General features: G+C 61.6%; 51 protein-coding genes and 1 tRNA gene (2 of these 52 cut by a window edge). 35 read left to right on the forward strand and 17 right to left on the reverse strand.

All coding sequences use genetic code 11. The features are described from left to right. Positions 1–861 carry the 5' portion of a cytochrome c oxidase subunit I gene (locus ACXAF5_RS05395; protein WP_239324706.1) on the reverse strand. 798 nt of this gene lie to the left of the window's left edge, so the window shows 861 of its 1,659 coding nt (coding positions 1–861); its start codon is at positions 859–861; its stop codon lies beyond the left edge, outside the window. Between the two features lie 286 nt (positions 862–1,147). Between ACXAF5_RS05395 and ACXAF5_RS05400 the strand changes: the two genes are divergently transcribed. After that, positions 1,148–1,564 carry an HIT family protein gene (locus ACXAF5_RS05400; protein WP_239363348.1) on the forward strand — a complete coding sequence of 139 codons (417 nt, stop codon included), beginning with the start codon at positions 1,148–1,150 and terminating at the stop codon, positions 1,562–1,564. Positions 1,565–1,662: 98 nt separating this feature from the next. On the opposite strand, the gene ACXAF5_RS05405 is transcribed toward ACXAF5_RS05400, so the two are convergent. Then, entirely contained in the window at positions 1,663–2,451 is a 789-nt protein-coding gene (locus tag ACXAF5_RS05405) for a LytTR family DNA-binding domain-containing protein (RefSeq protein WP_474945813.1), read from the reverse strand. Positions 2,452–2,592: 141 nt separating this feature from the next. On the opposite strand from ACXAF5_RS05405, the gene ACXAF5_RS05410 reads away from it, so the two are divergent. Continuing rightward, on the forward strand, positions 2,593–3,093 hold the full coding sequence (locus tag ACXAF5_RS05410; RefSeq protein WP_474945814.1) for a DUF2306 domain-containing protein: 501 nt from the start codon (positions 2,593–2,595) through the stop codon (positions 3,091–3,093). Between the two features lie 19 nt (positions 3,094–3,112). Here the strand turns inward: ACXAF5_RS05410 and lipB are convergent, their stop codons facing one another. Beyond that, positions 3,113–3,787, reverse strand: coding sequence for a lipoyl(octanoyl) transferase LipB (gene lipB, locus ACXAF5_RS05415; protein ID WP_474945815.1), 675 nt, complete (start codon positions 3,785–3,787; stop codon positions 3,113–3,115). Between the two features lie 123 nt (positions 3,788–3,910). Between lipB and ACXAF5_RS05420 the strand changes: the two genes are divergently transcribed. The 10 genes from ACXAF5_RS05420 (at position 3,911) to ACXAF5_RS05465 (ending at position 13,848) form a co-directional block, all read left to right on the forward strand. Next, entirely contained in the window at positions 3,911–5,536 is a 1,626-nt protein-coding gene (locus ACXAF5_RS05420) for a peptidoglycan-binding domain-containing protein (RefSeq protein WP_474945816.1), read from the forward strand. Between the two features lie 153 nt (positions 5,537–5,689). Next, positions 5,690–5,776, forward strand: a tRNA-Leu gene (locus tag ACXAF5_RS05425). 126 nt (positions 5,777–5,902) lie between these two features. Further along, the gene (locus ACXAF5_RS05430; protein ID WP_474945817.1) at positions 5,903–7,540 is read left to right on the forward strand and encodes a DUF6538 domain-containing protein; all 1,638 of its coding nucleotides are present in this window, start codon (positions 5,903–5,905) and stop codon (positions 7,538–7,540) included. Positions 7,541–7,736: 196 nt separating this feature from the next. After that, positions 7,737–8,267: a hypothetical protein gene (locus tag ACXAF5_RS05435; RefSeq protein WP_474945818.1), complete on the forward strand. Its 531-nt coding sequence runs from the start codon at positions 7,737–7,739 to the stop codon at positions 8,265–8,267. Next, a complete protein-coding gene (locus ACXAF5_RS05440) occupies positions 8,264–8,788 on the forward strand; it encodes a hypothetical protein (RefSeq protein WP_474945819.1) in 525 nt (174 codons plus the stop codon). The genes ACXAF5_RS05435 and ACXAF5_RS05440 overlap by 4 nt, the downstream gene beginning before the upstream one ends. Next, the gene (locus tag ACXAF5_RS05445) at positions 8,788–9,048 is read left to right on the forward strand and encodes a hypothetical protein (RefSeq protein WP_474945820.1); all 261 of its coding nucleotides are present in this window, start codon (positions 8,788–8,790) and stop codon (positions 9,046–9,048) included. The genes ACXAF5_RS05440 and ACXAF5_RS05445 overlap by 1 nt, the downstream gene beginning before the upstream one ends. Next, positions 9,038–9,304 (forward strand): hypothetical protein, encoded by a 267-nt coding sequence (locus tag ACXAF5_RS05450; protein ID WP_474945821.1) that lies wholly within the window; start codon positions 9,038–9,040, stop codon positions 9,302–9,304. The genes ACXAF5_RS05445 and ACXAF5_RS05450 overlap by 11 nt, the downstream gene beginning before the upstream one ends. A gap of 243 nt (positions 9,305–9,547) precedes the next feature. Then, entirely contained in the window at positions 9,548–9,886 is a 339-nt protein-coding gene (locus tag ACXAF5_RS05455) for a hypothetical protein (protein ID WP_474945822.1), read from the forward strand. 182 nt (positions 9,887–10,068) lie between these two features. Continuing rightward, complete coding sequence (locus ACXAF5_RS05460) at positions 10,069–10,200, forward strand: hypothetical protein (protein WP_474945823.1); 132 nt, start codon at positions 10,069–10,071, stop codon at positions 10,198–10,200. Between the two features lie 75 nt (positions 10,201–10,275). Next, a complete protein-coding gene (locus ACXAF5_RS05465) occupies positions 10,276–13,848 on the forward strand; it encodes a hypothetical protein (RefSeq protein WP_474945824.1) in 3,573 nt (1,190 codons plus the stop codon). Between the two features lie 641 nt (positions 13,849–14,489). Here the strand turns inward: ACXAF5_RS05465 and ACXAF5_RS05470 are convergent. Next, the gene (locus ACXAF5_RS05470; RefSeq protein WP_474945825.1) at positions 14,490–15,797 is read right to left on the reverse strand and encodes an ATP-binding protein; all 1,308 of its coding nucleotides are present in this window, start codon (positions 15,795–15,797) and stop codon (positions 14,490–14,492) included. 286 nt (positions 15,798–16,083) lie between these two features. Between ACXAF5_RS05470 and ACXAF5_RS05475 the strand changes: the two genes are divergently transcribed. The 3 genes from ACXAF5_RS05475 (at position 16,084) to ACXAF5_RS05485 (ending at position 20,775) form a co-directional block, all read left to right on the forward strand. Then, the gene (locus ACXAF5_RS05475; RefSeq protein ID WP_474945826.1) at positions 16,084–16,764 is read left to right on the forward strand and encodes a recombinase family protein; all 681 of its coding nucleotides are present in this window, start codon (positions 16,084–16,086) and stop codon (positions 16,762–16,764) included. 579 nt (positions 16,765–17,343) lie between these two features. Continuing rightward, complete coding sequence (locus ACXAF5_RS05480) at positions 17,344–20,541, forward strand: phage tail tape measure C-terminal domain-containing protein (RefSeq protein ID WP_474945827.1); 3,198 nt, start codon at positions 17,344–17,346, stop codon at positions 20,539–20,541. Between the two features lie 12 nt (positions 20,542–20,553). Further along, entirely contained in the window at positions 20,554–20,775 is a 222-nt protein-coding gene (locus ACXAF5_RS05485) for a hypothetical protein (RefSeq protein WP_474945828.1), read from the forward strand. A gap of 321 nt (positions 20,776–21,096) precedes the next feature. Here ACXAF5_RS05485 and ACXAF5_RS05490 read toward each other — a convergent pair whose 3' ends face one another. The 5 genes from ACXAF5_RS05490 to ACXAF5_RS05510 form a co-directional block, all read right to left on the reverse strand. Further along, positions 21,097–23,664, reverse strand: coding sequence for a putative bifunctional diguanylate cyclase/phosphodiesterase (locus tag ACXAF5_RS05490; protein ID WP_474945829.1), 2,568 nt, complete (start codon positions 23,662–23,664; stop codon positions 21,097–21,099). Next, on the reverse strand, positions 23,665–24,876 hold the full coding sequence (locus tag ACXAF5_RS05495) for an ABC transporter substrate-binding protein (protein WP_474945830.1): 1,212 nt from the start codon (positions 24,874–24,876) through the stop codon (positions 23,665–23,667). 117 nt (positions 24,877–24,993) lie between these two features. Continuing rightward, positions 24,994–25,635: an ATP-binding cassette domain-containing protein gene (locus ACXAF5_RS05500; RefSeq protein ID WP_474945831.1), complete on the reverse strand. Its 642-nt coding sequence runs from the start codon at positions 25,633–25,635 to the stop codon at positions 24,994–24,996. Beyond that, positions 25,628–27,313, reverse strand: a complete 1,686-nt coding sequence (locus ACXAF5_RS05505; protein WP_474945832.1) for an ABC transporter permease — start codon at positions 27,311–27,313, stop codon at positions 25,628–25,630. Before ACXAF5_RS05505 ends, ACXAF5_RS05500 begins: the two co-directional genes overlap by 8 nt. Positions 27,314–27,336: 23 nt before the next feature. Next, positions 27,337–28,536, reverse strand: coding sequence for an ABC transporter substrate-binding protein (locus tag ACXAF5_RS05510; RefSeq protein WP_474945833.1), 1,200 nt, complete (start codon positions 28,534–28,536; stop codon positions 27,337–27,339). 313 nt (positions 28,537–28,849) lie between these two features. Here ACXAF5_RS05510 and nadA point away from each other — a divergent pair, with 313 nt between their 5' ends. The 3 genes from nadA to nadC are packed head-to-tail and all read left to right on the forward strand — an operon-like array spanning position 28,850 to position 32,353. Beyond that, on the forward strand, positions 28,850–29,905 hold the full coding sequence (nadA, locus tag ACXAF5_RS05515) for a quinolinate synthase NadA (protein ID WP_474945834.1): 1,056 nt from the start codon (positions 28,850–28,852) through the stop codon (positions 29,903–29,905). Between the two features lie 7 nt (positions 29,906–29,912). After that, positions 29,913–31,508, forward strand: coding sequence for an L-aspartate oxidase (locus ACXAF5_RS05520; protein WP_474945835.1), 1,596 nt, complete (start codon positions 29,913–29,915; stop codon positions 31,506–31,508). Further along, the gene (nadC, locus tag ACXAF5_RS05525) at positions 31,505–32,353 is read left to right on the forward strand and encodes a carboxylating nicotinate-nucleotide diphosphorylase (RefSeq protein WP_474945836.1); all 849 of its coding nucleotides are present in this window, start codon (positions 31,505–31,507) and stop codon (positions 32,351–32,353) included. Before ACXAF5_RS05520 ends, nadC begins: the two co-directional genes overlap by 4 nt. 4 nt (positions 32,354–32,357) lie before the next feature. On the opposite strand, the gene ACXAF5_RS05530 is transcribed toward nadC, so the two are convergent. Further along, complete coding sequence (locus ACXAF5_RS05530; RefSeq protein ID WP_474945837.1) at positions 32,358–33,284, reverse strand: LysR family transcriptional regulator; 927 nt, start codon at positions 33,282–33,284, stop codon at positions 32,358–32,360. A gap of 129 nt (positions 33,285–33,413) precedes the next feature. Here ACXAF5_RS05530 and ACXAF5_RS05535 point away from each other — a divergent pair, with 129 nt between their 5' ends. The 16 genes from ACXAF5_RS05535 to ACXAF5_RS05610 all read left to right on the forward strand — a co-directional run bounded on the left by ACXAF5_RS05535 (position 33,414) and on the right by ACXAF5_RS05610 (position 48,337). Then, on the forward strand, positions 33,414–33,887 hold the full coding sequence (locus tag ACXAF5_RS05535; protein WP_474945838.1) for a nuclear transport factor 2 family protein: 474 nt from the start codon (positions 33,414–33,416) through the stop codon (positions 33,885–33,887). Positions 33,888–33,907: 20 nt separating this feature from the next. Then, a complete protein-coding gene (locus ACXAF5_RS05540; RefSeq protein ID WP_474945839.1) occupies positions 33,908–34,561 on the forward strand; it encodes a glutathione S-transferase family protein in 654 nt (217 codons plus the stop codon). An 11-nt stretch (positions 34,562–34,572) separates the two neighbouring features. After that, positions 34,573–35,514: a pyridoxamine 5'-phosphate oxidase family protein gene (locus ACXAF5_RS05545; RefSeq protein ID WP_474945840.1), complete on the forward strand. Its 942-nt coding sequence runs from the start codon at positions 34,573–34,575 to the stop codon at positions 35,512–35,514. Between the two features lie 308 nt (positions 35,515–35,822). Further along, positions 35,823–38,117 (forward strand): bifunctional salicylyl-CoA 5-hydroxylase/oxidoreductase, encoded by a 2,295-nt coding sequence (locus ACXAF5_RS05550; RefSeq protein WP_474945841.1) that lies wholly within the window; start codon positions 35,823–35,825, stop codon positions 38,115–38,117. Then, positions 38,114–38,863, forward strand: a complete 750-nt coding sequence (locus ACXAF5_RS05555; RefSeq protein ID WP_474945842.1) for an SDR family NAD(P)-dependent oxidoreductase — start codon at positions 38,114–38,116, stop codon at positions 38,861–38,863. The genes ACXAF5_RS05550 and ACXAF5_RS05555 overlap by 4 nt, the downstream gene beginning before the upstream one ends. Continuing rightward, a complete protein-coding gene (locus ACXAF5_RS05560) occupies positions 38,860–39,354 on the forward strand; it encodes a MarR family winged helix-turn-helix transcriptional regulator (RefSeq protein WP_474945843.1) in 495 nt (164 codons plus the stop codon). The genes ACXAF5_RS05555 and ACXAF5_RS05560 overlap by 4 nt, the downstream gene beginning before the upstream one ends. Then, the gene (locus ACXAF5_RS05565) at positions 39,351–40,154 is read left to right on the forward strand and encodes an enoyl-CoA hydratase family protein (RefSeq protein WP_165809725.1); all 804 of its coding nucleotides are present in this window, start codon (positions 39,351–39,353) and stop codon (positions 40,152–40,154) included. Before ACXAF5_RS05560 ends, ACXAF5_RS05565 begins: the two co-directional genes overlap by 4 nt. Before the next feature lie 65 nt (positions 40,155–40,219). Continuing rightward, positions 40,220–41,377 (forward strand): acyl-CoA dehydrogenase family protein, encoded by a 1,158-nt coding sequence (locus tag ACXAF5_RS05570; RefSeq protein ID WP_474945844.1) that lies wholly within the window; start codon positions 40,220–40,222, stop codon positions 41,375–41,377. Next, complete coding sequence (locus tag ACXAF5_RS05575) at positions 41,374–42,990, forward strand: benzoate-CoA ligase family protein (RefSeq protein ID WP_474945845.1); 1,617 nt, start codon at positions 41,374–41,376, stop codon at positions 42,988–42,990. Before ACXAF5_RS05570 ends, ACXAF5_RS05575 begins: the two co-directional genes overlap by 4 nt. A 33-nt stretch (positions 42,991–43,023) precedes the next feature. Then, positions 43,024–44,154, forward strand: coding sequence for an ABC transporter substrate-binding protein (locus ACXAF5_RS05580; protein WP_474945846.1), 1,131 nt, complete (start codon positions 43,024–43,026; stop codon positions 44,152–44,154). A gap of 57 nt (positions 44,155–44,211) precedes the next feature. Next, positions 44,212–45,132 carry a branched-chain amino acid ABC transporter permease gene (locus ACXAF5_RS05585; protein WP_065326402.1) on the forward strand — a complete coding sequence of 307 codons (921 nt, stop codon included), beginning with the start codon at positions 44,212–44,214 and terminating at the stop codon, positions 45,130–45,132. Beyond that, positions 45,129–46,112 (forward strand): branched-chain amino acid ABC transporter permease, encoded by a 984-nt coding sequence (locus ACXAF5_RS05590; RefSeq protein ID WP_065333135.1) that lies wholly within the window; start codon positions 45,129–45,131, stop codon positions 46,110–46,112. The genes ACXAF5_RS05585 and ACXAF5_RS05590 overlap by 4 nt, the downstream gene beginning before the upstream one ends. Beyond that, a complete protein-coding gene (locus ACXAF5_RS05595; RefSeq protein ID WP_065326404.1) occupies positions 46,105–46,854 on the forward strand; it encodes an ABC transporter ATP-binding protein in 750 nt (249 codons plus the stop codon). The genes ACXAF5_RS05590 and ACXAF5_RS05595 overlap by 8 nt, the downstream gene beginning before the upstream one ends. Beyond that, a complete protein-coding gene (locus ACXAF5_RS05600) occupies positions 46,851–47,537 on the forward strand; it encodes an ABC transporter ATP-binding protein (protein WP_474945847.1) in 687 nt (228 codons plus the stop codon). Before ACXAF5_RS05595 ends, ACXAF5_RS05600 begins: the two co-directional genes overlap by 4 nt. A 3-nt stretch (positions 47,538–47,540) precedes the next feature. After that, positions 47,541–47,945: an acyl-CoA thioesterase gene (locus tag ACXAF5_RS05605; protein ID WP_474945848.1), complete on the forward strand. Its 405-nt coding sequence runs from the start codon at positions 47,541–47,543 to the stop codon at positions 47,943–47,945. Continuing rightward, positions 47,942–48,337 (forward strand): RidA family protein, encoded by a 396-nt coding sequence (locus ACXAF5_RS05610; RefSeq protein WP_239322924.1) that lies wholly within the window; start codon positions 47,942–47,944, stop codon positions 48,335–48,337. The genes ACXAF5_RS05605 and ACXAF5_RS05610 overlap by 4 nt, the downstream gene beginning before the upstream one ends. A gap of 83 nt (positions 48,338–48,420) precedes the next feature. Here the strand turns inward: ACXAF5_RS05610 and ACXAF5_RS05615 are convergent, their stop codons facing one another. Next, the gene (locus ACXAF5_RS05615) at positions 48,421–49,419 is read right to left on the reverse strand and encodes an NADPH:quinone reductase (protein ID WP_474945849.1); all 999 of its coding nucleotides are present in this window, start codon (positions 49,417–49,419) and stop codon (positions 48,421–48,423) included. A gap of 213 nt (positions 49,420–49,632) precedes the next feature. Here ACXAF5_RS05615 and ACXAF5_RS05620 point away from each other — a divergent pair, with 213 nt between their 5' ends. Beyond that, positions 49,633–51,975: a putative bifunctional diguanylate cyclase/phosphodiesterase gene (locus ACXAF5_RS05620; RefSeq protein ID WP_474945850.1), complete on the forward strand. Its 2,343-nt coding sequence runs from the start codon at positions 49,633–49,635 to the stop codon at positions 51,973–51,975. Here ACXAF5_RS05620 and ACXAF5_RS05625 read toward each other — a convergent pair. The 6 genes in view from ACXAF5_RS05625 to ACXAF5_RS05650 are tightly spaced (at most 5 nt apart) and all read right to left on the reverse strand, a layout consistent with a single transcriptional unit that may run on beyond the window. Beyond that, complete coding sequence (locus ACXAF5_RS05625; RefSeq protein WP_474945851.1) at positions 51,972–52,814, reverse strand: inositol monophosphatase family protein; 843 nt, start codon at positions 52,812–52,814, stop codon at positions 51,972–51,974. The two genes, ACXAF5_RS05620 and ACXAF5_RS05625, sit on opposite strands and share 4 nt — an antisense overlap. Next, the gene (locus ACXAF5_RS05630) at positions 52,811–53,830 is read right to left on the reverse strand and encodes a LacI family DNA-binding transcriptional regulator (protein WP_474945852.1); all 1,020 of its coding nucleotides are present in this window, start codon (positions 53,828–53,830) and stop codon (positions 52,811–52,813) included. The genes ACXAF5_RS05625 and ACXAF5_RS05630 overlap by 4 nt, the downstream gene beginning before the upstream one ends. Further along, positions 53,827–55,254: a glycerophosphodiester phosphodiesterase family protein gene (locus ACXAF5_RS05635; protein WP_474945853.1), complete on the reverse strand. Its 1,428-nt coding sequence runs from the start codon at positions 55,252–55,254 to the stop codon at positions 53,827–53,829. Before ACXAF5_RS05635 ends, ACXAF5_RS05630 begins: the two co-directional genes overlap by 4 nt. Next, a complete protein-coding gene (locus ACXAF5_RS05640; protein WP_474945854.1) occupies positions 55,251–56,249 on the reverse strand; it encodes an ABC transporter ATP-binding protein in 999 nt (332 codons plus the stop codon). Before ACXAF5_RS05640 ends, ACXAF5_RS05635 begins: the two co-directional genes overlap by 4 nt. Beyond that, on the reverse strand, positions 56,249–57,070 hold the full coding sequence (locus ACXAF5_RS05645) for a carbohydrate ABC transporter permease (protein WP_474945855.1): 822 nt from the start codon (positions 57,068–57,070) through the stop codon (positions 56,249–56,251). The genes ACXAF5_RS05640 and ACXAF5_RS05645 overlap by 1 nt, the downstream gene beginning before the upstream one ends. Positions 57,071–57,075: 5 nt before the next feature. After that, positions 57,076–57,671, reverse strand: partial view of a carbohydrate ABC transporter permease gene (locus tag ACXAF5_RS05650; protein ID WP_474945856.1) — the end only. Its footprint extends 706 nt past the window's final position; 596 of the gene's 1,302 nt are visible here — the last part of the coding sequence; its start codon lies off the right edge, out of view — the gene reads right to left on this strand; its stop codon occupies positions 57,076–57,078.

Here is a 57,671-nt window from a genome sequence, read left to right on the forward strand (position 1 = left end):
CACGTGAGAGATGATGCCAAAGCCCGGCAGGATCACGATGTACACTTCCGGGTGGCCGAAGAACCACAGGATGTGCTGATAAAGGATCGGGTCACCACCGCCGGCGGGGTCAAAGAAGGTGAAGCCGAAGTTGCGGTCCATCAACAGCATGGTGATCGCGCCCGCCAGAACCGGCAGGGACAGCAGGATCAGCCAGGAGGTGACGAAGATCGACCAAGAGAACAGCGGCACCTTGAACAGGGTCATGCCGGGGGCACGCATGTTCAGGAAGGTGGTGATCATGTTGATCGCGCCGAGGATCGAGGAGGCACCGGAGACGTGCACGGCGAAGATCGCCAGATCCATCGAGAAGCCGCCTTCCTTGACCGAAAGCGGCGGATACAGCACCCAGCCCACACCGGAGCCAAGCTGGTTGTTGCCACCCGGAGCAAAGACCGAGCACACCGCCAGCGCGGTACCGGCGACATACATCCAGAACGAAAGGTTGTTCATCCGCGGGAACGCCATGTCCGGCGCGCCGATCTGCAACGGCATGAAGTAGTTGCCGAAACCGCCGAACAGGGCCGGGATGACGACGAAGAACATCATCAGGATGCCGTGGCCCGTAATCAGCACGTTCCAGAGGTGACCGTTCGGGGTACAGGGGTCGGAGGCAAAACCTTCCAGACACATGTACTGAACACCGGGATCCATGAGCTCCAGCCGCATGTAGACGGTGAATGCAACGGAAATGAAGCCGGTGAGCGCCGAAACGATCAGGTAAAGGATACCGATATCCTTGTGGTTCGTGCTCATGAACCAGCGGGTGAAAAAGCTCCGCTCGTCCTCGTGGCCGTGACCTTGAATGGCTGCGTCTGCCATTTGGGTGCCTCCTGTTTATACTCCACAGAGACCGCACGGGGGATTCCCGGCGGTCCTGGTCTCGTCTCGGTTTTAGAGCGGCCTTTCGTGCCCTTCAATGGCCGAGTTTGATCTGGATCAAGATTAATTGTCGCGCCCCCTTGTGTTTTTTGCCCCGCTTACGGCTGGCGCACCGGTGCAATGCGGCAAACCGGTCACTGGCGGCAGCAGGTCGTGCCGGCTTGACCTGAACCGGGCGGGCTGCAAAACCTCGGGTCACGGTTCGAGACAGGGGAGACCGAAACTGATGAGCGCTTATGATTCCGACAATATCTTTGCCAAGATCCTGCGTGGCGAGATTCCCTCGACGCGGGTCTACGAAGATGACGACACGCTCGCCTTCATGGATATCATGCCGCGTGCCGACGGGCATCTGCTGGTGATCCCCAAAACACCCTGCCGCAATCTGCTGGATGCGACGCCTGCCCAGTTGGAGGCGGTGATGCGCACGGTGCAGAAGCTGGCGCAGGCCAGCAAGGCCGCCTTTGACGCGGATGGGGTGACCATTCAGCAGTTCAACGAAGCGGCCGGAGGGCAGGAGGTGTTCCATCTGCATTTCCACGTGCTGCCGCGCCATGAGGGGGTGCCCTTGCGGCCCGCCGGTCAGATGGGGGACATGGACGCCATCGCGCAGCATGCCGAAAAGATCCGCGCCGCGCTGTGATCCCTGTCTCGTCCGGGGGCAGGGACCAATCGGATCGGCTGGAGCAGCAAGCCGTCCGAGGTATGCGAGCCGGTCAGGCTGGGGCTGACAAGAACGCGTTACGGAAGCAGTCCGCGTTGCCGTAACTCCGGCACATAGGTGCGCGAGACCGGCAGCTCCCGCCCGTCGGTCGTGGTCAGCCTCGCGGCGGAACCTGCGCGCACCACGCGGGTGATCGCATCAGAGGCCACCCAATGCGAACGGTGGATCTGAAACCCGTCGCCCGCTTCTCTGATGGCGTCCGACAGGCGCAGCAGCAGGACATCGCGGCCCGACGTGGTGGTCACTTCGACATAGTGGTCCTGCACAGACAGGGAGATCAGCTTGCCCCTTTTGTCGAGTGGCAAGCGCGACAGCAGGGGCGGCGCGATGACATCTGCGGTGGTCTGCGTCCTGTCTGCGGTGTCGGCGGAGGGGCGATTCCCAAACCAGGATGCCGACAGGTTCACAATGACAGAGATCGCGACCGCGTTCAGCGCAAGCGACAGCGCATAGGCGGGCGCCAAAGGGGATTGGCCGAAGACCAGCCAGTTCAGCATCAGCACCTCGACGCTGACGCAGCCGCCAATCAGCACCCCCGTTGCAGTGACACCTCCCCACCGCCGACGCGGCGGCTGATCCGATGCCGGATTGAGCAAGGTTGCAATCAAAGTCCCGGTCAGCAGCGTGATCTGGACGACGGCGGTCCAGTAGAGCAGCCGTGCAAAAAGCCCGAGATAGGCATCGGTGCCAAAGGGAGCCGCAAATCCCAGCACCAGACCCGCCGCCGTCGCACCGACCCAGATGTTCCGGCTGGTCAGAACGGCATGCAGTTCACGCTTCGCGAGTTGCCAAGAGGTGATAGTCACGAAGTTTTGGCTCCGTTTACGAAGGAGGCATGGCCCGCTGGGCGGGGTGTTTGGCAGGCAGGGCAGGGCCTGTCCCGGCAGGTTTCCAGTCACAAAGCCTATCGGAGTGTATCCGATGGTGAAACAGCAAAGGTTTTCGTTTTGGCAAGCTTTCCGTTGCTCCCGGACGCCGCGCCCGTCCTCTCGATCCATATCTGCGCCGCGCTGACAGCGGTGTGCGTGACCCCTGCGGTGCTGTGGCGCAGACGCCGCGATGCGCTGCACAAGGGGCTGGGCTATATCTGGGTGTCGGCCATGACGGTGACCGCCCTGTCTGCGTTCGGGCTATCGGGCAGCGGGCTCATGGGGCCGGTGAGCCCGTTGCATGCCCTGTCTTTCCTGACCCTGTGGGGGCTGTGGGTGGCGATCAGAGCCATCCGGCGCGGTGACCGGCATCGGCATCAGGCAACCCTGCGCGGGCTTGCCACCTATGCGCTTGGGGTGCCAATGGTGCTGATCTTCCTGCCCGGGCGTCGGTTCTCCAACACGTTCTTTCCCGACGCCCCATGGGCTGGCCTGATGCTGGCGGCGCTTGTATTTGCCGGGATTGTCGCGTGGCGGCGCTGGTGGGCGCATCCACGCGCGCTCAGCCCGGAGCGCTAACCCAAGGTGCAGGGCCGTGTCAGCTGGGGCAGGTCGGCGCAGCATCGCCGGCAAAGGCGATCTCGAACGTGCGCTTCAGCGCCACGTCCACATCCGCCATCGTCACCGGCAGGCCAAGATCAACGAGGCTGGTGACGCCGTGCTCGGTAATGCCGCAGGGCACGATACCGGTGAAATGCTCCAGGTCCGGCTCTACATTGATCGAGATGCCATGGAAGCTCACCCATTTGCGCAGGCGGATGCCGATCGCCGCAATCTTGTCTTCGGTGACGTCTCCGGTCGGGGTGAGTGGCTTTTCCGGCCGTTCAACCCAGACGCCGACGCGCCCGTCGCGGATATGGCCGGTGACGTTGAATTCCTCCAGCGCCAGAATGACCCAGCGCTCCAGTTGCCGTACAAAGCAGCGCACGTCCTTGCCGCGTTCGGCCACGTTCAGCATCACATAGATCACCCGCTGGCCCGGCCCGTGATAGGTATACTGGCCGCCGCGCTTGGTGGTGTAGACCGGAAAACGGTCGGGATCGGTCAGGTCATCGACCCGGGCCGAGGTGCCGGCGGTATAAAGCGGCGGATGCTCCAGCAGCCAGATGCATTCCTCGGCCTCGCCCCGGGCGATCGCCTCGGCGCGCGCCTCCATGAAGGCTGTGGCCTCCTCGTAAGAGACCAACCCCTCAGAGGTCTTCCACTCCACCATCGCGCCTGCTCCTCATTCATCTTTTCTTCGTCTTGCCGGAAGACCCGACTCGCAATGAGAGGGGTCTGTGGTATTCTGGTTCTCACATAGGTTCCCTGTGGGGTGAGTGCGAGGTATTATTCCATGTCTACAAAATTCATTCGAGCTTTAACGGCGGCGTCTCTTTTGACCACAACAGCGGCGGCCCCTGTGGCGGCGGATAACCTCGGCGCGGCCCTGGTTGGCGGCCTGCTCGGGGGCGTGATCGTCAATGAGGTCAACAAGAACAAAAGGCGCACGGTGGTGCGGTCCACATCCAGCAGCGCCACACGGGCCCACAATCGGGAAACCCAAACGGCGCTGAACTATTTCGGGTTTCCCGCGGGCACCCCGGATGGTGTCTTCGGGCGCCGCTCGCGCGAAGCGGCGAGGCAGTACCAGATGCACATGGGCTTTCCGCAGACCGGCAACCTGACTCAATATGAGCGGGATTTCCTGGTGACATCCTACAACCGCGCCCTGGTCGGCGGCCCACAGGTCGCCAAGGCAATGCAGAGCCCGCAGGGCATTCGCGCAGTGCTGAAAACCTGGCATGGCGCCCCGGCGGGGGGCTCCGCCGGTGGCTATGGCTACGCAGGCCTGCCGATCGAGGTGTCGAAGACGGTGGATGAAATCGCTGCCGCGGGTGACCCCACGGGTGAGCAGCTGTTGCAGCGCAGCGGCTTCATGCAGCTTGCGGATCTGAACCGGGATGGGCGCAACGACTATCTCATCGATACGGCTGCTGCGGGTATTCCCTACTGGTGCAGCAACGGCGGTGCCTCCTGCACGGTGATGGTGTTTGCCTCGACGCCGCAGGGCTACGAGCGCAATGATTTCACCGCCAGCGGCATCACCACGGCGGATTTCACCTGTACGCGCGGCGAATGTGACCGCGTCGAAGCGCCCACGGTTGTGGCGAGTGTTGCGCCACAGGCGGTGGCACCAGCGCCGGCACCAGCGCCGCAAGGCAATGGCACCGTTCTGGCGTCCGGCGGCGCGCAGGGGGGGCTTGGTGGCCTCACGCTCTTTGACGCGCCCGCACCGCAGGCTGCATCGCTCACCAGCCATTGCAGCAAGGTGAGCCTGCTGACCAGTTCCAACGGCGGCTATATGACGGTGTCCAATATCACCGACCCCGAGCTGGCGCTGGGAGAGCAGTTCTGTCTGGCCCGGTCCTACGCGATCAATCGTGGCGAAACACTGGTCGCCGGGCTTCAGGGCGTGACCTCGTCGCAGGTCGATGCGCAATGCGACCAGTTTGGTCCGGTGTTGCAACCTCATGTGGCGCAGTTGGGCAGCAAGGATAGCGCCTCCGTGGTGGCCAACGTGCAGAAGTTCATCCTGCAGTCCAATATGTCGGTCGAGCAGTTGCAGAACACCGCCGAGATCTGCCTCTTCTCCGGGTATCGTCGCGACAACATGGATGTGGCGCTTGGGGCGGGGCTGCTGCTTGTCGGGCTTGGACAGCAACCCTACGCGGAGCTGATTGGTCACCATATGGCCTTGGGATTTGGGGCAGCGGTGGACCATGGCCGCGCCCAGGCCTGGTACGGCACTGCGGTGTCCGCGCTGGAGGCCGGGTCCGATCCCGTATTTGCGCCGGGCCAACCAGAGCGTGTCGCGTTGGTAAAGGCCGCGTCCGAAGGCTTGACCCAGCCGACGCTGCCCAAACCGGTACAGGCATCAAGCGGGGCCTCGTCGTTGCCGACCTTCGGTGACGGGAACTGAATTTAGACTTCCCATCAAAGTCTTAGAAGCGCCTCGGCCGGTTTGGTCGGGGCGTTTTTTCAAGCACCACAGAAAACACGAGAAATTTTCGTTTTCCCTCTTCACATCCCGGAACGCGTGTTCTATACGCCCCTTCACCAAGTCACAGACAGTGCGGTCGTGGCGGAATTGGTAGACGCGCAGCGTTGAGGTCGCTGTGGGGTAACTCCCGTGGAAGTTCGAGTCTTCTCGACCGCACCATTATATTGCCTATGGCATCCCCCTGAAATATAAGAAATCCTTGTAAATCAGGCCTTTTCGGAGGTCTGGGGTTCGGGATTTTTTGCACAGACTTTGTACAAAGTTGGCACTAAAGGGGTTTAACCAGTGGAGAAGATCGAAGGCGCTAAGCTCATTGGGAAGACGTGGCATTACAACAAGCGCGTTCCTAAACGACTCGTGGATGCGTACGGTTTGCCCGAGTTCAAGCGCGGAACGATGGGCACCAAGGACCCCGATAAGGCGAAGCAGTTGGCGCGAGCGATGCTCGCCGAATTAGATGAACTGGCGGCAAGGCTGGACTCGGTGTCGGCAAGGGCAAAAATCTTCGGCGACCTGACGCCCAAGGAGCAACAAAAGCTGGAAAGTGACATGGCGCTTTCCGTGTCGGAGCTGCCGCTAGATCAGAGGCAGATAATCAAAAAGGCGGGTGGAGTATGGGAGGCGGGTGCCGCCATGCGGGAGCATGAAACCCGCGCAGCATTTCAGAAAGCGGGGCTGGGGGCTGACTATGCGCTCAAGGACGACATGGGGGAAGAATATGACCCCGATGAACGTGAGCTTGAGGAAGTTCAGGACGCCGCGCGCATCAGCCTGCATGAAAAGAAGGGCAAGGCCTTTCGCGACGCCCTGACCGCCGCCAATGTCATCGAGCCAAGGGCTGACGCCGTCGCGGGTTTGCGCGGCCTTCTTGACAAGTTCTGCGAGGCCAAGGGGTACGTCCACACATCGAAGGTCAAGAATAAGACCCGTGGGCAGTACGAATACGCGGTGCGCAGATTCATCGAATACCATGGCGCTGTGCCGTTGTCCGATCTGACCAGAAAGCACCTCTCCGATTTCGGTGCGGAATTCCTGAAACTGCCGGTTTCGTCGCGGAAGGACATTCGCCCGCTGGCGTTCCGGGATGCCGTAAAAGCGGCGGAGCGGGAGAGCCTTCCCCGCGCGTCAGTGCGGACCCGTGACCAAAATCTTACCTTACTGAAATCTTTGATGGCCTATGCGGTGGGAGAAGGATACCGCGAGCATCCCGACCCGTGGACGGGATACACACCTACAGCATTGAAGCAGAAGGTGAGCTTATCTCGCCAGACGCGCCGCCATGTGTTTAGCCCCGCAGAGGTGAAGCGGATCGTGGCGCGGGCAAGCGAGGATAAGGACCCAAGCACGATTGATTATTGGGCACCCTTGTTTGGCGCTTTCCACGGGCTGCGCATGGAAGAGGTGGCGCAATTGCAGGTCAGTGACCTGACCGCCGCCGAAGGTTTGCTGTGCGTCTCTGTGACCGATGAGGGCGACTTACAAAAGGTCAAGAACGTGAACACCTTCCGAACAATCCCGGTGCACCTTGGTCTTATCAAGAGGGGCTTTGGTGATTTTGTCGAGCGCCGCCGTCAGGCGGGCGGGAACATGTTATTCATGCAGTCGGAACGCTGGGGCGGGGAACTGAGCGAAATCACGCATGACGGACAAGGGCGATTTGGCACCTTCTACGGATCACGCTTCAAACGGCTCTTGAACGGCCTGAACATTGAAGGGCACAAGGTCGGGTATCACAGTTTTCGCCACGCATGGACGGACCTAGCACGCAACTCCGGTATAGGCCCGGAAATTCGCCGCGCGCTAGCAGGTCGCGACAGTGACGCCGACGATTACAAGATTGACCGGACAGAAGATGCCTATGGGCACGGGTTCAGCATCGCAGTTCTGGCGGACAGCCTGAACAAGCTGAAACCGTTGGACTGACCGCCGCCCACTTAAGCAGCGACGCAAAGGCCTGCCCGTCGGCGGGCCTTTTTGCATTCGGCGCGTCAGCGCCCTTTGAGGCTTTTTCGAATCACCATGAACCGTAGCGATTCGACTCGCTGCAATATTTGCTGTATATATGCAAGTGAAAAATACGAGCCGATAAAATCCCCCGAAAAACGAGGAAGAGTAGCCCGTGCACATCACGATTGATAACTATTGCGCCGCGACCGGCGTCTGCCCGACCACCGCAGGACGGCGGCTTACGGACGCACCCTACCTGATGCCGTCCCGCGAGCGCGGGCGGCGTTATTTCCACCTCGCCGCCGCCGTCCAGACCTTGAAGGCCAAGGAGATCGACGCCGGGGCTGTAGAAATGCTGGCGAACGCCGCCCGCGTTCTCGACGATCACCTTTACATCGAGTCCGCCGCAATGCCGCTGGCACAGGACTTCGCGGATTGGCTTTCCGGGGCAATGCTCGACCGCGCCCACCGCGCTCAGGCCGCGTTTGTGGTGGCAGTGGCGAACTCGCGCCTGTGTACCCCGTCGATTGTTCGCAACCTCGATCCGCTGAAGGCCCTCTTTCTCCTGAACCCGGATGTCCTGCGCTGGATTTTTGCCGGTGTTGCCGCCCCTGCAATCGACGCCCTCGCGCCTGCATTTGCAGTGGCGTGCAATGAGAACGCGCTCACGCTCTACACCAACAATATCTTGGAGGCCGCATGACGGACCACACCAACTTTAACAACATCATTGCCAGCAGCCCGACGCTTGCGCAGCGCTGGGGCGAGATCACCGTACAGGTGGTCAAGCATGCCAAGGAACAGTTTGGCGTCGATCTGGACGCTGACGATGTCCTGCGCATCCGCGAAGCGCGCATTATTGCGCTGGGGGCTGGCGAACTGGGCGACTATGACGACGAACTCGCCGCTCTCCCCGCCATTCGCGAGGCGCAGGAAAAGGCGGCGATTGCTTCGGGCGATCCCGGAGCGCAGGCCCGCGCGGTTGCAGAGATCGACCGTATGTCGCCGCTCAAGGTCAGCTCCGATCCCGAGAATTTTGCAGATGCCCGCGAGATTGAGCGGTCGCATCTGAACAAGCTGACCCGCGCCCGCGAGATGGGAGTCACCTCCGTTCCCAACCCGACTCCCGTGGAGGAAATGACGGAGGAACAGAAGCTTGCGGCTATCTCCGAAATGCCGCCCGCAACCCGCATCGCTACCGCTCGCAAGTGGGGGCTGCTGTAATGGTTACCCTTGCCGAAATTGAAACCGCCGTGCGGGCGCAGCGGGGTAGCTGGCACACGCTCTTCCGGCGCGAAGGTGAGCGGACTTGGCAGTGCATCCTGTTCCCGCGCCACCGCCTGGCCGAACAGGCCTACCGGACCCTTGAGCGCCGTCTGAGCACGCCGGACAGCGGCGCGGCTCTGTCCCCTGCCGAACGGCAGCGCAACAAGGTGCGCGCCATTTCCGACCGCGCGGATGAGGGGCATCGCCGTGGCCGCTGATTTTGTAGAAGACGGCGTATTGAACGAAAGCGGCGCGGGCTGGGGATCAACCGGCTATCACGCGTCCGGCGACTTCATTCACCTTCGTCCCAAGGAACGCCGCAATGCGGCGAAGCGCAAGCGCGCGCGGCAGGAGCGCTGGCAGCGGGCGCAGAGTGTCCGGGCAAACTGGACGCCGGAACAGTTCGAAGAGGAAGATGCCCGCATCCGGGCGGAAATTGCCGCATGGGCGGAGGGGCAGCGCGATGCAGCATGACCGCTTGAACGTAGCCATGGCCCGCTACCGGCGGCGGTGCCAGCTCTGGAAGGCAGCGCGGGCGGCGTGCCCACGTACTTCCTTCCGAGCCAGTACCGTCGCAATTGAACGGGCTATCGCCGCCACGCTGGCCCGCGAAGGATTTTAACCGAATACGGCGGGTATGCTCCCCGGCCTGCCGTCCCAGCCCCCGGCGGGTTCTTCTCCTTCCCGCCGGGGGCTGACCAACATGATAGGAAAAACATGGCACAGTTTGAATTGATCAACCCGCCGCATACGGTCGCGGGGGAATCTGAACGCATGCTGCGGGCGCACATGTTCTGCCACGATAACCACACCCACGGAGTCGGCGGCTACTACCTCACCGCTGCGGACGTGAAGCAGCTCCGCGCACTCCTTGGCGAAGATTTCGACGCGGCGATGCGCGGCGCAGGCTTTGAGCCTGACCCTCGCCCGCGCCGGTCTGGATGGTGGACCGGCCCCCGGTCACCGGCTGGCGATGAGGCGCGAATCGGGTTGCAGCTCAAGTGGGATCATCTGCGGGCAGTGGTGGGGTTCTTCAGCGAGCGGCAGGCAGCTTGATTCGGTTCAGCACCCCGCGCGGTGCGGTCACTTAAAGTGACACTTGAGCTTGAAGCTCAAAACCGCATTCCGGAAATTCAGCTTCAAGCTATACTTCTGATATAAAACGATAAAAATCGTTGACTCGCTGTGGCAGCAGGGTGCAGCTCTGTCATCATAGCACATCAGAAGGAGCACCAGAAATGGCAGAAATCATCGTTTTGGCAGACCAGATCAAAGAAGAAGCAGAGCGGGAATTGACGGCAGAACAGCGGAGCAAGATCGCGGAAATGGCGATGGAACTGCTGTGTCTGCTGGGAGAGCCGCACGACTGAGCGGCCCTGCCCGAACCTAGACCAATCGAAAGGAGGCCACCATGCAACCTAAGTAACTGACTGCAAGGAGAAGAAATGAATAACACTGCTGATAACCCTAAGTTCGACCCGGTATGGGGCGACTTGGACAACCAGTTCTATGATCCTGACAACTATGAGCTGGAAGAGGTTTTCGATGACATGGTCTCGCGGCAGGCCGAAATTGACGACCTCAAGGAACCGTGCCCGGAAGCTCAGGAACTTATCAACCAGTGGGCGCTGGACGATGACCGCTATGATTACATGCAGCATTGGCGCGCGGCTGTTGCCCGCCGGAATCCCGGCATTAGCATTGCCGAAGGCAGCGCAGCCGAAGATGCTGGACCCCGGAATCTGAACGCAGCAGGCTCCGAAGACACTCCGAAGGGGTGCTCGAAGGAACCCGAGTTCCTGAACGATGCCGAAATCCTCGGCACCGAGCCGGACGGCCTTGCGGATTTCCTCGCCCGGAACGCTTCGTTCCTGATCGGTGAAATGTGGGGCCAGCGCGACCGCCGCAACACGCAGGACACCGAATGGAAGACCACCACCATGCCGTGGGGTGCTTGGATCGGCGGACAGCCGGGAGACAAGAACACTCCGGCGTGGGGCTTCTCCCGTCACCCTGTCGGGAAGGACAAGGCGGGGGCATCCATCGTTCTGGGGTCATCGGTTGGGGGTGCCCGCAAGGCGAAGGCCATGGACACCATGTTTGCCATGGGCCTCGACATCGACTCCGGGGCATCGCTGGACGATACGCTGACCAAGATCGAAGAACTGGACCTGCTGTGCTTTGCCTATACTTCTTTCAACCACGGCAAGACTGGCCTTGAACTGAAGCGCGATGACGTGTTGCGCAAGTTGCAGATTACCCGCGACCCGACCCTTGAAGAGGTGCGCGACTACCTGCGCGAACATGACAAGCACCGGTACGAGGAGACATTCATTGCCGAATGTTCGATCAAGGAGCAGAAGCACCAGAGCACCGAGGGGGTGAAGATCGTTCTCGACACCCCGCCGCTCGACAAGTTCCGGCTTCTCTTCCCCTTGGCCGAACCCGTCAAGCTGATCGACCTTGCGGAAACGCATCAGGCGGCGCTGGACCTTTGGGAAGACAAGATCACCGGGCTTGCCCGGAACGTGCTGGGTGTGCACTTCGATGTATCCTGCACGGACGCGAGTCGCTTGTTCTACACTGCCCGACACCCGAAGGGGTCTGACAACTGGTACGCCGCCATTGTTATGGGCGAGCCGCTTGTTTTCGACAGCATCCAGCCGATGAAGAAGGCGGCGTATACCTCGAACCGCGATGACAACCCGTTCACGCAGGCTGGTGCAGAAACCGAAGGGGCACGCCGCGAGTACAAGACTCCTTCCGGGGCGTCCCTGAACGAATGGCACAGCGCGGGCGGCAAGAACCGTTTCATGATCGCTGAGCTTCTGGAAACTCTCTGTGCAGACAAGATCAGGGTCGCAGGTGGCGAGGCACAGGGGCACGTTCACATCGAGTGCCCGTTTGAATCGGAACATACCACCGAGGGCGGCACCGCCACGATGGCGATCAACTGTCTCGACAGTCAGAGCGAATACTGGACCATTTTCTGCCACCACGACGCCTGTCAGGGCCGTCACAAGCTCGAATTCCTCGAAGAGATGCTGCGGCAGGGCTGGTTTGAAGAGTCCGCCCTGTGGGACGTCTCTCAGGGCTTCCTTTTGGAGGTGGAGGACGGCGAAGATGATCCTTTTGCACCTCTTCCCGGCGACCTTGGCGACGAAACCAAGACGCCTGAACAGCGTGCCGAAGGGTTCACGAATGAATCCACTGACGACGACATCCGGAAGTTCATCAAGCGGCTGTTCCGTGAAGGTGTGGACATGACCACGCAGGCGAACATCACGGCCATCATTTCGAAGAACACGAACCTCGGCAAGCGGGACGTCAAGAAGTTCTGGAAGGAGCTGGATGACGCGCAGCGGCGGCGTGAACGTGCTGAGGACGCACCTACCGGGGGAATCTTGCTCTCCGAAGACGCGCCGGAATTGACCAAGTACGCCAAGGAAGCGATCCGCGCCGCAAACGAAATGGACCCCTTCCTGTTCGAGTATATGGAAGATGCGACCATCGTTCGCCGGGGGCGCATCAAGTCGCTGGACCGCCCCGGCAAGCGCCACACGCTGGGCAAGGTCACGAAGTTTATGGAGAAGCACGGCGAGGGGTATCGCCACACCTTCCCGCCGTTCGATGTGGTGGATGACCTGTTTTCGTCCGACCTGTCCGAATTCTGTCTGCCTCTTCGCGGAGCCGTGGACACGCCGTTTTTCGCGGCGGATGGGACGCTGGTTACCGAAAACGGGTATCATGCCCGGTCGGAGATGTATTTGGACAGTAAGTTGGACCTGGCGGGCGTTAGCCCGCATCCAACTGCTGAAGAGGTTCAGGCTGCTAAGCGTTTCATTGTCGAAAACGTACTGGCTGACTTCCCCCTCGGGGGCCTCACCCGCAGCGAAATCATGGAGTCGCTTGAAGGAGGACCTGTCCCCGCTGTGACCCATGCCATGGGGCTGACGCTTTTGCCCTTCATGCGGGAAATGATCGACGGGCCGACGCCGGGTTGGATTCTGTCCAAGCCTGCGGCGGGAACGGGGGCCTCGCTTTTGGTGAAGCTTCTGACCACCATCGCCAGCGGTGTGCCCGCGCCTGAGTCGACTTTGCCGTCGAACAAGGAAGAGGTGCCGAAGACTCTTACGTCGCTCCTGCAGAACGATCCGACCCACATTGTCTTTGACAACATCAACCATTCGGTGGACAGCGGCGAACTTGCTTCTATGCAGACCGCCCGGACCTATCAGGCGCGTATCCTTGGCAAGTCGCAGACCATCGAAGTCGATGTTCGGTCGGTAGTCATCTTCACGGCAAACAATGTCACCCTTTCCAAGGAGCTGTTGCGCCGTTCAATCTTCATCACGCTGGACTCACATCTGGACGATCCGGAAATGCGCACCGGGTTCTTGCATGCTCATGTCGATGAGTGGGTCGATGAAAACCGGGCGCGGTTGGTGCACGCATGCTTGACCATTATCCAGAACTGGGTGGCTCAGGGTATGCGGCGCAGCGAACATCACATGGCTTCATTTGAAAACTGGGCGGCGGTTACGGGGGGCGTACTCGAAGCCGCAGGAATGTCCGGCTTCCTTGAAGGACAGAAGGAGGCGCGCGCGCTGGCGGCTGACGCCGCGCAGGAGAACGTCTCCCACCTCATGGACGTTCTGGCAGACTTCCCGGACAACACCTTGCTCCGCCCCGGCGGAACCGCAAAGTTTAATGGTGAAAAGACCGTGAACCTTGTGGACATTCTCAACGGAGAAGAGCGGGCGAAGATTGAACCGGGCGACGACAAGCCGGACCCGATCCAGATCAAGAGTTGGGGCTACAGCGACCATGATGGCTGCTACAAGACCGGCGGACGTGTTCGCCCCGGCTTTTCGAAGCTGGCTCGCAAGCCGCACCGGGGGCGGTCTGGCGACGGTCGCGAATACATCATGCACTTTGAAGAACTTTACGACTCAAAGAACAAGGGGGTGATTTTCAAGATGACGAAGGCTCCGGCTCCGGTTTCGGACGGGAAGTGACTTGGTGATTTGGTAGGGCGGCGTTAGCCGCCCTTTTGCTTTTTGCGGAGGTGTGCGGAGGTGCGCGGAGGTGCGCGGAGGTGTGCGGAGGTGTGCGGAGGTGCTTGCGGAGGTGTGCGGAGGTGCTTGCGGAGGTGTGCGGAGGTTCTCCCGCAGATTTTATCATTACATTCCAGGGTCTTACGAGCTTTTTGCGGAGGTGCCGGAGGTGCCGGGGGTATTCTCGATCCTCCCGCCCCACAGAACACATATTTTTCTATATTCGCCCGCTTCGCCCTGCCTTACCCGAAATAAAAATAATTCTCTCCATCTATTCCTTAAGATATACCTCCGGGACCTCCGGGACCTCCGCAAAGCCAACAAAATAAGGGGTCAAATTTGCGGAGGTATGAAAACCACACCTCCGGGACCTCCGGCACCCTGCGACAAGCCGACCGGGCACCGTTCTCTACGCCTGAATGTCCCACTTGCTAACACCGTTGCAGGCGTCGCACAGATACCCTTCGGCGGTGTCATGTCTTGAAAACGTCTGACAGCGGTTAGGGGCGGCTGACTCCGCCCTTCACGTTGGCGTTGCTGGACCTAGATAACGGTCTAGGAAAGTGCGCCATCATAATTTTAGGTACGCAAAAGCACGCTTGTTAGGTGACAGGCACGGTCACGGGACGCTCGGCGTCCGGATGATCTGGAGCTAATTCGACTCCCGCCTGCTCAGCTTTTAATCTGACATAGCCCCTTATCATTTTTTCGGTAAACTCATACCAGCCAGCTCTAGTGCCGGTGAGGATGTTGCCATGTGCATCCTTCTTCAGCCTATTCATTCGTGTGTTAAACTGATTTCTTGTAGCAGGCAATTTATCCATTTCTTTCATAATTTTCAGATAGAGATCAAAGATATCAGTGGACCTTTTCCTCATCTCATGACCGTCAGCGACCGCAAACAAAATTGCGCTGTATGTATCGTTGTATTTCTGTGTCGCGCGCTCATAAGGTCCTTTAAGCTTCATATCCATGCTACTCGCAGCATCTTCCATGGATTTTTGAAACAAATCAGAGGTCACTATGCCTCCGTTTTCTGCCTCGTAAACATTCCAAAATAGCTTTTCAGATATGAAGTGAACGTAATAGGGGAAGCCATCAGAAATCATTGATATTCGAATAACCGTCGACCTATCAATCGTAATACCCAATACCTCCGCCGCGTTTTCCACAATTTCAAACCTCGCCTCCCAAGGTAGTTTGCCAAGGTCGACTGCGTGAAAATACCGATCAGCGCTCCCATGCGCTGACATCAAAGCTTCTGCACTTTCAGCGATTCCACAGAAAATAAAACACACATCAACACGTTTGTCAGAGACTTGCTTTACCAAATTGGCAAAATCGACTTGCACGTCAGTTGACGTGATTAGATCAAATTCATCTATAACGAATACGGGTTTCCCACCAAACTGCTCTTGCAAAAAGTGGATCAATCGAACCGCATCGTTGACAGAAAGTGGTTCGCTAACCTCTTTTTCCTTGACCGCTTCTTTTGCACTTAAACCAATGCTCAACCCCCATCGGCCAAAGGAACCAGTTTTTGCAACCTCTCTGGCGCTTTCAGCGATGCGTGGATCGCGACTCAGAGCTTCGTCAAAAATATCTTTTATTATTGATTTGAATGTACTGTCCGCATCGCAACTTACTAGAATCGGGTCCCGTCCTTCAGCAATTTTGTATGCAGCCGTTTGAGCCAGAGATGATTTTCCGACACCACGCAAACCGTGAATAAGAACATGACGACCCGGTGCAAACAGAGCGCGTTCAATACCATGAAGCTGATCAGCTCGACCCTTCAAGAACTCTTCTGATTGGAGTGGTCTAGCAGGAGAAAGAACCTTATTCATTGCAGTTCCAAATTCTCTTTGTGAATGAGTTAGGACCGCCCGCAAACTGGTCAGTTTATCCAATGGTTCACTCCGCGAGTTAAAGAATGGCTGTTGATAAATTAGTGTTTTCCTCACTACATCTCAACCAAGAAAACCCGCCTCAGCCGCCACGCGCCCCGGCGCATACAACACCCAAAATTATGCAAGCAATACTGACCCATTATTAACCGACTAAAAGACACAGGTATTGCGAGCGGGAAACGCACTGTTTCCACATAAGTAATTGAAAAGATTTGCGAATAATGCAGTCTGGATGTTACAACTAGCCTAAGCCCCCGTGGGGGTGTTGTGACAGGAGGCGGAAAGCATGAAAATCGTGACCTATATCCGGGTATCGACCGACAAACAGGGGCGCAGTGGCCTTGGCCTCGAAGCTCAGCGCGCCGCTATCGCGGCGTATGCCAAGTCCAGCGGAGCCGTCACGGTGGCTGAGTATAAGGAGGTTGAATCCGGCAGGAACAACGCCCGCCCTGAACTGCAGAAAGCTCTGAAACATGCCCGTGTGACAGGGGCCAAGCTGGTGATTGCCAAGCTGGACCGCCTCAGCCGAAACGCCGCTTTTCTTCTTAATTTACAGGAGTCTGGCGTTGATTTCACCGCATGCGACATGCCCGACGCATCCCCCTTCACGGTCGGAATTATGGCTGTTCTAGCACAGCAGGAAAGCAAGATGATCAGCGAGCGTACCAAGGCCGCAATGCAGGCCGCGAAAGCGCGCGGAAAGACCTTCGGAAACCCCCAAGGGGCCGCACCCCTGCGCCGCGCTGGGAAGGGCAATGCAGCCGCCTGTGAGGCTCAGCGAGACGCCGCGCTGACGCGCGCACAGGACCTCTCGGACGTGCTGGCAGACCTCGAACAAAAGGGCTTCACCACTCTGCGCGCACAGGCAGAAGAGCTGAACAAGCGCGGTATCAAGACAGCACGCGGCGGGCGCTGGCACGCCAATTCTGTGGCCCGAATGAAGGTCAGATTGGCTCAGGTGGCATAACAGCACTTTGGCAGCTCTGCCGCGCCATTCATACGGTAAAGCCCGCGTTAGCGGGCAAGACCTAAAATGCTCATAAGTCATTGTTTTAAATAGGGACCCTTGAGGGGGTATCCCCATACCCCAAAACGCGGCGCAGGTGCTGTCAGCACCTATGCAACCAAATTTAGCAACTATAGTTGCTGTCGCCACCAAATATGCCGTTTTGTTGCACATCTTCTATCGTTTGCCCGGTGCAATATTTCACACTGCAGAGGGGACCCACGGCGAAGATCAAGACCCCTATCGCGAAACGCGATTGGCCCCCCAAAATTTTCGGTCAAATCCGGATTATAGTTTCATAGCGCCGCGCCGCCGGAACCATTTTTGACCATATGGTCAAGTTTGACCCGTTTCGGCGCTCAGGTTTCGGGATCGCGAGGCCTTCCTGTATACTGGTGGCACAGTCAGGCCGCTGTAGCGCAGCGGTCGCGCGGTCCTCTTCTCCTACATCGCGCATCACTTTGGCGGGCCGGTTTCCTGTCCCGGCTCGCCACTTTTCCACTCGCAGACAGGCAATCAAAACAGGCAGGTAATCGAAAAATGGCAGAGACCCATGAGCTTCGTCTCAAGATCGACGCAGGCGCAGCCCAGTCCGGAGCGCGGCAGTTCACGTCCGCAATCAAGGCCGTCAAGGCGGCGGTCCGGGACCTCGACAAGGACGCCACGGGGGCGTTCACCAAGCTCCGCAGCATCAAGCCTGAAATCGACGTGACGCCGCTGACGCGGGCACGATCCGAAACGGACAAGCTCACCAGCGCCAGCGACAAGGCTGCAGCCACGATCCAGCGCACCGCTCTCGCCAGCGCCTCCGCCCTCCGCACCTCAGAACAGGCGGCACAGCGCCTTGCCCTGCGCATGGGGGACCTTGGAGACGCGCGCGGTATCGCTCAGCTTGAAGCCGCACTGCAGCGCATGCGCATGTCCCTGACCAATGCCACGTCAACGCTGGACGTCCGCGCAGCCAAGTCCCAGTTTGATGACCTCCGCAGCTCACTTCTGCAGACCACCGTTGCCGCCGAAAACGCGCGGGGCGAGCAGGCCCAGCTTGCCCGCGAAATGGCAGAGGCCAGCCGCGCCGCAGCGGCACATGGCGAGAGGCTGGACCGCCTCCGCGCTAAGTACAATCCGCTGTATGCCGCTTCGAAGCAGTATGAATCCGAGCTTGAATCCATCTCATTTGCAGAGCGCGAAGGCGCTATTTCGGCCCAGTTGGCGGAACAGGCCCGCGCCCGTGCCGCTCAGACGCTGGGGGCCGCGTCAGCGGCGGTAGACCAGCACACCGCTGCCATGCAGCGCAACGCCCAGACCACGCAGCAGGGCATTATGGTGGGTCACCAGTTGTCTGACGTCCTGATTACGTCACAGATGGGTTTCCAGTCGGTGGGTATGATCGCCCTGCAGCAGGGGTCCCAGCTCGCCGCTCAGATGAACAGCCTCAAGGCCGCAGGCGGTGGGGTATTCCGTACCCTCCTGAGCGGCTTCACCAGCCTGATTAACCCTCTCTCCTTGATCACGATTGGCGCGGTCGCGGCGGGGGCTGCAATCGCCAAGTGGTTCTTTTCCGCCGGGGAAGAAACCAAGTCCTTCGCGGACGCCCTGAGCGACGCAAACAGCCGGATTTCGGACCTTCGCAGCGCCACGGACGCGCTGGCAGGAAACAACCTGCGGCAGCTCCGTCGCGAATATGGGGAGGTCAACGCCGAACTGGACGCCCATTTGGAGCGCCTGCGCAAGGTCGCAGGATTGGAGGCCGCAACCGCCAATTCTGACATGATCGCTGGAATCCGTGGCTCGCTCACCAGCGATGGCAACATTTTCACCACCGACCTTGACGCAGTGCGCCGCGCGTTTGATACCACCAGTGACCGCGCGCGCACCTTTCTGCAGATGATGCGCGACGTGGAATCCGCACGCACTTTCGAACAGCAGGCCGAAGCAGTTACCCGTCTGCGCGCTGCAGTGGAATCCACCACGGGTGGGCTGGACAAGGCCGAAGGCGGAGCGCGGGGCGTGTTGACTCAGTTGGTCCGGGCCGAAGACGCCGCCCTGCGCCTTCTCGCTGCGCAGAATGGCGTGACCGATGCGACCGACCGCGCAAATGGGTCCGCTGCTAATCTCACCTACACGATTGGTACCGCCGCCGATGAGGCCGCGCGCTTGCTCGCGAACCTGAACAGCGTGCCGCGCGCCTTGGCGGTTATGGGCAAGAGCGTAGAAGGTCAGATCGCGAGCATTCAGGCGCAGAACAAGGCGCTTGGCTTGCAGATCAGTGAGGGACTGAGCGCGCAGGCTGCGAACCGCCGGGTTCAGCTTGAAACGATGATCAGCACCGCAGGCGAGCGGGGGCAGTCCCTGAATCTTGATCAGATCGCCGCAGAGTGGGAAGCAATCAACAAGCTGGACGCAGCCGCACAGGAACAGGCAGCACTCCGCAAGAAGCTCAGCGAAATGAACCGCCCCGCCCGTAAGGCGCGTGGTGGCGGCTCGCGCAAGGCTGAGCTGACCGAAGAACAGAAGGCACTCGAAGAGCTGAACAGTTCACTGCAGGACCGCCTGACCGGCCTGCAGGCCGAAAACATGGCAATGAAGCACCTCGCCAGCGGAACCGTTGAAACCACCGCAGCCGCGCAGGCATTGGCGGAAGCGCAGATTGCTATGGGCGGCGCAGTAGACGCCCAGACGCTCGCCATGGTCCGTCAGATCGACACTGCGGCCAAGCTTAACGAAGAGTTGCAGAAGGTCGCGAAGGACCCGGTGAAGGAATGGATCGACTCTGTCCCCAACTGGATCGAAGCCGGTCAGCAGATCGAAATGGGCGCAATTGGTCACGTTCGCGATGCGATTAGCGAGATGATCAAGACCGGCACGTTCGACATTGAAGCTTTGGGCGAAGCCATTCTTGGCACCGTTGCCGACATTGTTGCAGACAAGGCCGTCGCGGAGCTGGCGAACGTCCTCGGACGGGCGGACGGCGAAGGACTCGGCGGCGTTCTGGGCGGTCTGTTCAGTTCGCAGGGTGACGCGGCAAGCGTCGCACAGGGCGGTGTTCAGGCTGGGCAGTCCATTTCCGCCGCTATGCTGCAGGCCGGTCAGACCGTATCCGCGCAGCTCAGCGCAGCCATGACGCAGGCAGGCTCGCAGGCGGGCGTCACGCAGCAGCAGGCTATTGCCGCAGGAGGCAGCACCGCCGCCAATGCGCAGCGCCTTGCAGGCGTCCAGCACGGGCAGCAGGTCCGCCTTGCGACCACTACCGCAGGAGGGCAGCACGCATCGCAGGTCAGCACCGCAATCACCACCGCAGGCCAGCAGCACGCGAGCATGGTAGGCGCTGCGTCCGCTGGCGGCGGCGGCGGTTTCCTGTCCGGCATCGGTGGCTGGCAGGGCGTCCTGAGCATGGCACTTGGTGCATTTGACGTGGGCGGCGTATCCACCGCCCCGGCGAACTTCACCACTGCCCCGGTCAGTGCTTTCCGCAACGCTCCGCATTTCTCGCAGGGCACCACGAATACGTCCGGCATTCCTGCCGTGCTCCACCCCAACGAAGCCGTTATTCCGCTCTCCAAGGGACGCAAGATTCCGGTCGAAATGGGCGACGCAGCGAAGGGCGCGCAGGTCCTGAACTTCGCCCCGACCTACAACATCCAGACCCCGGACGCTGACAGCTTCCGCCGCAGCTCCCAGCAGATTCAGGCGGATGGTTTCTCAGCAGCCCAGCGAGCAGCGGCAAACAACCGGTAAAAGGACAGAGCAATGAGTCGACTTGGCATCTACGCGACCAAGATTGAAGCAATCAGGGAACAGCGCGGGCTGACGCCCGCAGGCTTCCAGCAGGACAGCAAGGACGCTGCAGGCGAGCAGAAGCGAGAAATGGAACGGGAAATGTACCGCCGCGCCGACGCGCACCTGCCCCCCGGTATCGGTGGCAATCCACCGGCTGACGCGGCGGGCAGCGAAGACGAAGAGGCCCCCTGACGGGGTTCGATTCGGCTGCATTTCTATGCACGGTCTTTGTACACGCTTTGCACAAATTCCTTTTTGGGAATGTAAATTTTCCGCTTAAGTCACTGAAAAATAACAGTTGTTGTGGGACGCGGTCGAGAAGATCGACAATCGAGTCTTCTCGACCGCACCAACTTGCCAACAGGTTTGGCGACTGGGTTTTCAATCAGATTGCTCTTTTTGACCCCTTTACGGCTGTTGCCTGTCAGAAGGCACGTGCCCGTGCGAAGGTGTTGCAACGGGCCCGTTGTTCGCCTTGACTTAGGCCGCCTAGGGGGCGGTTGGCCAGCCCTGTCAGGAGCTGCGTGATTGCAGGCGGAGGCGCGCCTCGTGTTGCAGAATGAAAACCTTCAGGTCCTTGATCGGAAGTGGTTTGCAGAAGGCATAGCCTTGCAACGTATGGCAGCCAATATCCCGGAGCACCTGAGCGTGTTCCAGGGTTTCGACCCCTTCGGCAACGATCTTCAGATCCATCAGATTGGCCATCCCAACGATATGTCGCAGCAATCCCAGGGCGATAGGGTCATTTAGGATCGGGCGGATCAGCCGTTGATCGATCTTCATCGCATCCGGTTGCAGATGCATCAGCCCGACAATCGAAGCGTGCCCGGAGCCGAAATCATCGATTTCGATTTGCACGCCGGCCTCTCGCAGCCGATCAAGCCCAAAGCGGAACAGGTCGCTTTGTTCTTCGACCAATACGGATTCGAGGATCTCGAACACGATTTTGGGGCCGTCTTTGCGCTGCGCCCGGATCTGTTCGAACACTTGGTCGTTGTGGATGCGCTCCACCGTGACATTGACGGACACCTTGGGGATCTGGATGCCGAGCGGCCGCAGGCTGTCGGTTTGCTTCATCGCCTTTGCGAAGATCTGGTTGTCGATGTCCTCGACCAGCGACAGCTGTTCGGCCACGGGCAGGAATTGCCCCGGTGGCAACATCCCCAGTACCGGTGAGTCCCAGCGCACCAGCGTTTCGACTCCGACGATCTCGTGGGTGTGGGCGTCAAACTGCGGTTGGAAGAACGGCACAAATTCCTGCCGCGCCACCGCGCGGCGCAATTCCCGGGCCAGGGTCCGGCGTTCCAGAACCATGTGGTGCAGGGTCTCGGTGTAGATGCGGATGCGATTGCGGCCGGCATCCTTGGCCGCGTAGAGCGCCGCGTCCGCGCCGATGATGAGCTGATCCAGATCTAGCAGATCCTCATGGGTGCTGGCGACGCCAAAGCTTGCGCCAACGCGGATCGACTTGCTGTCGAAATACTTGGGTATCTTGATCCGATCCAACATGCGCTGCGCGAGATTTCGACCCTCCTCCGACGTCGCCCCGGGCGAAAGCAGCAGCACAAATTCGTCCCCGCCCACGCGGGCGGCAATATCCGTCGCTTTGGTTTCCTCGCGCAGGATCCGTGCCACCTCGCACAGGATGAAATCACCCGCATCATGACCCATGGTGTCATTGACGTATTTGAAATGATCGAGGTCGATGCGGATTATGGTCGAATGCTGCGTGCTGTCATCGGCGCGGTCCTGCAGCGCGTTGTCCAATGCGCGCCGGTTGGGCAGCCCGGTGAGAGGATCGTGCAAGGCCTGATGTTCAATTTCCAGTTTTGCAGCCACGATCGCCTCGCGCTGGGCCCGCGCTTCTGTGATGTCGTTTGAAATCGCCATGAACCCGTAGTGCGTGCCGCGATCCGTCTGCAGCGGCGAGATGCTGAGGCTGATCCAGTAGGGGCTGTCGTCGCAACGGTAGTTGAGGATCTCAACCTGGATTGCCTCGCGGGCCTCCAACGCATTGCGAATCCGGCCTCTGGTATAGGGATCCGTGTCCGGACCCTGCAGAAATTTTGCGGGTTTCAGGCCGCGGACATCCTCGACCAGATGACCGGTGAGTTTCTCGAAGGAGGGGTTGGCCCAGACCAGCCGGCCTTCGATGTCGGTGATCAGGATCGAATCGCTGGCGCGTTCCGCGATGGCGGCGAGTTCGCGCAGTTCGGCCTGTTTGGCTTCGAGCTTGCGATGGGGGGCAACGATCACCGCCTTGCCGACCAATGCAAACAGACCGAAGCCGCCGATCAGAACCACCGCGATCGCGGTCATGCTGTTGGCCATCACCGCGCGTCCGGCTGACAGCACGGCAGCCTCGTCCGGAACCAGGGCGACAGACAGGCGGAAGTCGCTCAGGGCCCGCACCTGGGCAGTGCTGCGTTGCAGGATCCCACTGAGCGGCTGGACGAGGTAGGTCCGCGTGGCAATTCCGTTGGCGGAAAAAATCTGGTCCGTGGCGAGCCTGTAGCCGCTCACGAGGACGCCTTCGACATAACCCTGGTGAAGGACAGGTGTCGCCATGACGACAAAGGCCTCGGTGCCGCTGGCTTTGAGCAGCACCGGCAAGCGATCAGGCGGCGTGGCCTCCTGGCTTTGCGTCAGCAGATCGCGGATTTCATGTGCACCAAACCGCAGCTGACCCGGATGGCCCGGCGCGTTGTAATGCGACAGAGGCGCGTTGAACGCGTCATAGAAGGTCACCCACAACAGCGTCTCCGGCATCTGCAAGTCGTCGAGAAGATCCGGCAGGTAGCGCGCGTTGTTGTTGAACCCCAGTGCGATGTTCACCAGGTTGGAGTCCTGCGCGATCATCGACAGCATGGACCGATTGTGCATGAGCAATGCGTTCAGATGGGCCGCCGAATCCTGGGCCTGGGCCTGGATCGCCTCGTATTGATAACTGCGAAAAAAGGGCAGCGCGACAAAGCGCACCGCCAGGGCAGAGCTGATCATGGTCAGGGTCAGGATCAACAGATTGAGCAGCCAGAACCGCCGGGCGATGGTGGCGGATCGGAGTTTGTGATCGGTTGGCATTCAGTGCATGTCCACGAGTTGGCCGGCGGAATTGAAGCGGGCCAGGCACATGTCCCCCAAACCCAGTGCTTCATGGGCATCCGGGGTCTGCGCGGAATAGGGCGCGAAGGGCATGGAGTAGGTTTTCAGGACCCCCTCGACGGGGTGGTGCAGATGTTCCAGCGCAGTCTTGAGGGCCATGCGTTTTTGCTGAACGGTGCCGGACCAGCCCGGTGTTGTCGCGGCCTGTTCGGCCGCCGCGATCAGCACGCGTGTCAGATCGTAGCCGTGGACAAACCCTGTCGGGGCGGGCAGATCCGCAAGGTTGCCGGTTTCGCTTTCGAGGGCGCGCGAGAGCGCCGCCCGCAGGACTTGATTGCCCGCCTGTTCCCGCCGCAACCCGCAGGTTTGCAGCACAGACAAGCCATGCGCACTGCGAACCTCATGCGGCACAAGGCGGCTGAAGGCACCGCCCATGATGCCCCAGTGACTGAACAGGCGAACCTCGGGCAGATGTTGGTGGAGGGCATTGACCAAAAGCGCGCCGCCTTGCCAGTTCGACAGCATGATGATGCATTCCGGCGGATTCCGGGACAGACGCTCCGCCAGGGTGCCTGCCGCGGCTTCGCCGATCGAGTTGGCGAAGAAATGGACAGATTGCGGGGCGATCCCCTGGGCATCCAGCGCTGCGACCAGCGGGTCATGATTGGCCTTGCCCCAACCTGTGTCCAGCAAAAGCAAGGAAATGGACTCGCAACCGGCGTCCGTCACCGCGGCGTCGGCCAGAAACCGGCCCGATTTGGTGTCATCGACAGAGAGCCGGAAGATCCAGTTCTCCCGCCCCTCCGCCGCGCGGGTGATCGGCCCGGCGGCAGACCAGGGCAGGAGGGTCAGTAGCCTGTTATCGTTTATGAAATCACGGTGGGTCAGGTAGGACGGCGATTGCATGCCGCCGATCATCAGCAAGGCGTTCTGATTGCGCTGAAGATCCTGCATGTGGCGGAAGGACCGTTTGACATTGCCCCGGTGATCCATTGATCGGAGGATGACCTCCTGACCGCCGATCCGATGTCCGACCTCGTCAAGCGCGGTGCGGACGCCCAGCGTGATCGAGGTGGCGGAGGCCGTACTCTTGGAAAAATCCGCGTCGATAAAGATTTCCAGAGGTTCTGCGGCCGAGGTCGACACGGCAGCTAGCAGGCAGGCAAGCCAGATTATGGCGCGGCGGAACATGTCGAACTCTCACTCAGCAACACGACGTACAGGGCCGAGCTTAGGCGGGGCAAGTTAAGGAAGGGCAAAGCGCCTGTGGGAAAGTTCCGGTGCAGTGGCGGTGGCGCCGTGCACTGGCTACTGTGTTGCGGGCAGATGGATAACGGGCCCTCCGGCTGCCGTGGCGTCGGCGGCATCGTGGGTCACCAACAGCGTCGGCAATCGGCGCTCTGCTGCGTGGGAAAACACCAGCCTGCGCATCTGGTCGCGCAGATCGGTATCCAGCCTTGAAAAGGGTTCATCCAGCAGCAGGGCGGAGGGTGCGGACAGCAGCATGCGCATCAGGGCGACACGCGCCTTTTGCCCACCGGAGAGCGTTTCGGGATCCCGATCATGAAACCCGGTCAGCCCGATGGCGTCGAGGGCGGCCTCGATCCGGGCGCGACGGTCTCGGCGCGGGATCGTGGGGGCCAGGCCAAACGCCAGATTGCCTCCAACGCTAAGGTGCGGGTACAGCAGGTGATCCTGAAACAGGATACCGACGCGGCGCGCCTGCGGAGGGCGGCCGAGCAAGGATCGGTCGTTCAGGCGAATGTCGCCTTTGGTGCTGAATCCTGGGGGCAGTTGTCCCGTGATCGCAGCGAGCAACGTTGATTTACCCACCCCGGAGGGCCCCATGAGACTGGTGACCTCGCCCGGGCGGACCAGCAGATCCAGCGACAGCAGCGCGGTTCCGTTTCGCCACAGGGTCAGGTTATCGAGGCGCAGCCCGTCAGGCATGATGCAACCCTTTTCTGTTGCGCCACACCAGCATCGGGACCGCCAGCGCAAGCGCAAACGGCAGCAGGGCTGCGGCAGTTTGGGCCAGCGCATAGGAGCCGATGGCGCGCCTGTCGCCGCCGGCCGCCAAGGCGACGGCTTCGGTGGTGAGGGTCTGCACCCGGCCACCGCCCACAAGCAGGGTCGGCAGGTATTGTCCGACGGAGACGGCCATGCCCACGGCGCAGGCGGTGAGGATCGGCGCCAGCAACATCGGCAGACGCAGGGTGAGGAAAATCCGGTTGTCCGAGGCGCCCATGGTCGCGGCCACGGCAGCCTGGCGCGGGTCCCAATTGCGATAGGGGCCTTCGAGGGCAAGCCGCAAGTACGGCAGCACAAACACCAGATGCGCCAGAACCACCGAGCCAAGTGACCGATCCACACCCAGATTGAGCAACAGGGTCTGCATGCCCGGCAGGAACGCGGTCTGGGGCACCAACAAGGGCAGGTAGAGCAGCCACAGCCCCTTTTGTGTCAGCGTCAGCTGACGGCGCTGTTCGGTTTCAAGGCACCCGAGCGTCAGCAGCAAGCCGGCTGCTGTGGCCGCGAGGGAGATGGTGAGTGTGGTGGCAAGAGGGGGCAACATGGCGGTGCCATTGCGCTGCCAGCTGCGCAGGGAGAGACCATCCGGCAGCACTTCCGGAAAGCTCCACCGCGCCGCGATCGACCAGAGCGTGAGGCCAAGGAGCCCAAGGAGGACGGCCCCGACGATCACCCCGCCGGAGACAAACCCCACCGCGCGCACCATGCGGTCATGGCTGCCACGTGTCCCGCGATAAGCGAGACGCAGTCCGGTCCGCGCCAGCAGACGTTCCGCGCTGAACCACAGGGCAATTGCCAGGGCAACCAGGCCGAACTGCAGCATGGCGGCGGCAGAGGCAACGGTGCGCAGCGTCAGATCGGGGTCGCCCATCCAGCGCACGATTTGCACCGACAGGGGCGGGGGCGTGTTGGGGCCGAGGATGACGGCCACATCGACCACTGACATGGAATAGGCCAGAACCACCAGAACCGGCAGTCGAATGCGCGCGTAAAGGGCGGGGAATACGCTGTAAATCCAGGCGGTAACACGCCCGTATCCCAGCGCCTGCGCCACCTGCAGGCGCCGCGACGCATCGATCTGGCCCAGAGCCGCGAGGCTGATCAGCAGCAGAAACGGCACTTCCTTCACCACCAGCCCCAATACCATCGCGACGCCCATGGGGTCCTGCACCAGCAACAGATCGGGAGGGCGCTGCCAGCCGGTGAGCCAGGGGCTGAGCAGGCGGGCGATCCACCCCGAGGGCTGGATCAGGAACAAAAGCCCGAAGGCCGCCGCCGCATGTGGCACCGACAGGAGCGGGGACAGCACCCCCAGGAGCGCGCGAAAAGCGCGGGTTCCCGACCACCCTGCCAGCAGCAGCATGGTGACCACGAGAGAGATCACCGTCGCCAGCACCCCGGTACCGAGGCTGAGGCGCACGGAGGATGCCAGCCCCGGCCACTCCCACAAGGTCTGAAATGCAATCAGCGACGGGCCGTTCAGCGCGGCGGCGGGCAGGTGGCCGAGGGCGGCGCTCAGCGTGCCCCACAGCCCCGCCAGCACCGGTCCAAGCAGGGCAAGGATGGTCAGAGCCGGCAGGGCTGGGGGCAGGCGCATCGGGGGTCAGACCGGCAAGGAGGTCAATTGCCGACGCCGTAGCGGGCCACCCAGTCTTCGGCAATGCGGGTCATCCAGCTCGGGTGCGGTTCCGGTTGCACGGCGCCCAGTTCTTCGGGCGACAGTGTTGCAACCCCCAGATCCAGCGTGCGGAAAGCGGCGCGGTCGTGCACCGGCAAGGCGTTCAGGTCCAGCACCGTACCATAACCCAGCACATCCGGGTCCTGGGCGCGCAACTGGGCCTCGGGCGACATCAGGAAGTTTGCCACCACCATGGAGGCAGCCTTGGACCCTGAATTGTAGGGGATCGCCACGAAGGACGCATTGCCGATGGTGCCCTTGTCAAGCACGAAAGTGCGCACGCTTTCGGGCAGCTGGTAGTTGGCGATCGCGGTACTGGCCTCGCCGGGGCTGAAGGAAATCGCCAGATCGATCTCGTCATCATTCATCAGCTGCAGCTGGCGCGGGCCGGTGGGCGGATAGGCGCGCCCCTCGCGCCACAACAGCGGCGTCAGTTCCTCAAGAAATGCCCAGAGCGGCGCCGTCACCCCGACATAATTGTCTTCATTGACGGGGGCCGCGAGCACCTCGGGATCATCGCTCAGATCGACCAGCGCCTGTTTCAGGAAGGTCGTGCCGAGGAAATCGGGCGGCTGCGGATAGGTGAAGCGACCGGGGTGTTCGCGGGCCCAGTCCAGGAGCGCATCCATCGATCCGAGGCGCGCGGGCAGATCGGCGGTGTCATGCATGAACACCACCTGCGCCATCGCCCATGGGGACTCATAACCCTCGGTCGGAACGGTGAAATCATGTTGCAGGGTCTTGTTTTCGGTGTCCGCATATTGCCAGTTCGGCAGCGCCTCGGCGAAGGGGCCAAACAGAAGATCCGCGTCTTTCATCGCCGCAAAATTGGCGCCGTTGATCCAGATCAGGTCCACTGCACCATCCTCGTCCTGACCTGCGGATTTCTCTGTCAGCACCCGCGTCACCGCATCGGCGGTGTTCTCCAGTTTCACATGGTTGAGGGTGATGTCGTGGTCTTCTTCCAGACGCGCGCCCACCCAGGCGATAAAGTCATTGGTCGCGGTGGAGCCACCCCAGGCGTGCCAGTACACGGTCTGGCCCTCTGCCTCCTGGAGCACTGCGCTCCAGTTTGATGGATCCGGGTTCGCCCAGCCGGTCAATGGCGCCAAGGCGAGGGCAAGCGACAACAAACGTTTCATGATCGTCCTTTTCCTGTTCGGAATGTCACGCGTAGCGGTGCGGCAGGGACGTCCTGCGTGTACCAGCCGCCCCAGATTGCCGATCCGCGGCGGGAGGTCCATGGACATGACGAAAATGTGACGTGCAGTGTACCTCAACCGGGTACGACGCTTGCACCCGTGGGGTCCGACCGCTATGCACAATCGCGCACACTTGCAGTGCCATCTGCGAGGATTGACCGGTTGTGCGACTTCTGCCGGAGTTGCCACCAGCTATTTCGGTGCCGCCCGTATCTGACGGTGGCCCGCGACCAGACGAGGGGAACACCCAGCCATGTCGCTCGATATTCCGGTGCTGCGGAACGAGTTGTCCCAGCACTACGACCTCACTCCGAACCCTGAGCTTGCCGAGGCAATGTCTGATGTCTATCAGCGCATGTCGCGGGTGGTCTCGCCCGTCGATTGGGTGCTCTACGCGCCTTATGTCAAGGCGATCAATGACCTGAAGGCCAAGCGCAACGCGGTGATCCTGGGTCATAACTACATGACGCCCGAGATTTTCCACGGGATTTCCGATTTTGGCGGCGACAGCCTGCAGCTGGCGATAAAGGCCACAGAGGTCGAGGCCGATGTGATCGTGCAATGCGGCGTGCATTTCATGGCCGAAACCTCCAAGATCCTGAGCCCTTCCAAAACGGTGCTGATGCCCGACATGGAAGCAGGCTGCAGCCTTGCGGAATCGATCACCGCCGAAGGGGTCGAGGAAATGCGCCGCCGGTATCCCGGTGCGCCGGTGGTATCCTATGTGAACACCACAGCCCAAGTGAAAGCGGCCTCCGACATTTGCTGCACCTCCTCCAACGCGGCGCAGATCGTCGGCGCGATGGAGAGCGACACGGTCATCATGACGCCGGATCAGTATCTGGCGCAGAACGTGGCCCGCGATGTGCCGCATAAGAACGTGGTCTGGTGGGAGGGCTCCTGCATCGTGCACGAGCAATACACCGCCAAGGACCTGCGCGATTTCCGCGAATGGAACCCCGGCACCCGGCTGATCGCGCATCCCGAATGCCCGCCGGATGTGGTGGCAGAGGCCGATTTTTCCGGCTCCACCAGCGGCATCCTGAAATATGTCACCGAGGAAAAGCCGGAAAAGGCGCTGCTGATTACCGAATGCTCGATGGCGTCCAACATCGCGGATGAGCTGCCAGAGGTCGAGTTTGTCGGCCCCTGCAACATGTGCCCCTATATGAAGAAGATCACGCTGGAAAAGGTGCTCTGGTCGCTGCACTCGATGGAGGGGCAAGTCGAGGTTGAGGCCGAAATGGCCGCAAAGGCCCGTCACGCGGTGCAGGCGATGATCGACCTGTCGCGCAAGCTGGGCATCTGACAGGCGCATGGCGGGCTTGGAAGCGGTCCACAGCAACCGCATCGTCATCATCGGTGCCGGGCTGGGGGCGCTCTATGCGGCGTTGACGCTGGCACCGCGCCCGGTGGTGATGATCTCTCCTGACCCGCTGGGGCGGGGGGCAAGCTCGGCCTGGGCGCAGGGCGGTGTGGCTGCCGCGATGGACGTCAGCGACAGCCCCGAGGCGCATGCCATAGATACCACCCGCGCCGGGGCAGGCACCGTGGATGCCGAGGTCGCCGCATTGGTCACCCGTGAGGCACGCGAGCATATCCTCGATCTCACCACGCTTGGCACGCCCTTTGATCGGACCGAGGACGGCGGTTATGTGATGTCGCGCGAGGCGGCGCATAGTTTTGCCCGCGTGGTGCGGGTCAAGGGCGATCAGGCCGGGGCCGAGATCATGCGCGCGTTGATTGAACGGGTCCGCGCGACGCCCTCGATTCAGGTAATCGAAGGGGTGCTGGCCGAGGGGCTGGAGGTCCGCGATGGCACTGTGACGGGCGCGCGGCTCATTTCTTCCGCGCCTGAAGGATCAGCCGCAGTATTGCTGCGCGGCAGTGCGGTTTTGATGGCCGGGGGCGGCAGCGCCGGGCTTTACGCGATCACCACCAACCCGCCCCGCATCCGGGGGCAGGCGCTGGGCATGGCCGCCCGCGCCGGAGCCGAGATCGCTGATGCGGAATTCGTACAGTTCCACCCGACCGCGATGGATGTGGGCGAGGACCCGGCCCCCTTGGCCACCGAGGCGCTGCGCGGTGAAGGTGCGATCCTTGTCAATGCCACCGGCGCGCGGTTCATGCTGGACGAACATCCCGACGCGGAACTTGCCCCGCGCGATGTGGTCGCACGGGCGATCTTTGCGCAGTCGCAGGCGGGCAAGCGCCCGCTTCTGGATACGCGGGCTGCAATCGGCGCGGACATCACCACGCTGTTCCCGGCGGTCAGCAGTGCCTGCGCGCGCAATGGCATCGACCCAACGCAGGCGCCGATCCCGGTGGCCGCCGCCGCGCATTACCATATGGGCGGTATCGCCACGGATCTGGACGGGCGCAGTTCGCTGGCGGGGCTTTGGGCTTGCGGTGAATGTGCCTCGACCGGGCTGCATGGTGCCAATCGTCTGGCCTCCAATGGTCTCTTGGAGGCGCTGGTCTATGCCCGTCGCGCGGCGGAGGATATTGCACGAGCGCAGGGGACAACCCACGAGGCCGCGCCGGTTCATCTTGAGTTGACCCCCGGCGGCGAGGGGGCTGATCCCGCGCGTGTCGCATCCCTGCGCCAATGCATGACCCGCAATGTTGGTGTGGTACGCAACGCGGATGGGCTGCGCACAGCGCTGCGCGAGATTGCGGCTCTTTGCGCCAAGCAACCCAATTGCGAGAGCTTTCAAAACATCTGCACCGCCGCCACCATGATCGCCGCCGCCGCATTGCTGCGCGAAGAAAGCCGTGGCGCGCATGAACGGTCCGATTTTCCCGAAACCTTGCCCGCGCTCGCGCACCGCTCCCGTCTGACGTGGGATGCGGCCAAGACGCTGCGCGACAGCTTGCTTGAAGCGCCTTTATCCCACTCGGAGACCCCATGAGCTTTGCCACTTTGCCTGTTCTGATCCTTGAGCCCTTGGTCAAATCCGCCCTGATGGAGGACCTCGGCTCTTATGGTGATGTGACCACCCGCGCGGTAATCCCGGACGATGTGACCTATTCCGCCCGCCTGCGCGCCCGCGAGGAGGCCGTGGTCTCCGGCATGCAGGTGGCGGCGCTGGCGTTCCGGTTGGTCGATGCAAACCTGCGGGTGAACACCCTCGTTGCAGATGGGGCCGCCTGTCAGCCCGGCGATGTGCTGATGGAGATCGAGGGAAAGGCAGCCTCGATCCTGATGGGCGAACGGGTGGCGCTGAACTTTGCGGGCCGCTTGACGGGGATTGCAACCCTGACAGCAGCCATGGTGGCTGAGACGCGCGGTACCGAGGCGCGCATCACCTGCACTCGCAAGACAACGCCCGGCCTGCGCATGGTGGAAAAGCTCGCAGTGCTGCATGGCGGTGGGTTCAACCACCGCTATTCGCTTTCGGATGCGGTCCTCATCAAGGACAACCATATCGCCGCTGCGGGCGGTATTCGCGCGGTGCTGGACGCCACCAAGGCGCATGCCAGCCATATGATGGCGGTGGAGATCGAAGTGGACACGCTGGATCAGCTGAACGAGGTCCTGGAGGTCGGCGGTGCCTCCGTGGTGCTCTTGGACAATATGACGCCGGATCAGCTGCGCGAGGCAGTCCAGATCAACGCCGGACGTCTGACGCTGGAGGCCAGCGGCAACGTCAAACGCGACACGGTGGCGGCGATTGCGGCTACAGGCGTGGACTATATCTCCTCGGGGGCGCTGACGCATTCGGCACGCACGGTCGATCTGGGCTTGGATTTCTAAAAGATCAGCCGCCGCATCCGTTGCTGGACGACAAGGCCTGAAGCACCGGGTCCGCGCGCAGCCGGTCGCGGGCAAAATCGATAAAGCTGCGTACCTTTGCCGGTGCGCGCCGCCCTTCCGTGTGAACCAGATGGATCGGCATGCTCTCAGGCTCATAGTCCTCCAGCAGGCAGGCGAGATGTCCCGCCGCCACATCGCGCCCGGCTTGATAGGACAGCATCCGGCAGATGCCCCAGCCTGCGCGCGCAGCGTCCAGCCCGGCCGCAACTGTACTGACACAGAGCTGCGGCGTGATGCGCACCGCGTCTTGTTGGTCGGTGCCAAACCTCCACTCCGTTGCGGAAGAGACCGCGTTGATCGCCACAATGCGATGCGCAGCAAGGTCTGCCGGACCCTCTGGCGTGCCGTATCTCTCAAGGTAGGAGGGCGCGGCACAGACCACCCGGCGCACCGCGCCGACTTTGACCGCTGACAGCGTTGAGGAGGGCAGATGCCCGATCCGCAGGGCCACATCAAAGCCCTCTTCGACGATATTCACCACCCGGTCCAACAGCACCAGCTCGGCCCGCATCTCCGGGTATTGATCGAGATAGTCCAGCAGGATCGGCAGGATATAAATCCGCCCGAACTCATTGGGGCAGGTCAGCCGCAGCAGCCCAACGGGGGCGCTGGCCGCCCCGCGCGCCGCGTCATCGGCGGCCTGCAAGGAGGTCAGGATGTGGCGCACATCGTCCAGATAGCGCCGTCCCACATCGGTCAGATGCAAGCGCCGGGTGGTGCGGGTAAAAAGCCGCGCGCCCAGTTGCGCCTCCAAGCCGTTGATCGCCCGCGTCGCCGATGGCGCACTCAGGCCCACCCGGCGGGCCCCGGCGGCAAAGCCCTCTTCCTCCGCTACGGCGACAAACACCTGCATGCTTTGAACGCGGTCCATGGATTTTGCCCTGATTGCTATCGAAATGTGAAATTATCTCTTTCTTTCATGCTGTATTATTTTACGCAACGGGGTGATTTATCTCTGTCACCAGAGGCGCTGACCACCGCGCCACAACTGGAGACCAAAATGACCCTCACGCCCCGCCCACCGCTGCCGCCCTTCACCCGTGAAAGCGCGATCGAGAAAGTACGCCTTGCCGAGGATGGCTGGAACAGCCGGGACGCGGCCAAGGTGACGCTGGCCTATACGCCCGACAGCCGCTGGCGCAACCGTGCCGAATTTCCCGTGGGCCGGACCGAGATCGAGGCCTTTCTGACCCGCAAATGGGCGCGCGAACTGGAGTATCGGCTGATCAAGGAGCTTTGGGCCTATGACGGCAACCGGATCGCGGTGCGCTACGCCTATGAATATCGCGACGACAGCGGCCATTGGTTCCGCGCCTATGGCAACGAAAACTGGCAGTTTGACGAGAACGGTCTGATGGAAGAACGCCATGCCTCCATCAACGAACACCCAATCACTGAAGCAGATCGCAAGTTCCACTGGCCGCTGGGACGTCGCCCCGACGACCACCCAAGCCTGAGCGATCTTGGCCTTTGACCTCTTGCAAGGAGACTATGATGAATCCCGATTTCCCCGCCAACGCCGCCGCGATCAAATTCTACCGCCACCCGCTCTCTGGTCACTGCCACCGGGTGGAGATGATGCTGTCGATCCTGGATCTGCCGTATGAGCTGATTGAGGTCGATTTGCTGAAGGGCGCGCATAAAGCGCCGGAGTTTTTAGAACTCAACCTGTTGGGTCAGGTGCCGGTGATCGACGACAACGGCACTCTGGTTGCGGATTCCAACGCGATCCTTGTCTATCTGGTGCAGGCCTATGGTGCGGGGACCGACTGGCTGCCGACCGCGCCCAAACCCGCCGCCGAGGTGCAGCGCTGGCTGTCGCTGACGGTGTCGCATGTGGCAACCGGCCCCTCACGTGCGCGGTGGCGGACATTGATCGGCGCTGGAGACACGCCCGAGACGGGGGAAGCCCGCGAGGCCAGCCATGCGTTCCTTGGTCTGATGGAGGGGATGATCGCGGGGCGGGATTTCCTTGTGGGCGACAGCCCCACGATCGCCGATGTCGCGGCCTACGCCTATATCGCCCATGCGCCGGAAGGGGGCGTAAGCCTTGCAGATTATCCGCTGGTGCGGGCGTGGATCGACCGGGTGCAGGGCATCAAGGGCTTTGTGCCGATGCAGGCCTCCCCCATTCCCGAAATCGCCTGAGGAGCGCCCGCATGTCCCGTGCAAACCATGTCTTTCACGCAGGTGAGCTGATCCTGCAACGCCGGGCCGGTGTGGCAGAGAGTTACCGAGAGCGGGTGGCCCATGCCATCCGTCCCGAAATGCCGCAACAGCACCGCGATTTCTTCGAGAGCCTGCCGGTGCTGTTCCTCGGCCTGCTGGATGCGCGCGGAAAGGTTTGGGCGACGCCTGCGGTTGGCGAGGTCGGGTTCCTGCGTGCACGCGATCCCCGGCGTCTTGCGGTGGGCGCACGGCCGGTGCTGGGCGATACGCTCTGGCTCGATGTGCGGCCCGGTGCGAAAGTGGGCGTTGTTGGCATGGAGCTGTCCAGCCGTCGTCGCAACCGGATGAATGGCACCATCCGCGCGGTTAATAGCGAGGGGTTCGAGATCGCTGTGGACCTGAGCTTTGGCAATTGTCCGCAGTATATCCAGACGCGCGATCTGCTGTGGCCCGCCAATCCGCCCGCGCCGGTGGCGACCGCGCTGCCCGATTGGGACGCGCGCAGCCGCGCCTTGGTGGCGCAGGCCGATACCTTCTTTATCGCCTCGCGCGCGGCGGAGATGTCGGACGATCCAGCCGATGGCATCGATGCCTCGCACCGCGGCGGGCGGCCCGGATTTCTGACGATCAATGCCGATGGTTCGCTGTCGTTTCCGGATTTTTCGGGCAACCGCTTCTTCAACACGCTTGGCAATATCGAGGCCGACGGGCGCGTGGGGCTGTTTGTCCCCGATTTCAGCAGCGGGGCCGGGATCTTTGTCACCGGTTTGGCCACGGTTGACTGGACCCCCGACCGTGTGGCCGGCTTTCAGGGTGCAGAGAGGATCGTGGACGTGCAGCCTGAGGAGATCTGGTATTGCGACCACGCGCTTCCGGGGCCTGCGCCGCTTGCAAGTTCATGGCCGATGCTCGCGGAAACCGGGGTCTGGTAGAGCGCAGTTCATCACGCGACTCGGAGAAGTGGCGAAGAAAGCCCGCACCGTATGGTGCCCAGCATGTGAAACCACTGGGGTGCTGAAATGGAGTGCGTATTGCAATCAGAGCGTTGCTTTGGTTGTGGTGACACAGGTTATTTATATTAAAAACAATACATTAAACTACATTTTGATGGGCGCGTGTCCGAGGGCATTTGACGCGGCGTCACAGTTAATACTTTAAAATTAGAAATTTCAAGCTTGAAATTGTTTTGAGATGCGCAGAACCTTCTCCCATCAATAACCGAATTGGGGATGAGGATCAGATGCGCATTGCATGCTTGGGAGGGGGGCCTGCGGGCCTGTATTTCGCGATCTCGATGAAGCTGCGCGATCCCGGTCACGACGTCACCGTGATCGAGCGCAACCGCGCCGACGACACATTTGGCTGGGGTGTGGTGCTGTCGGATGAGACGCTCGACAATCTCGCCGCCAATGACGCCACAAGTGCGCAGTCGATCCGGGCGCATTTTGCCTATTGGGACGACGTGGCGCTGCATTTCAAAGGCACCCGGCAGGTGTCCTCTGGCCACGGGTTCTGCGGCATTGGACGCAAGCAACTGTTGATCCTGTTGCAAGAGCGCGCACGCGAATTGGGCGTCGATTTGCAGTTTGAGACCGAAGCAAAAAGTGCCGAGGACTATCGCAAGGATTACGATCTGGTTGTCGCAAGCGATGGGCTCAATTCCCGCACCCGCAGCCTCTATGCGGAGACGTTCAAACCGGATGTGGACACGCGCCTGTGTAACTTTGTCTGGCTGGGCACCCACCAGACCTTCAAGGATGCGTTCACCTTCATTTTTGAGGAAACCGAGCACGGCTGGGTCTGGGCGCATGCCTACCAGTTCGATGACGACACTGCGACCTTTATCGTGGAATGCACGCAAGAGACCTTTGACGCCTTTGGCTTTGGCTCCATGAGCCAGCAGGAGAGCATCAAGGTCTGCGAAGAGATCTTTAAGGATCATCTGGGCGGCCATGCGCTGATGACCAATGCCAACCACATTCGCGGCTCCGCCTGGATTCGTTTCCCAAGGGTTCTGTGCGAAAAATGGAGCCATGAAAATGTGGTGCTGATGGGCGATGCGGCGGCGACGGCGCATTTCTCCATCGGGTCGGGATCGAAACTGGCGCTGGAATCCGCCATCGCGCTGGCCGACCTGCTGCATGAAAAGCCCGATCTGCAGAGCGCCTTTGAGGACTACGAAGAACAGCGTCGCCTTGAGGTGCTGCGCCTGCAATCGGCGGCGCGCAACTCGATGGAGTGGTTCGAGCGGGTCGAACGCTATCTTGATCTTGATCCGGTGCAGTTGAATTATTCGATGCTGACCCGCAGCCAGCGCATCAGCCATGAAAACCTGCGCGAACGCGACAAGGACTGGCTTGAGAGCGCGGAACGCTGGTTCATGACTCAGGCCGGTGCGCCCAAGGACGCGCCGCTGCGCGCGCCGATGTTTGCGCCCTTCCGCCTGCGCGACATGGACCTCAAGAGCCGCATCGTGGTCTCGCCCATGGCGCAGTATAAGGCCGAGGATGGCTGTCCCACCGACTGGCATCTGGTGCATTATGGCGAGCGCGCCAAGGGTGGTGCAGGGCTGGTCTACACCGAGATGACCTGTGTGTCGCCAGAGGGCCGGATCACCCCCGGCTGTCCGGGGCTATATGCGCCAGAACATGAGGCCGCATGGTCCCGCATTGCCGATTTCGTACACACGCAGACGGATGCCAAGATCTGCTGCCAGATCGGTCATTCGGGGCGCAAAGGCTCCACCCAGCTCGGTTGGGACGAGATGGATGCGCCCTTGCCGGAGGGCAATTGGGATATCGTCAGCGCCTCTGCCATTCCATGGTCCGACCAGAACGCCACCCCGCGCGAAATCACCCGCGCAGAGATGGACGAGGTGCGCGATCAATTTGTGAGCGCCGCTGAGATGGCGGACCGCGCAGGCTTTGACATGATCGAGCTGCACGCGGCCCATGGCTATCTGATCTCTTCGTTCCTGTCGCCGGTCTCCAACCAGCGCGGCGATGAATACGGCGGTAGCCTTGAAAACCGTCTGCGCTACCCGCTGGAGGTCTTTGCCGCCATGCGCGCGGTCTTGCCCGAGGGCAAACCGATGTCGGTGCGCATCTCGGCCAATGACTGGGTGGGTGAGGATGGGGTTACCCCGGACGAGGCGGTCAAGATTGCCCGTGCCTTCTGGGAGGCGGGGGCGGATCTGATCGACGTCTCTGCCGGTCAGACCACCATCGATGCCAACCCCGTCTACGGCCGTATGTTCCAGACGCCGTTTTCGGATCAGATCCGCAACGAGGCCGGGATCTGCACCATGGCGGTGGGCAACATCTTTGAGGCCGATCACGCCAATTCGATCCTGATGGCGGGCCGGGCCGATCTGGTGGCCGTGGGTCGCCCGCATCTGGCCGATCCCTATTGGACCCTGCGTGAGGGCACCAAGATTGGCGACCGCGCGGCGCCTGACTGGCCGCTGCCCTATCAGGCGGGCCGTGATCAAAGCTGGCGGCTGGCGGATAAAGAAGCGGAGAGCTTGCGCGCATGAGCAGAGATCTGAGCCAAGAACACGTCCTGATTACCGGTGGTGGCACGGGGGTGGGGGCGGCCTGCGCGCAGGCCTTTGCCGCTGCGGGGGCCACGGTCACCCTGATGGGGCGCACAGAGAAAACCCTTGTTGAACAGGGGCTTCCCTATGAGGTCTGCGATGTGACCGATGCGGCGAGCGTCACATCGGCGGTGGCGCGCGCGGCTGCTGCTCGCGGGCCGGTGAGCGTGGCACTCGCCAATGCGGGTGCCGCCGAGAGCGTGCCTTTTGCCAAGATGCAGCCAGAGATGCTGAATGCCATGATGGCGGTGAACCTCAATGGCGTGGTGAACCTCTGGCAGGCGGTGCTGCCGGGCATGAAAGAGGCAGGGAGCGGGCGCATGATTGCCGTGGCCTCGACCGCCGGGCTCAAAGGTTACCCTTATGTCAGCGCTTATTGCGCCGCCAAACACGCGGTGGTGGGGCTGACCCGCGGTCTGGCCAAGGAACTGGCCCGTACCGGCATAACCGTGAATGCGATTTGTCCGGGGTTTGTGGAAACGCCGATGCTTCAGCGTAGCATCGACAATATTCGCGCCAAGACGGGCATGAGCGCCGAGGATGCAGCTGGCGCGCTCAAGGCGGACAATCCGCAAGGGCGTTTTGTCCAGCCGGAAGAAGTTGCGGATGCGGCGCTGTGGTTGGCGTCGAGCGGCGCGGCTTCGGTCAACGGTCACGCCCTGGCCCTGACGGGGGGCGAGATATGAGCAGCGCAAACCCGCGCGCAGAGGTCCGCGATGCGGCTTCCAAGGCCCGTCTGCGCCTATGGCTGAAACTCTTGAAGACCTCTGGCAGCATCGAGGCCGAGCTGCGCCGCCGCTTGCGCGATCGCCACAATACCACGCTGCCGCGTTTTGATGTGATGTCGGCCCTGTCGCGCAATCCCGAGGGCCTCAAGATGAGCCAGCTGTCGCAGTTTCTGCGCGTCTCAAACGGCAATGTAACAGGCATCGTGGATCGGCTGACCGAAGATGGCCTCGCGCTGCGGGTTGCGGTGCCCGGAGATCGCCGTGCGCAGGTGGCGCGATTGACCCCTGCGGGTGAGGCAGAGTTTGCCCGCCTTGCCGCCGAGCATGAGGCCTGGATCGATGAGATGATGGCGGGCCTTGGCGCAGATGACATCACGGATATGAGCGCGCTTCTGGATCAGATCCAGCCCATAGGCGCAAACCAGACTTCTAAGGACGACCTCACATGAGCCTGCACGACACAACCCATTTCAATTGCCAGATCGAAGGTGGCATTGCCCGCATTTCACTCAATCGGCCAGAGCGTAAAAACCCGCTGACTTTTGACAGCTACGCCGAGCTGCGCGACTGGTTCCGGGCGCTGCCCTATTCGGACGAGGTGCATGCGGTGGTGATCGTGCCCAATGGCGGCAATTTCTCCTCTGGCGGCGATGTGCATGACATCATCGGCCCGCTTACCAAGATGAACATGAAGGAGCTTTTGGCCTTTACCCGCATGACCGGGGATCTGGTGAAGGCGATGCTCAATTGCACCAAGCCGGTGATTGCGGCGGTGGATGGTATCTGCGCCGGGGCCGGTGCGATCATGGCGATGGCCAGTGATCTGCGCATTGCTGCCCCTGAGGCCAAGGTGGCCTTTCTGTTCAACCGTGTGGGCCTTGCGGGCTGTGACATGGGGGCCTGCGCCATGCTGCCGCGCATCATCGGTCAGGGCCGCGCGGCGGAGCTGCTCTATATGGGCCGGTCGCTGGGGGCCGAGGAAGGCGAACGCTGGGGGTTTTTCAACCGCGTGGTGGCGGGCGATGCGCTGGAGGCGGAAGCCATGAAGATGGCGGAGCGCATCGTGCAGGGGCCGACGTTTGCCAATGGCATGACCAAGACCATGCTGGCGCAGGAATGGTCCATGAGCCTTGAACAGGCCATCGAGGCCGAGGCGCAGGCGCAGGCGATCTGCATGCAGGGCAATGATTTCCGACGCGCCTATGAGGCCTTTGTCGCCAAAGAGCGACCAGTGTTTGAAGGCGACTGAGAGCGCCATGTTTCGCCTTCGGCGAGGATATTTAACAAGAAGATGAAAACAACGGGGAAGATAACGTGGCGGACCAGAGTTTTCTGAATTGGCCCTTTTTTGACCAAGAGCATCGCGACTGGGCGGCGCAGGTCGAGGCGGTGGCGGCTGGGCTCAATGTGGATCACAGTGACACCGATGCGGCCTGTCGCAAGCTGGTGGCCGATCTTGGCGCGGCAGGTGTTTTGCGGCCCACGGGCGAGGGAGAGGGCGGCGCGCGCCTTGATGTACGCAGGCTGTGCCTGTCGCGTGAGATCCTGGCCCGCCACGATGGGCTTGCGGATTTTGCCTTTGCCATGCAGGGGCTTGGCACCGGGGCGATTTCGCTGTTCGGGACCGATGCGCAAAAGGCGGCGTGGTTGCCCAAAACCCGCAGCGGTGCGGCGATTGCTGCTTTTGCGCTGACTGAGCCGCAGTCGGGGTCGGATGTGGCGAACTCCACCATGACGGCGGTGCGCGATGGCGATTACTATGTTTTGAATGGTGAAAAGACTTGGATCTCCAATGGTGGGATTGCCGATGTCTACACGCTGTTTGCCCGCACCGGAGAGGCACCGGGCGCCAGGGGGCTTTCGGCCTTTATTGTGACGCCGGATCTGGACGGGTTTGAGGTGGTGGAGCGGCTGGAGACCATCGCGCCGCACCCGCTGGCAACCTTGCGGTTTACGGATGTGCGTATCCCTGCAAGCGCCATGATCGGCGCGCCGGGGCAGGGGTTCCGCATCGCCATGTCGGTGCTGGATGTGTTCCGCTCCACCGTGGCGGCGGCGGCGCTGGGCTTTGCGCGCCGCGCATTGGACGAGGCCTTGCGGCGCGTCACAGAGCGTCACGTGCAGGGAGCGCCGCTCTTTGATTTGCAGATGGTGCAGGGGCATATCGCCGATATGGCGTTGGATGTGGATGCGGCCGCGTTGCTGGTCTACCGCGCGGCCTGGACCAAGGACAGTGGTGCGGCGCGGGTCACGCGCGAGGCGGCAATGGCCAAGCTGTTCTCGACCGAGGCGGCGCAGGTTGTAATCGACAAGGCGGTGCAGCTCTTTGGTGGTGAGGGCGTGCGTTCCGGTGCGATGGTCGAAAAACTTTATCGCGAAATCAGAGCCTTGCGGATTTATGAAGGGGCCAGTGACGTGCAGCGCGTGGTGATCGCGCGGCAAGCCATGATGGCGATGGAGGGCAAGTCATGAAACTGGGCGCAACCGCACATACCGACACATTCACCCGCGACGCGCTGCCACCGTCGGAACAATGGCCGGACTTCCTGCTGGATGGGTTTGACTACCCGGATCATCTGAACGCGGGCGTGGAGCTGACGGACGCCATGGTGGAGCGGGGCTTTGGCGACCGCACCGCCCTGATCGGCAACGGGCGGCAGCGCACCTACAAGGAGCTTGCCGACTGGACCAACCGGCTGGCGCATGCGCTGGTGGAGGATCTGGGTGTCAAACCCGGCAACCGCATCCTGATCCGGTCCGCCAATAATCCGGCGATGGTGGCCTGCTGGCTGGCGGCGACCAAGGCGGGCGCGGTTGTGGTCAACACCATGCCGATGCTGCGCGCCGCAGAGTTGAAGAAATATGTCGAGAAGGCACAGATCCAGTTTGCCCTCTGCGATACCCGGTTGATGGAGGAAATGGAGACCTGCGCGGCACAGTGTGACGTGCTTGAGCGGGTTGTAGGCTTTGACGGGACCTCCAACCACGACGCCGAACTCGACAGGCTGGCGCTGGAAAAGCCGGTGCGCTTTGAGGCGGTGCAGACCGGGCGCGATGATGTGGCGCTTTTGGGGTTCACCTCCGGGTCGACCGGAGAGCCCAAGGCGACCATGCATTTCCATCGCGATCTGCTCATCATCGCGGATGGCTATGCCCGCGATGTGCTGAATGTGGTGCCTGAGGATATTTTTGTTGGATCACCGCCACTTGCCTTTACCTTCGGGCTTGGCGGGCTGGCGATCTTCCCGCTACGTTTCGGGGCAACCGCGACACTTTTGGAACAGGCCACCCCGCCCAATATGATCGAGATCATCGAGAAATACCGCGCGACCGTGTGCTTTACCGCGCCGACCGCCTATCGGGTGATGCTTGCCGCAATGGAAGAGGGGGCGGATCTCAGCAGCCTGCGTGCCGCCGTCTCCGCCGGGGAGACCCTGCCCAAACCCGTCTATGACGATTGGATGGCCAAGACCGGCAAGCCGATGCTGGATGGGATCGGTGCGACCGAGATGTTGCATATCTTTATCTCCAACCGCTTTGACGACCACCGCCCGGCCTGTACCGGCAAACCCGTGGGGGGCTATGAGGCCAAGGTGGTCGATGACGAAGGCAACTCTGTACCCGATGGCGAGGTTGGCCGCCTTGCGGTGCGCGGTCCGACCGGGTGCCGCTATCTGAACGACGACCGTCAGGCTGGGTATGTTACCGATGGCTGGAACATCACCGGCGACAGTTTTATCCGCGACACGGATGGCTATTTCCACTTTGCCGCGCGCAACGACGATATGATCGTCTCGGCCGGCTACAATATCGCCGGCCCCGAGGTGGAGGCGGCGCTCTTGGCGCATGACGCCGTGTCTGAATGCGCAGTGATCGGTGCCCCGGACTCGGAGCGAGGCCATATCGTCGAGGCTCATATCGTTTTGAACGCAGGCGTTGTTGGCGACGCCGCGTTGACCAGGGCGCTTCAGGACCACGTGAAGGCAACAATCGCGCCCTACAAGTACCCCCGAAGCATTGTCTTTGCCCAAAGTCTGCCAAAGACGCAGACAGGCAAGATCCAACGTTTTAGGCTTCGGTCATAAGCCAACACACCAACCAGAACAGGGAGTTCGACAATGAAGAAATTTCTGATGGCCACAGCGGCCACAGCGCTGATGAACAGCGTCGCAATGGCAGAGGTCAAGGTGGGCATGATCACCACGCTTTCGGGCGGCGGTGCGAGCCTCGGCATCGACACCCGCGACGGGTTCATGCTGGCGATGGAAAACGCAAACCGTGATGATGTCGAGGTGGTCATCGAGGACGATCAGCGCAAGCCCGACATCGCGGTGCAGTTGGCCGACAAGATGATCCAATCGGAAAAGGTCGACGTGCTGACCGGGATCGTCTGGTCGAACCTCGCCATGGCCGTGGTACCGGCTGCCACCGCGCAAGGTCTGTTCTACCTCTCAACCAATGCAGCGCCTGCGCAACTGGCGGGCAAGGGGTGCAACGCCAACTATTTCTCCGTGTCTTATCAGAACGATAACCTGCACGAAGGCGCGGGCGCTTATGCGGCGCAGGAAGGGTTCAAGAACACCTTCATCATGGCGCCGAACTATCCGGCCGGCCACGACAGCCTGACAGGGTTCAAGCGGTTTTACGAGGGCGATCTGGCGGGTGAGGTCTACACCAAGCTGGGGCAGACGGATTACGCGGCTGAAATCGCGCAGATCCGCGCGTCTGGTGCGGACAGTGTGTTCTTCTTCCTGCCCGGCGGCATGGGGATTTCCTTCCTGAAGCAATATGCCGACAGCGGCGTGGATCTGCCCGTGGTTGGCCCGGCCTTCAGCTTTGATCAGGGTATCCTGCAAGCGGTGGGCGAGGCGGCTGTGGGGGTCAAGAACTCCTCCACATGGTCCAAGGATCTGGACAATGAAGCCAACGCGGCCTTTGTCGCGGCCTTCCAGCAGAAATACGACCGGCTGCCGTCGATCTATGCGGCGCAGGGCTATGACACCGCAAACCTGCTGCTGTCGGCCATCGACAAGGCGGATGTGAATGATGACGCGGCCTTTGCTGCGGCCCTGAAGGAGGCGGATTTTGCCTCTGTGCGGGGGGAATTCTCCTTTGCCGCCAACAATCACCCGATCCAGAATGTCTATGTGCGTGAGGTCATCAAGGAAGGCGACGTCTTTACCAACAAGATCGTCGGCACCGCTCTTGAGGATCATGCAAACGCCTATGTGGACGCGTGCAAGATGTAAGTGAGGCGCGCCCGGCCCGCTGGACCTGCGGGCCGGGACACACCTGAAAGAAGACATATGTCCACGATACTTATCATCGAGCAGGTGCTGAACGGGCTGCAATCCGGCGTCATGCTCTTTCTCATGGCGGCGGGGCTGACGCTGATCTTTGGCGTCATGGGACTTATCAACCTCGCCCATGGCTCGCTCTATATGGTTGGGGCCTTTGCGGCGGCGGCTGTGGCAGGCGTCACCGGGTCGTTTGTGCTGGCGCTAATCGCGGCCCTCGCGGCAGCGGCGCTTGCGGGGGCTGTGATCGAGGTCGCGGTGATCCGCAGGCTTTATGACAGCGACCATCTCGATCAGGTCTTGGCGACCTTTGCGCTCATTTTGATCTTTTCCGAGGGCACACGCTGGGTCTTTGGATCTTTTCCGCTGTTTCTGGACATTCCCGATGCCTTGTCGGGGCCTGTGACCTTGCCCGGCGGCATCCAGTATCCTTTGTATCGTTTGGCGCTGATTGGCGTGGGGCTGCTGGTGGCGTTTGGCCTGTGGCTCTTGATTGAGCGCACCCGTATCGGCATCCAGATCCGCGCGGGCGAAAACGACCGCGAGATGATTGCGGCGCTGGGCGTCGATATTTCGAAACTCTACACGCTGGTCTTTGCGCTGGGGGCGGCCTTGGCTGGTCTCGCGGGCGCATTGGTGGGCGCAATCCAGTCGGTTCAGGTGGGCATGGGCGAGCCGGTGCTGATCCTGGCCTTTGTGGTCATCGTGATCGGCGGGATCGGGTCCATCAAGGGCGCGTTTATCGGCGCATTGCTGGTGGGGCTGACTGACACATTGGTTGGGATCTTCCTGCCCGAAGTGCTGAAACTCTTTATGGACGCAGCCCCCGCCACCTCCGCCGGATCGTCGATTGCCTCGATGTCGATCTATATCCTGATGAGCCTTGTGCTGATTTGGCGTCCTTCTGGCCTGTTCGGAGCGCGCGCATGAGCCGAGAAACACTCTTTAACGCAGCCCTGCTGCTGGGTCTCATTGCCGTGCCTGCATGGGCGGTGATGACGGATGAACCCTTTACGATCACACTTGCGACCCGTGCGGTGATCCTTGCCCTCGCGGCGGCGGGGCTGAACATCGCGCTGGGCATCGGCGGTTTGGTGAGCCTTGGCCACGCGGTGTTTTTCGGGATTGGCGGTTATGCCATGGGCATCCTTGCCCACCATGCCCAAAGCTATACCCCGCTGATGGAGTGGCCTTTCCTGATCGAAGGCACCAAGTTCATGCCGGTGATCTGGCTTCTGGCCATTGTCGTCTCGGCGCTGGCGGCATTGGTCATTGGCATCCTCAGCCTGCGCACCACCGGGGCCTATTTCATCATGATCACGCTCGCCTTTGGTCAGATGTTTTACTACTTCGCAATCTCGTGGAGCACCTATGGCGGCGAAGACGGCATGTCGATCTATGTCCGCAATGATTTTCCGGGTCTCAACACATTGGCCCCGATCCAGTTCTACGGACTGTGCCTTGCGATCCTTGTTGTGGTGCTGATTTTTTCTGCCCGCCTGCGTCGCTCTCCCTTTGGTCTGGCTCTGAATGCGGCGCGTCAGGTGCCCGCGCGGGTTGAGGCCGTGGGTATGGACCCGATGCGCCTGAAGCTGGTGGCCTTTGTCATCTCTGGTGTCATCACCGGTCTGGCTGGCGCGCTCTTTGCCGATCTCAACCGTTTTGTCAGCCCGACGATGTTCAGCTGGCAGTTCTCGGGCGAGATCATGATCCTTGTGATCCTCGGCGGGGTGGGGCGGCTGTTTGGGCCTGTTGCAGGGGCTGTGACCTTTGTGGCGCTTGAGCACTTCCTCGGCGGGATCACCGAGTTCTGGCACATCTTCCTTGGGCTGATCCTTCTGGCGGTCGTGCTCTTTGCGCGCGGTGGCATCACCGGGCTGGTGGCGGGCAAGGAGGCAACCCATGACTGAGACAATCCTCGCCACATATGGCATCACCAAATCTTTTGGCGCGCTGAAGGCCAGTAATGACATTTCGATTGATCTGCGCCCCGGCGAAATCCACGCCATCATCGGCCCCAATGGGGCAGGCAAATCCACTTTGATCGGCCAGATCTGTGGCTCGCTTGCGCCGGATGCAGGTCGCGTAGAGCTGATGGGCCAGGATGTGACCACCCTCAGCACCGATCAGCGGGCGCGGGCCGGTTTGGGGCGGACCTTTCAGATCTCGGCGCTGGCGATGGAAGACACGGTGTTGGAGAACGCCACCCTCGGTGCCATGGGCGCCAGCGGCAGGCCGTGGCGGTTCTGGTCGGCGGCTCTTGGTGACAGGTCTTTGCGTGCCCGTGCCGAAGCGGCGCTGGAACGGGTTGGCCTTGCCGACCACAAGACCAAGCGCTGCGCCGACCTGAGCCATGGGCAACGCCGCCAGTTGGAGGTTGCCGTGGCGCTCACGCTGGAGCCCAAGGCCTTTGTGATGGATGAACCCATGGCGGGCCTTGGTGCAGAGGGGTCGAAAAACCTTACCGGTTTCCTTGATAGTCTGCGCCAGGAGGCCCCGATCCTTTTGGTGGAACATGACATGGACGCGGTCTTTGCGCTCGCGGACCGGATCAGCGTGCTGGTCTATGGCGAGGTGATTGCCACCGGCAGCGTCGATCAGATCCGCAGCGATCCGCGCGTGCGCGAAGCCTATCTGGGAGAAAGCGCATGAGTCTTTTGTCCGTCAAATCCCTCACCGCATCCTATGGTGTGAGTCAGGCGCTCTTTGGTGTCGATCTCGACATCAACCCTGGCGAGGTGGTGGCGCTCATGGGCCGCAACGGTATGGGCAAATCCACCACCGTCAAGGCGATCTGCCGCATGATCGCCGCCGGCGGCACGCTGGAGTTCGCAGGCCAGAACCTGCACGCGCTGCCAAGTCACAAGGCCGCGCGTCTGGGCCTTGGTCTGGTGCCAGAAGGTCGGCGCTGTTTTCGCGATCTTACGGTGGCGGAGAACCTTCTTGCCACCAGCCGCCCCGGTGACTGGGACATGGGCCGCGTCACGCAGCTGTTCCCGCGTCTGGGCGAACGTCAGAGCCAGCTTTCAGCGTCGCTCTCGGGCGGTGAGCAGCAGATGCTGGCGATTGGCCGCGCCCTGATGACCAACCCGCGCCTGCTCATTCTGGATGAGGCGACAGAGGGGCTTGCGCCCATCATCCGTCAGGAAATCTGGGCGGCGATCAATCGGCTGAAACAGGACACCGATATGGCAATTCTGGTGATCGACAAGACTTTGGCGGAACTGGAACAGGTCTGTGATCGTGCGGTGGTGTTGGAGCGCGGTGAAACCGTCTGGAGTGGGACCATGGCGGCCCTGAACCCAGAGATTTCAGAGCGTTACGTAGGGGTATGAGCCATGTATGAGATGCCACAGAAAGTGCTGTTCAAACATTGCGACCCGGCGGGGATTGTCTTTTTCCCGCGCTATTTCGAAATGATGAACGATTGCGTCGAGGGCTGGTTTGCCGATGTTCTGGGCTGGCCGTTTGAGGACATGCATCAAACAGCGGGCGTGCCCACCGTCAATATCCAGACGCGGTTTTCCGCCCCGAGCCGCCATGGCGACCACCTGGTGCTGCGCCTTGTGGTCACGCGGATCGGGAAGTCCTCGCTTGCCTATGAAATGACCGCCCATTGCGGCGAAGAGCTGCGCTTTTCCACCGAAACAACCCTGGTGCATATCAATGCCGAGGGGCGCTCTGCGCCGTGGCCCGCACCGATCCGAACAAAAATTGAGAACGAGATGAAAGGGCAGACATGACCCATCAAACCATTCACCCCGAAGGTTGGGCTCCGGCCAAGGGCTATGCCAATGGCATGCTGACCCATGATGGCGTGCTGCATATTGGCGGCCAGATCGGCTGGGACGAGAACAAGGAATTTGTTTCGGATGATTTCGTCGGCCAGATGCGACAGGCGTTGAAAAACATCGCCGCCATTGTCGAGGCTGCCGGGGGCAAGCCCGCTGATGTGACGCGGCTGACGTGGTTCGTGACCGACAAACAGGAATACCTCGCCCATCAGGCCGAAGTGGGCGCGGCCTACCGCGAGGTGTTTGGCAAGCATTTCCCGGCTATGTCGATGCTGATCGTCGCAGGGCTGGTGGAGGATCGCGCGCTGGTCGAGATCGAGGCGACCGCGCATATCACCTGACCCGCTGCCGGGAACGACGGACCGAGACAAGCTGTAAAGGGCCCCGTGCTGCCGGGGCCCTTTCTGTTGCGTGCAGAGCGGTCTCAGAAACGCAAGATTGCGTTGCCCATCAGGCTGCCAGCCTCCACGGTCTCATGGGCGACGGCGACGTCCTCCAGCGCGAATGTCCTGTCGATCCGCGGGGTCAATTGACCAGAAGACAGCAGTGCATTGATGTCGGCAATCGCCTCGGCCTTGGCGGCGTCGCTCATGGAATACACAAACACCGGCTGCAACTGGATGTTGCGGAAGGCCAGCGGGTAGAACGGCAGCGCCGGTGTCAGATCGGAGGCCGAGGCATAGGCGCCGACGGAGCCGTTCAGCGTCAGGATCTGCGGATAGATGTCGACATGTGCAGCAATGTCCACATCAACCACGTGATCTATTCCCCCGGCTCCGACAACATCCAGCAGCTGATCGACAAGCGGCGCGCTTTTGTAGTTCAGCACGTCGTCGGCACCGGCGTCTCTGGCAATCTCCGCCTTGGCGTCGCCGGACACGGTGGCGACAACCCGCGCGCCTTTGGCCTTGGCGATCTGGATGGCGCTGTGACCGACGGCACCGGCGCCTCCGGTGACCAGCACTGTCTTGCCCGCAACGGGGCCGGCCCAGAGCAGTGCGCGATGCGCCGTCATCGCCGGGACCCCGAGACAGGCACCGGCGTCAAAGCTCGCCGGCTCCGGCAGTTCGACCGCAAGATGCGCGGGCACAATGGCATATTCCGCAGCGGTTCCCAACGGACCCTGACCCAGCCCATCCGCAGAGCGGTTCACATTGTAGAGCCACACCCGCTGGCCGACGCGCGCGGGGCCGACGCCTTCGCCAACCGCCTCGATGACACCGGCGCCATCATTGTGGATCAGCACCTGGTCGGCGATCATCGGCCCCTGCGCGCCGGAGCGCAGTTTCACATCCGAAGGGTTCACGCCGGAGGTCCGCATTGCGACCAGAACCTCGCCCGCGCCCGGCAATGGGGTCCCCACCTGCTTGAGGGTCAAAGTGTCCCGGGCTGTGCCGCGTGCCGTATTGAAGACCGCTTTCATGCTCGCTCCTTGTGTTTTTCTCTGAACGTATGGATGTGCGCATGAGCCCCGAAATCGCCCCGGAACGCAAGGGGCAGTCGGGCACAGGTCCTTGGGGTGCAATGTCGTGTTAACCATGCGGGGCGGTCCCGCGGCTGGATTAGGTATTGAGCAAGTATATCTGCCTAGGCTCGATCCGATGTGGAATTCGAGTACCCTTCGGGAGATCTGGTCATGAGGTTGGGACAAACGCTGGCCCTGTTTGCGCTCATTCTGGCGCTGCTGACCGGAATGTCGTTCCTTGGCTATCGCTATCTGACCTTGGCCAGCGAATACCGGGCCCGCAACATGATCCACCTCAGCCTCGTGCATGACGCGATGGACATCCTGGCCGCGAACCCGGTGATACGCCCGGAGGCGGCCCGGCAGATCAAGGTGCTGGCCGAACGCGCCGACGCGCAGGCGCATTGGTGCATCGACAATCTGTCCATGGTCGAGCGCAAGGGGTTTGAGCTTCTGGGGGCCAGCGCAGCGCTGGATCTGTGCCATCAGGGGATCGAGGAAACCCACAAGATGAACGCGCTTCTCGACCAGCTGCTGCAGGAGGATGCGATCCGTCAAACTGGGGCGAACAGCCCGTTTGCGCGCAACCTGCAACTCCTCGCCTCGGTGGAGCGGTTGGAGCGGCTGAGCCACGCGTTTCACCCGCACGTCAATATGATCGAGGATCGGCTTGTCCGAATTGTCGAAGGCGGCACGGCGGTCATAAGCCTCTGCCTGGCGCTGTTTTTCGTGGGGCTGTCGCGACAGATGATCCGCTCCTGGCAGACGCAGGCGCAACAGACCCGTGACCTCAACCGGATGACACAGCGGGTCGCGGCGGCCATGGGGGCGTCGGGCGACGGGTTTGCCATCTTCGACGATGAAAACAGGCTGGTGACCTGCAACGATACCTATCGGGAGCTGAGCCATGCCCACCCCGAGGAGGTGAAGCCGGGCATGTCGTTGGGGGAGATCCTCGTCGGCGCCGTTCATGCTGGCCATTACGCGCTGCACGGGGCGACCCCAGAAGAATTTGCCGCCTCCTACAATCTCCGTATCGAAAGCCGGGATTTCCGCGCCGAGACCCAGCTGGAGCTCGCCGGGGATCGCCATATCATCGCCCGGGTGAACGAAACCGACTTTGGCGACAAGGTGGTGACGCGCAGCGAAATCACCCAACTGGTGCGCAACGAACGTCAGCAGCGCGAAGCCGCCGAAGCGCTGAAGGAAGCCAAGGATCGGATCGAGCAGCAATCCCTGCGCGATCCGCTGACAAAACTGGCCAACCGTCGCCATCTGGATCAGGAACTGGCCCGGCGTCTGTCGCATGAAACGGTCACGCTGGTCCGCATCGATCTTGATCGTTTCAAGAAGATCAATGACATCCTGGGTCATGAGGCTGGCGACTTCGTGCTGTGCCATGTGGCGGATGTCCTGCGCAAACATACCAAATCGGGCGATCTGCCCGCGCGGGTGGGGGGCGATGAATATGTCATCCTCTGTCAGGCGGGCACCACCCTGCGGCAGGCAGAGGTGCTGGCAAAACGCGTGTTGGCAGAGGTGCTGCAACCGGTCTCCTGGGGCAACAAGCGCTGCAACTTCGGGGCCAGCTTTGGCGTGGCCTGTGGCGAGGCCGGCGCCATGAGCGCCAGCGAGTTGCTGAGCAATGCCGATGCGGCGCTGTACCGTGCCAAGGCGTCGGGGCGCGCCACGGTCGAGGTCTTCACCTCTGAAATGCGTCAGGAAGCCCAGGCCGAACGTGCGCTTGCCGATCAGTTGCAGGAGGCGCTGGAGCGTGGGGAAATCGTGCCCTTCTACCACACCCAGCACGACGCCCGCACCTGGCATCTGGCCGGGCTGGAGGTGCTCGCCCGCTGGGATCACCCCAGTCTCGGGGTGCTGCCGCCCTCGCGCTTTCTCGGTCTTGCCAAGCAGCTGGGTCTGGAGGCAGAGATCGACGGGCAGATCTTTGAAGCGGCGGTCCAGCAGGTCACAGCACTGCGCGACATGGATATTCACGTGCCCCGCGTCGCCTTCAACGTCAGCGCGCCCCGGATCATGGAACCGGGATTTCTGGATACCGTGCAGAGCAGAATCCCCGACAACCGGGATCAGTTCGCCTTTGAAATTCTGGAATCGATCTCCTGCGAAGAGGGCGACGATGCGCTGATTTTCTGCATCGACGCGCTGAAGGATATGGGATTTCAGATCGACATGGATGATTTTGGTTCGGGGCATGCCTCTATCAACGGGGTGCTGAACATCGAACCGCATGCGATCAAGATCGATCGCAATATTATCTTCCCCCTAGGCAAGAGCGAACGCGCGGAGCGGATGGTGGCCTCGGTAGTCGACCTTGCTCATACGCTGGATGTGAAGATCATCGCCGAGGGGGTTGATACGCTCGACAAGGCAAAACTGTTGCGCCAGATCGGTTGTGACACCCTGCAAGGCTTCTATTTCTCCAAGCCGCGCAGCTTTGCCGACCTCAAGCTGAACCTGCTGGGAGTCGACCAGGATCGCAGCGTGATCTAGCCCCCGGAGGGAAGATCACAGCCCTGCTCGGGATGACGCCGGGCCGGGGCTGACGCCGGGGGCGGTGGCTGCAACCGGTCAAGGATCTCTGGCGCGAGGTCGCCGCTGCTTGCCAGCACCGCGCCACCCGCGCGTAGGAACTGGGGCAGGGCGGGTCTCGAGACCTGCCCGCCCGCGGTTTCCACGAGCAGCAGGCCCGCCAAAGCGTCCCAAGGGTTGAGATGCCCCTCGAAATAGAAATCCGCCCAGCCGGCCGCCACCGCCAGCAAACCAAAACAGGCCGCGCCTTGGCGACGGTACTCGTAGCCTGCGGGCAGCAGGCCCGAGATGGTGCGCAGATGATCCTCCAGCAGCAACCGGTCCGAATGGCCGAGGATCGCCAGCTTCCCGGTGCTCTCGGGGCGGTTCGACAGGTCAAGCGCGATCCCGTCCAGGTAGGCCCCTTCCGCGCGGCTGCACCAGCCGAGGCGGTCCAGGTCCGGCAGGTAAATGACCCCAAGCTCGATCTGTTCGGCGCTCATGCAAGCGATGGATACGCCCCATTCCGGCAATCCGCGCAGGAAGTTCGTGGTGCCGTCGATCGGATCGACGACCCAGGTGAACCGTCCACAGGTGCGTGATCCGCCCTCCTCGCCCAGAAAACCGTCTGCAGGATAGATTGCAGCAAGGCGGCGGTGCAGCAGGTGTTCGACGGCGGTATCGGCTTCGGTCACAAAGTCCTGCGGCCCTTTTGCCGAAACAAAATCGCCAGATTGCCGGGACCGCATCTGGCGTGCCAATTGACCCGCCTCCCGCGCGATATCGATCGCAAAGGCCAGTCGCGCTGCGATTTCGGTCATCCTGCGGTCTTTCGCGTGGTGCCGCGCCAGACCGGTGAAATCGGAATGGTGGCGGTTTCAAACGGGCGGGTGGCGTCTTCGATCCGGGCTTGCATCAGGTCCACGGCCAGCACCGCCGCCGCGCCTGCGTCCTGCTTGATCGTGGTCAGGTTGTTGCCCAGCCAGCCTGCCTGCTCGATATCGTCGTAGCCGAGTATTTGAAGATCCTGCGGGATCTGGCGACCATAGGTCACACGCATGCCGTCAAGGCACCCCAGCGCCAGCAGGTCGGTGGTGCAGAACACCGCATCGATGCTGTCGTCCTGTGCCGCAAGCAGATCCGCGGCCTCAAGCCCGTCGACATAGTTCTGCCGGTGCGGTGTGATCATTGTCACCGGCAACTCGGCGGCTTGGCAACAGGCGGCAAAGGCGCGGGCGCGTCCGGTCACGGTATAGGTCTGCTCGCGCGGCGCCAGCACCGCAAAACGCGTGCCTCCGGCGGCGCGCAGCATGTCAAAAGCCATCTGGCCGGACGCTTCGATATCCAGCTGCACGCGGTCGGCCTGAACATCGCCCACATCGCGATTGACCAGCACCACCGGCACGGCAAGGCGTTTGCATTCGTCAATGATCCCGGCCGGCGGCGAGTCGGAGGTGACGATCATCCCGGCAACATTGTAGTTCAACAGCCGGTCGATCAGCCCCGACAGCGCCACGTCCCCTTCGGCCACGATCAGGATCGGGCAATAGCCCTTGTTCAGCAGGTCGCGGGCGGCGATCTTCACCTGAAGGGCGCGATAAGGTGTGTCGAGCCGCGACGCGACGATACCAACAAGCCCGGAGTTCTGGTCGTGCAGGCCCCGTGCGAGGTAGTTCACGCGATACCCGAGTTCCTGCGCCGCCTTGATGACCCGTTCACGGGTCTCCTCGGACACGCGTCCCTTGCCCGACAGCGCCCGCGACACCGCCGAGCGGTGCACATTCGCCAGGCGTGCCACGTCAAAGGATGTCGGTTTTTTCTGTTTCTTTTCAGTCATGTCTCACGCCGCGCCCGCAGGTGATCGCGGAACAGGAAGGGAAAGTGCAGGTTCACCAGGTCGGGCCCGGCGGCCAGGAGCTTGTCAAAAACCGCCGTGTCACGTCCCATATAGGCGATCATGGGCCGGACACCCGCCGCACGGCAACGGCTGAATTCGGAGAAGTCCTCCTCCACCGTGAATTCGAGGATACTGGGCCGGAGCGTTGCCAGCGCAGTCTCAAGATCGGGCAGGTCCTGACGGCGGATCATGATGTGGGCTTCGGGCGCTGCGGCGCGCAAGGCTGCTAGGCGCTGGTAGTCAAACGACCAGAAAAAACACCGCTCCATCATGCCCTTGGCCCGCACCGCGGCCAGCACGGCATCAGGGTCGGCCTGTTTCAACTCGACGTATAGCTTGCCGCCGTGGGTGCGGGTGACATCCAGAATGTCGTGCAGGTCGGGAACTTTGGTGCCGGTGAAATGCGGCGAATACCACGCCCCCGCATCCCGTTTTGCGCAGTCCGCGACGGTGGACCAGGCCACCCTGCCGCATCCATCGGTGGTGCGGTCGAAACTGTCGTCATGGATCACCGCAAGCGTGCCATCGCGCAGCGCGTGCACGTCGAGTTCGACCACGTCGAACCCCGCACCAAAGGCACAGATCGCGCCCTCGACGGTGTTTTCCGGCGCAAATTCGGGCGCGCCACGGTGGCAGACGATCTCGATCCGGGCATGATCGCGGGTGGAGAAAGGATGCACCATTTCGGGGCGGTCGGAACAGATACCCAGCACCGGCAGATGCCGCAACTCGGCCATGCGCAGGGGATTTTCCTCGTGCCAGAGCACCACTTTCTGCCCGAGCTGCGCGGCCTTGGCAAAGAACGCAGGCGTCAACTGATCCTGCGGCCGATCCAGGCTTTCCCAGCAGAGGTGGATGATCTCGGCACCGCGCGCGTGCTCGAACGGATCAACACCCACCGGCACCAATGCGGCGCGGGGGTAGGGGCATTGCGCAGCATTCAGAGCGGCGATGGCTTCGGGATCAAAGGTGCCGAGGATCGCGCGGGTGATGCCCCGGGCCTGCAACATCTCCATCACCGGCAGGGCGGCGTCAACGTCTTTGATGTCGGCGTAAACACCGGCATCATGCTCCACCGCCAGCGCCAGGATGCTGGCCAGGGCCACGGCGGACACGCCTTGGGCACGTGCGGTGGCGCCGAGCTGGTCGAAGGTCAGCTCCGCGATGGCGCGGCCATCGGGCAGGGCGGCATCGTGACAGGCAACAAGTGTGCCGCAGGCGGCGCGGCGAATGTCGACCTCCCAGAAATCGGCGCCCAGACGGGCGGCTTTTTCATAGGCCTCGATGGAGCAATCCGGCGCATAGGCCGAGGCCCCGCGATGGGCGATGACATAGGGACGGGCGGGGGAAAGCCAGTGCGTCATAGTCGTCTCCCGTCCTGATCGAACCGCAGCAGTTTGTCCTGGGCCACGCCCCACTGCACCGTCGCCCCGGGGCGAATGCCCGACCCGGCGGGCTGAATGGAGCGCAAGACCTCTCCATTTGTCAGCGAGACATCAAAGAGATCTTCGCGGCCCTGGGTTTCGACAAAAGTGACGCGACCGGACAGGGCGCTGCCGAACTGCGGGCCAAACCCCTCGGGCCGGATGCCGTAGCGCGCCACCCGGGACTCGCTCTGTCCCAGCACCGCGCCAGACACAAAGGAGATCGGCGGATTGCCGAGGAAACCGGCGACAAAGTCGTTTTCGGGTCGTTCATACATGCTGGTCGGCGTGTCATACTGCACGATGCGCCCGCCATTCATCAGCGCGATGCGGTCGCACATCGACATCGCCTCCACCTGATCGTGGGTGACGAGGATCGCAGTCAGGCCGGTCTCCTGTTGCAGGCGGCGGATTTCGGACCGCATCTCCAGCCGCAGCTTGGCATCGAGGTTGGCAAGCGGTTCGTCTAGAAGCAGAAAATCCGGCTGCCGCACCAGCGCACGGGCCAGCGCCACCCGCTGCTGTTGCCCGCCGGACAGTTGCGCGGGGCGCCGTTCCAGCAGCGCTTCGATATGGACCAGTTCGGCATATCTGCGCACCATCGCCTCGCGGTCGGTCCGGTTCATCTTCTGCACCTTGAGCGGGAAGGCGATGTTTTCCGCCACCGTCATATGCGGATAAAGCGCGTAGTTCTGGAACACCACGCCCACATTGCGCGACTGGCTCGGCAGATGGGCGACATCCTTGCCGCCGAACCTCAGCTGTCCTTGGTCTATGCGGTGGATGCCGCAGATGGCGAACAGCGTCGTCGACTTGCCGCAGCCAGAGGGGCCCAACAGCGCGATCATCTCGCCGGAGTTGACCGAGAGCGACATGTCTTCGATCACCGTGGTTTCGCCAAAACGCTTGGTGAAGTTGATCAGGTCAAGTTGCATCAGCCCTTGGTGCCTCCGCCATAGATGTTCATGAGGTGTTTCTGGAACAGCAGGTAGATCACCACGACCGGGGCCGCGTAGAACAGGCCCACTGCCTTGAACAGATTGAAGTCCGCCTTGGTGTCGTCGAGGATCAGGGAGCTGAGATAGGTGGACAGCACCCGTGCGTCCGATCCCGGGGCCAGCACCTGCGGCAGGATGTATTCCGACCAGCCGGAGAGGAAGGAGAACAGGATCAGCGCCATCAGGCCGGGCCGCACCTGCGGCAACACCAGATGCCACCAGACGGTGGCGCGGCTGGCACCATCCTGCACGCCGGCCATCTCGATCTCCCAGGGGACGGTGTCGTAGAACCCTTTCATGATCCAGATGCCGAGCGGCAACTCCAGCGCGGTCTTCACCACTATGACGCCGATCAGCGTGTCATAGAGACCGAGCATTTGCAGGATCAGGAAGATCGCGATGATCAGCGTGATGGTTGGAAAGGCATGCAGCACGATCAGCCCGGCCAGAAAGAAGCCCCGCGCTGGAAAGTTCAACCGCGACAGCGCATAGCCCGCGGTGAGCGACACCATGGTCACAACCAGCGCCGAAGTGGTGGCAAAGACAAACGTATTGGCGGTCGCCACCCAGACGCTGCCGCGCGCTTCGGCCACCGGCTCCCACAGGAAGCGGAAATGCTCCAGCGTGAAGCGCGTGGGCACCAAGGAGCCGGGAGCGGTATCGCTGAAGGCGTCGATTACCGCATAGCCGCACATGATCAATAGCGGCAGCGACACCACCGACAGCAGCAGGAGGACGGGCCAGTTCTTGGAGGACATATCGTTCACCCCTCGATCAGCGGCTTGGTGATCAGCCGTTTGAAGTTGAACAGGCGGAAGTAGATCAGGCTGGCGGCAATACCGATCACCACGAGCACCAGCGCGAAGGCCGCGCCCAGGCCATACTCCAGATTGCCGCCATAGTTGTTGAGGGCGGTGTGATAGGCGGCCAGAGACCAGACCTCGGTTGCGCGTCCGGGTCCGCCATCGGTGGCCAGCAGGATGTATTCAAAGGAGGTCAGAAGCGACAGCGTCTGATAGCAGGTGATGAACAGGATTGGCCAGGCGAGCTGCGGCAGGATGATCCAGCGCACCTGTTGCCAGCGGCTCGCCCCGTCCACCTCGGAGGCATGCAGCATGGATGTGGGAATGGCGCGGATGGCGGAGGAAAAGATGATCATCCCCATCGACGCGCCGACAAAGCCGTTGATCAGCACCACCACCGTCCAGGCGTGGTAGGAGGTGTCGAGCATCCAGTTCTTCGGGCTCATGCCGAAATACCCGGTGACGGTGGCCAGAAAGCCTGTGTCCCAGGTGAACCAGCGCCACATCAGCACGTAGAGCACGGGCGGCAGGATGCGCGGCAGGAACCAGATGGCCC

Source organism: Epibacterium sp. ABV4_022, from assembly GCF_056159345.1.

Coding starts and splice junctions, on each gene's coding strand:
- ACXAF5_RS05595 (WP_065326404.1), top strand. CDS start 46,105: ATGACTGAGACAATCCTCGCCACATATGGCATCACCAAATCTTTTGGC.
- ACXAF5_RS05590 (WP_065333135.1), top strand. CDS start 45,129: ATGAGCCGAGAAACACTCTTTAACGCAGCCCTGCTGCTGGGTCTCATT.
- nadA (WP_474945834.1), top strand. CDS start 28,850: ATGTCGCTCGATATTCCGGTGCTGCGGAACGAGTTGTCCCAGCACTAC.
- ACXAF5_RS05560 (WP_474945843.1), top strand. CDS start 38,860: ATGAGCAGCGCAAACCCGCGCGCAGAGGTCCGCGATGCGGCTTCCAAG.
- ACXAF5_RS05460 (WP_474945823.1), top strand. CDS start 10,069: ATGGCAGAAATCATCGTTTTGGCAGACCAGATCAAAGAAGAAGCAGAG.
- ACXAF5_RS05530 (WP_474945837.1), bottom strand. CDS start 33,284: ATGGACCGCGTTCAAAGCATGCAGGTGTTTGTCGCCGTAGCGGAGGAA.
- ACXAF5_RS05480 (WP_474945827.1), top strand. CDS start 17,344: ATGGCAGAGACCCATGAGCTTCGTCTCAAGATCGACGCAGGCGCAGCC.
- ACXAF5_RS05610 (WP_239322924.1), top strand. CDS start 47,942: ATGACCCATCAAACCATTCACCCCGAAGGTTGGGCTCCGGCCAAGGGC.
- ACXAF5_RS05640 (WP_474945854.1), bottom strand. CDS start 56,249: ATGCAACTTGACCTGATCAACTTCACCAAGCGTTTTGGCGAAACCACG.
- ACXAF5_RS05620 (WP_474945850.1), top strand. CDS start 49,633: ATGAGGTTGGGACAAACGCTGGCCCTGTTTGCGCTCATTCTGGCGCTG.
- ACXAF5_RS05465 (WP_474945824.1), top strand. CDS start 10,276: ATGAATAACACTGCTGATAACCCTAAGTTCGACCCGGTATGGGGCGAC.
- ACXAF5_RS05455 (WP_474945822.1), top strand. CDS start 9,548: ATGGCACAGTTTGAATTGATCAACCCGCCGCATACGGTCGCGGGGGAA.
- ACXAF5_RS05440 (WP_474945819.1), top strand. CDS start 8,264: ATGACGGACCACACCAACTTTAACAACATCATTGCCAGCAGCCCGACG.
- ACXAF5_RS05495 (WP_474945830.1), bottom strand. CDS start 24,876: ATGTTCCGCCGCGCCATAATCTGGCTTGCCTGCCTGCTAGCTGCCGTG.
- ACXAF5_RS05625 (WP_474945851.1), bottom strand. CDS start 52,814: ATGACCGAAATCGCAGCGCGACTGGCCTTTGCGATCGATATCGCGCGG.
- ACXAF5_RS05550 (WP_474945841.1), top strand. CDS start 35,823: ATGCGCATTGCATGCTTGGGAGGGGGGCCTGCGGGCCTGTATTTCGCG.
- ACXAF5_RS05635 (WP_474945853.1), bottom strand. CDS start 55,254: ATGACGCACTGGCTTTCCCCCGCCCGTCCCTATGTCATCGCCCATCGC.
- ACXAF5_RS05485 (WP_474945828.1), top strand. CDS start 20,554: ATGAGTCGACTTGGCATCTACGCGACCAAGATTGAAGCAATCAGGGAA.
- ACXAF5_RS05535 (WP_474945838.1), top strand. CDS start 33,414: ATGACCCTCACGCCCCGCCCACCGCTGCCGCCCTTCACCCGTGAAAGC.
- ACXAF5_RS05605 (WP_474945848.1), top strand. CDS start 47,541: ATGTATGAGATGCCACAGAAAGTGCTGTTCAAACATTGCGACCCGGCG.
- ACXAF5_RS05575 (WP_474945845.1), top strand. CDS start 41,374: ATGAAACTGGGCGCAACCGCACATACCGACACATTCACCCGCGACGCG.
- ACXAF5_RS05555 (WP_474945842.1), top strand. CDS start 38,114: ATGAGCAGAGATCTGAGCCAAGAACACGTCCTGATTACCGGTGGTGGC.
- ACXAF5_RS05630 (WP_474945852.1), bottom strand. CDS start 53,830: ATGACTGAAAAGAAACAGAAAAAACCGACATCCTTTGACGTGGCACGC.
- ACXAF5_RS05580 (WP_474945846.1), top strand. CDS start 43,024: ATGAAGAAATTTCTGATGGCCACAGCGGCCACAGCGCTGATGAACAGC.
- ACXAF5_RS05615 (WP_474945849.1), bottom strand. CDS start 49,419: ATGAAAGCGGTCTTCAATACGGCACGCGGCACAGCCCGGGACACTTTG.
- ACXAF5_RS05505 (WP_474945832.1), bottom strand. CDS start 27,313: ATGCGCCTGCCCCCAGCCCTGCCGGCTCTGACCATCCTTGCCCTGCTT.
- ACXAF5_RS05645 (WP_474945855.1), bottom strand. CDS start 57,070: ATGTCCTCCAAGAACTGGCCCGTCCTCCTGCTGCTGTCGGTGGTGTCG.
- ACXAF5_RS05520 (WP_474945835.1), top strand. CDS start 29,913: ATGGCGGGCTTGGAAGCGGTCCACAGCAACCGCATCGTCATCATCGGT.
- ACXAF5_RS05540 (WP_474945839.1), top strand. CDS start 33,908: ATGAATCCCGATTTCCCCGCCAACGCCGCCGCGATCAAATTCTACCGC.
- ACXAF5_RS05420 (WP_474945816.1), top strand. CDS start 3,911: ATGTCTACAAAATTCATTCGAGCTTTAACGGCGGCGTCTCTTTTGACC.
- lipB (WP_474945815.1), bottom strand. CDS start 3,787: ATGGTGGAGTGGAAGACCTCTGAGGGGTTGGTCTCTTACGAGGAGGCC.
- ACXAF5_RS05565 (WP_165809725.1), top strand. CDS start 39,351: ATGAGCCTGCACGACACAACCCATTTCAATTGCCAGATCGAAGGTGGC.
- ACXAF5_RS05585 (WP_065326402.1), top strand. CDS start 44,212: ATGTCCACGATACTTATCATCGAGCAGGTGCTGAACGGGCTGCAATCC.
- ACXAF5_RS05400 (WP_239363348.1), top strand. CDS start 1,148: ATGAGCGCTTATGATTCCGACAATATCTTTGCCAAGATCCTGCGTGGC.
- ACXAF5_RS05475 (WP_474945826.1), top strand. CDS start 16,084: ATGAAAATCGTGACCTATATCCGGGTATCGACCGACAAACAGGGGCGC.
- nadC (WP_474945836.1), top strand. CDS start 31,505: ATGAGCTTTGCCACTTTGCCTGTTCTGATCCTTGAGCCCTTGGTCAAA.
- ACXAF5_RS05445 (WP_474945820.1), top strand. CDS start 8,788: ATGGTTACCCTTGCCGAAATTGAAACCGCCGTGCGGGCGCAGCGGGGT.
- ACXAF5_RS05600 (WP_474945847.1), top strand. CDS start 46,851: ATGAGTCTTTTGTCCGTCAAATCCCTCACCGCATCCTATGGTGTGAGT.
- ACXAF5_RS05500 (WP_474945831.1), bottom strand. CDS start 25,635: ATGCCTGACGGGCTGCGCCTCGATAACCTGACCCTGTGGCGAAACGGA.
- ACXAF5_RS05545 (WP_474945840.1), top strand. CDS start 34,573: ATGTCCCGTGCAAACCATGTCTTTCACGCAGGTGAGCTGATCCTGCAA.
- ACXAF5_RS05490 (WP_474945829.1), bottom strand. CDS start 23,664: ATGCCAACCGATCACAAACTCCGATCCGCCACCATCGCCCGGCGGTTC.
- ACXAF5_RS05510 (WP_474945833.1), bottom strand. CDS start 28,536: ATGAAACGTTTGTTGTCGCTTGCCCTCGCCTTGGCGCCATTGACCGGC.